The following is a 57,671-nucleotide window of genomic DNA, read 5'->3' as shown; positions in this document are numbered from 1 at the left end:
ATACTGGAATGGGCTCCATTTTATGCAAATTTTGTTTTCTAATGATTTCGTATTTTGCTCTATTAGGAGATTTTGGATTATCCATAGCTTCTTCAAGCTCTTCATATTTTAATCCAAGTTGACCCTCATCTGTTCTACCATCATCCCATAATCCATCGGTAGGTGCAGCTTCAATTATTTCATTTAATATTCCAAGCTCTTTTCCAAGTTCCCAGACTTGAGTTTTGTTGCAATCTGCTATTGGTGAAATATCTACTCCACCGTCTCCATATTTTGTATAAAACCCAACACCAAAGTCTTCCACTTTATTTCCAGTTCCAACTACTATTCCTTTGTTGGCAGCAGCTACCTGGTAAAGAGCGGTCATTCTTAATCTTGCTCTTGAGTTTGCCATTCCAAGTTCATTATCAAATTTAGATAAACTAGCACTGAAAGCTAAAAATAATTCATCCAAATTAATTGTATGTGCTTCAACATTTTTAAAATTTTTAACCAACCATTCTTGATGTTTTAAGCTTAGATCATGTTGATATGATTTTTGCTTAATTGGCATTGATAACACAATTGTTTTCAAACCTGTCATCGCACTCAAGGTACTAGAAACAGAAGAATCTATCCCACCAGATATTCCTATAACAAGAGACTGAGCCTTAGAAGGCATATTCTCTACATAGTTCTTAATCCAATCAGATATAAAGTTTACTTTTTCTGATACGTTCATAATTGACAAAATATTTTATTATTAAGATTTTACAATGTCTTAAGATGCCGCTCTATCTGCATTTTTAGAATACGAGCTATTCTTTTTAATCTCATCAGAAATCATAAAGGCTAATTCTAAAGCTTGATTAGCATTTAATCTTGGATCACAATGAGTGTGGTATCTTGAAGAAAGATCTTTTTCAGAGATTTTTTGAGCTCCACCAATACATTCTGTTACATCTTGACCGGTAAGCTCAATATGAAGACCACCCGCATAACTACCTTCGCTTTGGTGACACGCAAAAACATTTTTTACTTCTTTTAAAACACCATTGAAAGGTCTAGTTTTAAAACCTGTAGCAGCCTTAATTGTATTTCCATGGCAAGGATCGCAAGACCAAATTACGTTTAAACCTTCTTTTTTAATTACTCTAATTAATTTTGGTAAAAATTTTGAAACATTGTCTGCTCCAAATCTAGATATTAATGTAATTTTACCTTTTTCATTTTTTGGATTAATCCTATTGCAAAGGTTTATTAAATCATCTGCTTTTAGAGTTGGACCACATTTAATTCCTATAGGATTTTCTATTCCTCTACAGAATTCAACGTGACCACCATCAAGTTGTCTTGTTCTATCACCAATCCATACAAAGTGTGCAGATGTGTCATGATTTTCTCCAGTTGTTGAATCTGTTCTAGTCATTGTTTCTTCAAAAGGTAATAATAAAGCTTCATGTGAAGTCCAAAAATTAACTGTTTTTAATCTTCTGTTAAAATCTGAATTAATCCCACATGCATCCATAAATGCTAATGCGTTAGCAATATTATCTTCTAACTCTTTAAATCTTTTTAATTCTGGTGAATTTTTAATAAATCCAAGGTTCCAATTGTGAACATTTTTAAGGTCTGCAAAACCACCGTGGCAAAAAGCTCTAATTAAATTTAATGTAGCAGCTGATTGAGAATAAGCTTTAAACAATCTCTTTGGATCTGGAACTCTCGCTTTATCTGTAAATTCCATTCCATTAATATTGTCTCCTAAATAACTTGGCAACTCAACACCATCTTTATTTTCTGTTGGAGCACTTCTTGGTTTAGAAAATTGTCCAGCAATTCTTCCAACTTTAACAACTGGTAAAGATGCTGAGTAAGTTAAAACCAATGACATTTGCAACATTAGTTTGAAAGTATCTCTAATATTATCAGGATTAAACTCAGCAAAACTTTCAGCGCAATCACCACCCTGAAGTAAAAAAGCTTTACCATCAACAACGTCTGCTAACTGACTTTTTAGATGTCTTGTTTCTCCTGCAAAAACTAAAGGTGGGAAAGTTCCAATTTTATCCAAAACCTTATCCAATTCTTTTTTATCTGGATATTCTGGTATGTGTTTAACCGGATATTTTCTCCAACTATTTTTTTTCCAATTTTTCATATTCAACCTAGGGGTGTTTTAACAGAGTTTAGACTTTATTCAACTGTGACTGATTTAGCTAAATTTCTAGGCTTATCAATATCATAACCCATTTTTAAAGCAGAATAATAAGCAAGTTTTTGAAGCGGAATTGTTAAAAGAAAAGGTAGCAAGTCATTATTTGTATTTTCAACTTCTATTGTCTCCCAAATATTCTCTGAAACAATTTCATCTTTGCTTTTGTTTGTAATTAAAAGAACTTTGGCACCTCTTGCTATAACTTCCTGCATATTGGAAATTGTTTTTTTATAATAACTGTCTCTAGGTGCTAAAACTACTACTGGCATTCCTTCTTCTATTAAAGCAAGTGGTCCATGTTTCATTTCACCTGCTGGATACCCCTCAGCGTGAACATAAGATAATTCTTTTAATTTTAATGCCCCTTCCAAAGCTATTGGGTATGAAAAACCTCTTCCAAGAAACATAGATCCTTTAGCTTCATTGAATGTTGAAGAAATGGCTTGAATATCATTATCTATCAATAAAGTTTTTTCTATTAAACCTGGTAAGTTTTTAAGATCTTTAATTTTTTCTTGGTAATCTTTTTTATCAATCTGATTAGATAATGATCCAATTTTTAAAGCTAAAATATATAAAACAAGTATTTGACCTAAAAATGCTTTAGTAGAGGCAACTCCTATTTCGGGCCCACAATGAATTGGTAATACAAAATTTGAGTCTCTTGCAATAGAACTTTCAATCACATTTACCACTGCACATGTTTTCATATAATTTTTGTTACAAAGATCTAATGCTGCATAAGTATCTGCAGTTTCACCTGATTGGGAAACGAAAATATATAAACTGTCTTCCTTAAATCTATTTTTTCTGTATCTAAACTCTGAAGCTATATCGATATTAACATCTAGCGCTGTTAATTCTTCAAACCAATATTTAGCCATTAAACAAGAGTGATAAGCAGTTCCACAACCAATTAAAGTAATTGATTTAATTTCATTGATTTTCCAAGGAAAATTAAAAATATTTATCTCATTGTTCACACTATCTAAATATTCTTTAATTCCAGTTTTTATTGTTACAGGCTGCTCCTCTATTTCTTTAGCCATAAAGTGTTTAAAATCACCTTTGTCATAATTTGACTCGTTTGATGATAATTCTAAAATTTTTTTATTAATTTTTTTACCCTTTTCATTGTAGAAATAAACTTGATCTTTTTTAACAATGCAAAACTCTCCATCATCAAGATAAGTAATTTTATTTGTCATCGATTTTAAAGCATAAGAGTCTGAGCCTAAATAATTTTCATTTGGTCCATAACCTACAGCTAATGGTGAACCTCTTCTTGCTCCTACAATTAGGTCAGGAATTTTTTTAAAAATTATTCCTAATGCAAAACTACCATGCAATTGTTTAAGTGTTTTAGTTATTGCTTCTTCTAATTCTGAAGTTTTTAAATTTTCTGTAATTAAATGAACTATTACCTCTGTGTCAGTTTGAGATTTAAAGACATGACCTTTATTAATTAAATATTTTTTTAGAATTGTTGAATTCTCAATTATTCCATTATGAACTACGGATACATTTTCTGATGAATGTGGATGAGCATTAATACTACTTGGAACCCCATGCGTAGCCCATCTAACGTGACCTATGCCTATATTTCCTTTTAAAGATTTTAAATCAAAGTTTTGCTCTAAATTATCAACACGTCCCTCTGATTTAACCTCGTTTATTTCGCCATCAAATAAAGTTGCAACACCCGCAGAGTCATATCCTCTATATTCAAGTTTTTTTAAAGAGTTAATAATATTAGCAGAAACTGATTTGTTGCTACTAATTCCAATTATTCCACACATAATTTATTTTGATTTTCTTTTATAATTACTAATTTCTGTTTGAGCAGATCTCGTCAAAGCTAGAGATTTTTTTTTAACATTCTTCGTTATAACAGATCCTGCTCCAACAATGCTTTCTTCATTAATTTTAACAGGGGCCACTAAAGACGAATTTGATCCTATAAATACTTTGTCTTTAATTATTGTCTTACTTTTTTTCACGCCATCGTAATTACAGGTAATTGTACCAGCACCAATATTTACCATTTGACCAAGATCACTATCTCCAACATATGATAAATGATTTATTTTTGATTTTTTTCCAACGACTGATTTTTTAATTTCTACAAAATTTCCAACTTTTGATCCTTCTTTTAAAATTGTTTCAGGTCGAATTCTAGCATAAGGACCTACTTCTACTTTGTTTTCAATTTTACAAGATTCTAAATGTGAAAAAGATTTAATGGTCACATTATTTCCTATTTTTACTTTAGAACCAATTACCACATAAGGTTCAATCGTAACTCCCTTTCCAATTTTTGTATCATTTGAAAAAAAAATAGTTTCTGGACCTATCATTTTAACACCAGATTTTATAAACTTGTCTCTAAGTTTGTTTTGAAGATTTTGTGAATTTAATAGTTTCATTTAGGATTTCTTTACATTAAGTATATATCTTAATTAATTCACAAAATATTTCTTTAAAATACTTTTAATATGAAACAGAAATTTACGGTATTGTTTGATTTAGATGGAACACTAGTTGATACAGCGCCAGATTTGATGCTCGCTCATAATCATGTGATGAAAAAATTTGGGTACCCTACTAAGTCTCTAGATGATTTAAAAAGTTCAGTTGGTAAAGGTGCTGGAGCTATGATTGGAAGATCAATATGGAGCCAAGCAAAAAAAGAATTAACTAGTATTAATGAAAAAGTTAAAAGTGATATGACAGATGAGTTCATATCTTATTATGGAAAAAATATTTTAAAAGAAAGTGTTTTAATAAATGGAACAAAAAGTTTTTTAAATTGGTGCAAAAATGAAAATATATCTATGGCGGTTTGTACTAACAAAACTGAACATCTTGCTGTTGATCTTTTAAAAAAAATTGGAATTTATGATTATTTTGAATACGTAGCAGGATACAATACTTTTGATTATTGCAAACCTGATCCAAGACATTTAACTACAGTTATAGAAATCTTAGACGGAGATTTAAAAAAATCAATTATGATTGGAGATAGTGAAACTGATGCTAATTCTGCAAAAGCTGCGGATATTCCAATGATATTGCTTGAGGATGGATACACTGAAAAAAAAACTGATGAAATATACCATAATCACCTAATAAAAGATTTTGTTGGTATCGAAAAAATCATATCTGAATATCTTTAATATTGATTAATTTATTTTAGCTATTAAAACAAAATTACTTATAAGGAGTTATTTTGTTACTACATAAAGTTAAAGTTTTTCCATCTAAAATTCATTTACCTAAGAAAAAACAACTTGCCTGGAAAATTGCAGAAATTGCAAGTGATAATGCTAAACTAAATAAAGAAGCAGTTGAAATGGTGATCAATAGAATTATTGATAATGCTTCAGTTGCTATTGCTTCTTTAAATAGAAGGCCTGTTATTTCATCAAGAGAAATGGCTTTGAAGCATTCTAGAAAAAATGGAGCAACTATTTTTGGAGTTAATTCAAAACTAAAATTTGATTGTGAATGGGCAGCCTGGTCAAATGGAACTGCTGTAAGAGAACTTGATTTTCATGATACTTTTTTAGCTGCAGATTACAGTCACCCAGGAGATAACATTCCACCACTTTTAAGCGTAGCTCAACAAAATAAAAAAAGTGGTTTGGATCTATTAAGAGGAATTATTACTGCTTATGAAGTTCAGGTGAATTTAGTTAAAGGTATTTGTTTACATAAACATAAAGTAGATCACATTGCTCACCTTGGTCCAAGTGTTGCTGCAGGCTTAGGATCAATGTTAAAATTAAATACTGAAACAATTTATCAAGCAGTTCAGCAAGCACTACATACAACTATTTCTACAAGACAATCTAGAAAAGGAGAAATATCTAGCTGGAAAGCATATGCGCCTGCACATGCAGGGAAACTAGCAATAGAAGCTGTTGATAGAGTTATGAGGGGTGAAGGAGCTCCAAGTCCAATTTATGAAGGTGAAGATAGTGTAATTGCAAGGATACTTGATGGAAAAAAAGCAAAATATAAAGTTCCATTACCTAAAAAAGGAGAAACTAAAAAAGCTATATTAGAAACTTATACAAAAGAATATTCTGCAGAGTATCAATCTCAGGCTTTAATAGATCTTGCAAAGAAATTAAAAACTAAAATACCAAATTTAAATCAAATCAAAAAAATAGATATTCATACTAGTCATCATACACATTATGTAATTGGGACAGGCGCAAATGATCCACAAAAAATGGATCCAAATGCAAGTAGAGAAACATTAGATCACTCTATAATGTATATTTTTGCAGTCGCTCTAGAGGATGGTGATTGGCATCATGTAAAATCTTATACAAAATCAAGAGCTAATAGAAAAAGTACTATTAAGATATGGAATTCAATAACAACCTATGAAGATAAAAAATGGACAAAAAAATATCATGATCCAGATCCAAAAAAGAAATCTTTTGGAGCAAAAGTTGTTGTTACATTGAACAATGGGAAAAAAGTAACTGAGGAACTAGATAGAGCTGATGCTCATCCATATGGAGCAAGACCATTTAAAAGGGAGAATTATATAAATAAATTTTTAACTCTAACAGATGGCATTTTAGATAAAAAAGAGAGTGATCGTTTTTTAAGAAATGTTCAAAATCTAAAAAACTTAAAAGCTGGACAATTAGATAAACTAAATATTGAGATTAAAAAAAGTAAGTTAAAAAGAAATTTGAAAAAAGGAATTTTTTAATGCACTTTGTTGAAAAAGAACCAAGCCAAAAAAGAATAGATTTTGACCAAAAACTTAAATCAAATAAAATTCTGAGGGTTCCTGGAGCTTACAATCCTCTAACAGCTAAATTGATTGAGGAAATTGGTTATGATGCAGTTTACGTATCAGGAGGTGTTATGGCTAATGATCTTGGTTTTCCTGATATTGGTTTAACAACACTTCAAGATGTGAGTACCAGATCTTATTTAATATCTAGGGTAACAAATCTTCCAACAATAGTTGATATAGATACAGGATTTAAATCTTGTAAAGAAACTATAGAGACTTTTGAAGAGTTTGGGCTAACTGGTGTTCATTTGGAAGATCAAATTGAAAGAAAAAGATGTGGGCATCTAGATAATAAAGAACTTGTTTCAACAGAGGCCATGGTTTCAAAAATAAAAGAATGTGTTGCTACAAAAAAAGATAAAAATTTTAAAATTATAGCACGTTCAGACGCAAAAAGTGTTGAGGGAATTGATAAAATGATTGATAGATGTAAAGCGTATATTGATGCTGGAGCTGAAATTATATTTCCTGAAGCTTTATATGATGAAAAAGATTTTGAAAAAGTAAGAAAAGAACTTTCATGTTATTTGTTAGCTAATATGACAGAATTTGGTAAATCCAAGTTATTTAATTATAAGGAGTTAGAAAACCTTGGCTATAATATTGTTATATATCCAGTAACTACACAAAGGCTAGCAATGAAAAATGTTGAAGATGGATTAAGAGACATTTATGCAAATGGACATCAAAATAATATAATAGATAAGATGCAGACAAGAAAAAGATTGTATGAATTGGTAGAATACGAAAAATACAATTCTTTAGATGAAAAAATTTATAATTTTAGTACAGAAGGACATGAATAATGAGTGATGATATTAAAAAAGGTTTACTTGGAATTGTTGTAGATGAAACTGAAGTTTCAAAAGTTATGCCAGAGATTAACTCTCTGACATATAGAGGTTATGCTGCTCAAGATTTATGTGAATATTGCAGATTTGAGGAAGTCGCTTATTTAATTTTAAACAAAGATCTACCTAACACTATTCAATTAAGACAATTTGAAAAAGAGGAGAGAAATAATAGAGAGCTTACAAAAAATTTATATGAAATTATAAAACACATGCCAAAAAAATCTCATCCAATGGATGTTGCAAGAACAGCTGTTAGTGTAATGGGATTAGAAGATAAAGAAACATCCAACTCTACTCCAGAAGCCAATATGCGAAAAGCATTAAGAATTTTTGCAAAAACTCCTACTGCTCTTGCTGCTTTTTACAGAATTAGAAGTGGTAAAAAAATAATTAAACCTAAAAAGAATTTAACTTTTGCAGAAAACTTTTTCTATATGTGTTTTGGAAAAGTGCCTCAAAAAGAAATTGTTAAAGCATTTGATGTTTCTCTAATATTGTACGCTGAACATAGTTTCAATGTTTCAACTTTTACTGCTAGAACAATTACAAGTAGTTTATCTGATATTCATGGAGCAATAACTGGTGCAATTGCTAGTTTGAAAGGTCCATTGCATGGTGGTGCAAATGAAGAGGTAATGCACATGATGAACAGAATTAAAAAACCAGAAAATGCTCTAAAATGGATTAATAATGCTCTTAAAAATAAAGAAGTAGTTATGGGCTTTGGTCATAGAGTTTATAAATCAGGAGATTCTAGAGTTCCAACTATGAGAAATTATTTTGGCAAAGTTGCTAAACTTAAAAAAGACAAAAAGTTTGAAAAAATTTATGATATTGTTGAAAAAGTTATGATAAAAAAGAAGAATATTCACCCTAACGTGGACTACCCTACTGGTCCGATGTATCATTTAATGGGATTTGATACTGATTTTTTCACACCTATATTTGTTATTTCTAGAATTACTGGTTGGTCAGCACATATTATGGAGCAACATGCTGCAAACAAACTTATTCGACCGCTTGCTAAATATAAAGGTAGCAAGCATCGAAAAGTAATGGAATTAAATTACAGATAATACAAATATATTTATTAACTAAATGCTTCTGCCCAAGTTCCTTGGGTTGATGCTTTAGAATACTCTGTAGCTCTTCCTTCAAAGAAGTTCATATGTTCTACAGCATTTAACATTGTATCTAACCAAGTTAATGGATTTTTATCAATGTCATAGATCGCTTCTAATCCTAATTGATCTAATCTTCTATTTGCAATAAATCGAATATATTTTTTAATATCATCTGCAGTCAAACCTTCCATTGGACCCATTTGAAAAGCTAAATCAATAAAAGCATCTTCATGCTCAACAATTGTTCTGCAAGCTTCATAAATTTCTTTTTTCAATTGAGGTGTCCATGTTTCAGGATTTTCTTTAATAAAATCTTTAAATAATCTGATCATCGAATTGCAATGCAATGTCTCATCTCTTACTGACCAAGTAACAATCTGACCCATTCCTTTCATCTTGTTATGTCTTGGGAAGTTTAACAAAATTGCAAAACTTGCAAATAACTGAAGACCTTCTGTGAAAGCACTAAATACAGCAATTGTTTTTGCAATATCATGATTTGATTTAACATCAAAACCTTGCATGTAATCGTATTTATCTTTCATTTCTTTGTACTTCATGAATGCTGAATACTCTGATTCTGGCATACCAATTGTATCTAACAAATGTGAGTAAGCAGCAATATGAACAGTTTCCATTGAAGCAAAAGATGACATCATCATTAATACTTCAGTTGGTTTAAATACATTCATGTAATGTCTAATGTAGCAGTTACTAACTTCAACATCTGCTTGTGTAAAAAATCTAAAAATTTGTGTTAATAGATTTTTTTCTGAAGTAGAAAGATTTTTCTGCCAATCTCTAACATCGTCTCCAAGTGGAACTTCTTCTGGCAACCAATGAATTCTTTGTTGTGTTAACCAGGCATCATAACACCATGGATATCTAAAAGGTTTGTAAACTGGATTTGCAACAAGCAACCCATTATTGTTTTTTTGTGGTTGAATAATTTCTGACTTAACTTTTTCTGCTACTGACATGATAAACACTCCTCGTACTCTGGTTCACTATTTTCGGTTGATTTATTTTTATATACATTAGCCATGATGTCTGTTGACTTAGAGTCGTTAACATTCTCAGCTCTTTGAATTGATTTTGATCTACAATAGTAAAGGCTCTTTAAACCTTTCTTCCAAGCATCAAAATGAATTTTATGTAATTCTTTTTTATGAACATCTGCAGGTAAAAATAGGTTAACTGATTGAGCTTGTGAAATAAAAGGAGTTCTATCTCCACTCAATTCAATTATCCAACTTTGATTAAGTTCAAATGCAGTTTTAAATACATCTTTTTCTAAATCAGTTAAAAAATCTAAATGGTTAACTGAGCCTTGGTTTGTAGTAATACTAGACCAAGTTTCCTCATCATTTTTACCGTGACTTTCAAGAATTTCTTCAAGATATCTGTTTCTCACGTTAAACGAACCAGATAAAGTTTTATGAGTATAGCTGTTTGCTGCAATAGGCTCTACTCCTGGAGAAGCTCCTCCACAAATAATAGAAATTGATGCTGTTGGTGCAATTGCAGTTTTGTTAGAAAATCTTTCTTTATAACCATACTCTGCAGCATCAGGACACGCTCCTCTTTCTTCAGCTAAATCTTTAGAAGCTTGATTAACTTTTTCGTGAATGTTTTTAAATATTTTTTTATTCCATGATTTTGCCATTACAGACTCAAGTGGAATTCTATTTTTCTGTAAAAAAGAATGGAAGCCCATCACACCTAAACCAACACTTCTCTCTCTTTCAGCAGAGTATTTAGCATCTTTAAATTGTTCAGGAGCTTTGTTAATGAAATCAGATAACACATTATCCAAAAATCTCATTACATCACTAATCATATCTGGATCATCTTTCCATTCTTCATATTTTTCTAAATTTAAAGATGATAAACAGCATACTGCTGTTCTATCTCTTCCATCTTTATCAATTCCTGTGGGTAGAGTAATCTCACTACATAAATTAGAAGTTTTAACAGTAAGATTTGCTAACTTATGATGCTGAGGAATTTGTCTGTTAACCGTGTCTATATAAATTATATAAGGTTCACCAGTTTCAATTCTGGCAGTCAATAATCTTATCCATAAGTTTCTTGCAGAAATAGTTTGCTGCACAGTTCCGTCAGCTGGACTTTTTAATGCCCACTGTTCATCCATTTCAACTGCTCTCATGAAAGCGTCTGAAACTAAAACACCATGGTGTAAGTTTAATGCTTTTCTATTTGGATCCCCACCAGTTGGCCTTCTCATTTCAATAAACTCTTCTATCTCTGGATGATCAATTGGAAGATAACAAGCTGCAGAGCCTCTTCTCAATGAACCTTGGCTAATTGCCATTGTTAAAGAGTCCATTACTTTAATAAAAGGAATTATTCCTGAAGTTTTTCCAACTCTGCCAATTTTTTCTCCAATAGATCTTAGGTTACCCCAGTAACTTCCAATTCCTCCACCCTTTGCAGCAAGCCAAACATTTTCACTCCAAAGATCTAAAATTCCACCTAAGCTATCAGATGCTTCATTTAAAAAACATGAAATAGGTAAACCTCTTTTAGTTCCACCGTTTGATAAAACTGGTGTTGCTGGCATAAACCAAAGATTGCTTATGTAATTATAAATTCTTTGCGCATGTAAATTATCATCAGCGTAAGTGCTTGCTACTCTTGCAAATAAATCTTGATAAGATTCGTTTAAACCAAGATATCTATCTTTTAAAGTTGCTTTACCAAAATCTGTAAGTTTCGAATCTTTAGAACGATCAATTTTAATTATTATACCTTTATCATTTTGAAATAATTCTGTTTCATTATTTAAAGAAAATAAATCAGGTTTATTCGCTTTTGAAACTTCTTTAACTTCTGGGCTATATTCGGAGACAGCTTTCTTAAGTGCTTGAGATAGAATCTTGTTCATAATTGCTATTATATTATTTTAGTTTTGCGAAAACAACTATATGTTGTAGGCGCTTTGATTAAGTATACTAAATAAACGTTTAATCAATGGAACATTTATAGAACGCGACAATATGATTATCAATAAAAAAATAAAATTTTTTTAAAGAAATTAACATAAAAAGAGTAAGTAGTGGATAAATGAGTGAAAATTTAAAAATAGATCCTTATGGTTTTAGAGAATATGACGCCCGTTGGTTGTATGAGAAAGACATAAACTCAGCAGGAATAGAGAATCTCGGCAAAGGACTTGGAACACAAATAAAAAATCACACCAAAAAAGATCATCCTAGAATTATTGTTGGACATGATTATAGATCTTACAGTGAGGAGATAAAAACCTCACTTAAAAGAGGATTAAAGTCAACAGGATGTCATATAGAAGATATTGGTTTGTCATTATCTCCAATGGTTTATTTTGCACAATTTAATTTAGATGCAGATGCAGTTGCTATGGTTACAGCAAGTCATAATGAAAATGGTTGGACTGGTGTAAAAATGGGTATCAAAAAAGGCTTAACTCATGCACCTGAAGAAATGAAAGAATTAAAAGAAATAACATTAAATGAAAAGTTTTCAAAAGGTGATGGAAATGAAAAAGAAATAAAAGATTTCGATAAAATTTATAAAAATGACCTAATTAATAAAAACAAAATAAATAAAAAAATTAAAGCTGTAGTTGCTTGTGGTAATGGAACTGCAGGTGTTTTTGCACCAGATATATTAAGAGGCATTGGGTGTGAGGTGATAGAGTTAGATTGTAACCTAGATTGGAATTTTCCAAAATATAACCCTAATCCAGAAGATTTAGAAATGCTTCATGAAATTGCTAAAGTAGTTAAAGAAAATAATGCTGATATAGGTTTTGGCTTTGATGGTGATGGAGATCGAGTTGGTGTTATTGATAATGAAGGTAACGAAATATTCTCTGATAAAATTGGTTTACTAATTGCAAGAAACTTATCCACTAAACATAAAAATTCTAAATTTGTTGTTGATGTAAAATCAACAGGTTTGTACTCAAAAGACAAAATTTTATCAGAAAACAATTGTGAAACAATTTATTGGAAAACAGGTCATTCCCATATTAAACGTAAAGTTAACACTGAAAAGGCATTAGCAGGCTTTGAAAAAAGTGGTCATTTCTTTTTTAATCAGCCTTTAGGATATGGTTACGATGATGGAATAAATTCAGCCATTCATGTTTGTTATTTATTAGATAATGAAAATAAAAAAATGAGTGAAATAATTAATGAATTACCAAATACTTTTCAAACACCAACGATGGCGCCATTCTGTAAAGATGAAGAAAAATATCAAGTAGTTGAAGAATTAGTTAAAAAAGTAGAACAATTAAAAAATAATAAAACTAAAATTGATGATCAAGTAATAACTGAAGTTCTTACAGTTAATGGTGTAAGATTTTCTTTTGAAGATGGATCGTGGGGACTGATAAGAGCATCATCTAATAAACCTTCATTGGTAATTGTAACTGAAAGCCCAACATCAGATAATAGAAAGAAGAAAATCTTTGATTTTATTGACGATTTACTTCAAAAAACTGGGAAAATTGGCGAATACGATCAAAAAATTTAGTGCTTAATAAAGTTAATTTTCAACTAATAAGTGTTCATAAAACTGTAAAGAATCATTTAAAAATCTATTTGAGGTGATGGAGGGAGACTGAAGTCACCTCTTTTTATTTTAGAGCTTTTCTTAATTTATCTACTATTATTTTTAGAGCTGTTTTTGAGTAATTTTTTCCTTTAACAACCCATACAGATAATGGCCATGAACTATCTTTTTTACTTCTAGCAATAATATGTATATGCAACTGAGGAACAATATTTCCAATTTTTTCTACATTGAGTTTCGAAGTTTTAAATAATTTTTTCATTACTTTACTTGCATAAACAATTTCTTTCATTAGCAGAGTTTGATCTTTAGAATTAAGGTCGCTTATGTCGGTAATCTTATTTCTTTTGGGAATTAGAATTATCCATGGAAATTTAGAATTATCGTTTAGCCTAATACTACATAATTTAAGATCAATAAGATGATGTGAAGTCTTTAAAAATTTTCTATTTAACTTAAATAACATGCTTATAATTTAATATATTCGTAGAAAAACTTAACTGCTACGATTAGTAAGAAAATAGCAAGTAATTTACTAATTTTATTTTTATCTATTCTGTGAGCTGTTTTTGCCCCTAGTCTTGCCATAAAAGTTGTAATCGGAATGAAGATTAAAAAAGCTGGTACATTTAAAAATCCAATACTAAATGGTAAATTTGTTTTTAAATAACTTCCTGAAATAAAAAAACCTGTAGCACCAAATAGTGCAATTAAAAAACCAATCGCTGCAGCACTACCAATTGCTTTATTAATTGAATAACCAAAAAATTTAAGGATTGGTACATTCATAACAGCACCACCTATACCTGTTATGGCTGAAATAAATCCAACAATCGCACCAAGTATTATTTTTAAATACAATTTCATTTCAGATATTACATTTTGTTCTTTTTCTTTAATCGTAAGTAAATAAATTCCTAAAAGAAAGATTACGATTGCAAAAAAAAGTACTAATGATTTTGTTTTGAAAGTTGCAGCAAAAATTGTTCCCAAAACAACTCCTGCAACTACAAAAAAACCATAGCTTTTTACTACATTAAAATCGACTGAATTAAATTTATGATGGGTTAACACTGAAACTATTGATGTTGGAATTATTATTGCAAAAGAAGTTCCTACTGCTAAGTGCATTATATATGCTTGATCAATTCCAAGTTTGCCAAATATGTAATAAAGAAACGGGACAGTTATTAAACCGCCGCCGATACCAAAAAGGCCAGCTACAAATCCAACTGGAATTGCAGTCAAAACCATTAATAAAACTATATAAATATATTCATTTGCGAAGATTGAACTAAGCAGATTGACCTTCTCTCATATCGACATTGTTGTATTTAATTTTATCCATTATGTGATCAATTTTTTTTACATCAGCATCTCTCACGCACATATTTTCACTTAAATATCTTTTCCAATGACTAGCACCAGATTGACCGTGAAATAAACCTAATGTGTGTCTCATGATTTGGTTTAAACGAGTTCCTTTTTTCAATTCATCTTTTACATAAGGAATTAACTGTTCAATAACGTCTTGCCTACTAGGAATATCATCATTATTAAAAATTTCTCTCTCAATATCTGCTAACAAATAAGGTGTATGATAAGCAGCTCTTCCAATCATAACTCCATCTGTTTTTTCTAAATGTGGTTTAATTTGATCAACAGAAGTTATTCCCCCATTTATTAATATTTCTTCATTTGGAAAATCTTCTTTTAATTTATAAACAAACTCATATTTTAAAGGCGGAATATTTAGATTTTGTTTAGGTGTAAACTTGCCAAGCATAGCCTTTCTTGCATGAATAATAAAAGTTTTAATACCTGTGGATTTCAGAGTAGATATGAAATTATGTAAGTTTTCATAATCTTCAACATTGTCATATCCAATTCTAGTTTTTATGGTTACAGGTAATTTAGTTTTTGATTGCATTTCTGTTAAACAATCTGCAACTAAGTTTGGCTCTTTCATTAAACAAGCACCAAATCTATTTTTCTCTACTTTTCTACTTGGACAGCCTAAATTTAAATTAATTTCATCGTAGCCAAAGTCTTCTCCAACTTTTGTTGCCTCCGCAAGTAACTTGGGTGAAGATCCACCTAATTGAAGTGCTACTGGCTTTTCATTGATATTGAATTCTAGTAATTTTTTTTTATCACCTCTATTGATTGCTTCATCGACAACCATTTCGGTATAAAGAAGTATATTTTTGGATATTAGTCTTAAAAAATATCGTTCATGACGATCTGTACAGTCCATCATAGGAGCAACTGATACTAACCTATTCATAAACTAAGACTTTATATTATTTTTTTATGAGTTTGAAGCTTCTGGATCTTCAGAAGCAACATCTGCTTCTTGATTTTCTGATTCTGAAACTTCATCTAATGAAACTTCACCTTGTTCATTCATAGTTTCTTGGCCAACTGAAGCGTCAACTTCAGGTGTAGCTGTTTCAGACAATTCAGCTAAATCTTCCTTTGATACCTGAATTTTTTCTGGAGTTTTTCTTGCTCTTTTAGATGGTAAAATTGGAGTACCACTTTTTGAAATTTCGCCTTTGTAAAGATTTTCAAAATCATCACCAATATCTTCATCATCCTCTACACCGTCATCAACTTGTTCAACGTGCTTTCTAAGTTTATAAACAGCGCTTTCAGTTAAATCTGATACTTTGATTTTCTCTTCAGCAATTTCTCTTAAAGATATCACTGTATTTTTGTCATTATCCCTATCTATTGTTGGTTCTAAACCAGCATTAAGTTGAGTAGCTCTCTCTTTAGCTACTAAAACCAATTCATAAGGACTTTCTACTTTATCTATACAGTCTTCAACGGTAACTCTAGCCATGGCCGGTTGTTTATACCTGAGGCTCAAAAAAATCAAGCATTTTCTAAATATAAATAGGATTTAGCTTCTTTCTTGTTAAAAATAATAGGGCTAAAGACGAGAATATATAAATCGCAGAAACAATAGCAATTTTTTCAATTGAAAAACCAATGTCAATCAAAACTCCAAATAAAGCAGTTCCAAATGCTGTAGAAAATACCATTAATGCAGTAGTTAAAGCTTTAATTGATCCAATATGTTTCACTCCATAAATTTCAGCCCAAGTAGCTGAACCTAATACATTGGCAAATCCATTAGAAATACCAATCAATCCAAGAAACACAAATGCTGTGAGAGATGAATCAAATAAAATAATTACAAATGTAGAGATTAATAATGGAATGTTCATGTAAATTAATAATTTTCTGCTACTAAATTTGTCTATTAAAGGACCTGCTAATAACAACGTTGAAACGGTGAATATAGAATAAGACATAAATGATTGTGCAATAGTAAATTCACCCCAACCTTTAGAGGTTGTTACAAAAGATTGGTAAACAAAAACTCCTGTTGCAATCCAGGGCATAGCAAGCATGTTTGAACTAATTATATAAAATCTATAATCTTTTAATACCTCAAGTCTTGTCCATTGCTTAATACTTTTATCTTCTTGCTTTTGATTATTATTAACCTCTCTCGAATCCAAACTTAAGTTTTTAATTAATAAATAAGAAGCAATTGGTAAAAATAAAATTACAATAATTGAAATTGTTAACCAAATATTTTGCCAAGTATATAAAGTTAACAAATAAACAATTAAAACAGGTAAAATAAATTCACCACAAGATAATCCAAACCAACCTGCGCTAAGAGCTTTACCTCTTGATTTAGTAAAGTATCTTGAAATTGTTGTGCTTGCAGTATGAGACATCATTCCTTGACCTGAAAATCTCATTAAAAATATCGCAGCAAATAAAAATGGTATTGAATATATTTTAGAAAAGAAAAAACATGAAAAAGCTAAAAGCGGAATTACAAATAAAGAAAACTTAAATACATTTACATCGTCAATTTTTTTTCCTAACCATATAAAAAGAATACTGCTAAATAATGTTGCTGAAGCATAAATTGAGCCAAATTGTCCATGAGTAATCGATAAAGTATCTCTTATGCTTGAATTGAAAAGTCCAAGAAAAAAACTCTGTCCAAAACTAGAAAAAAATGTAAAAATAAAACCAAATACAATTACTTTTAAACTTAAACTTTTAAACATAGAAAAAAATTATGACTTGTAATGTTGCTTTCATAGGTCTTGGGGTTATGGGCTACCCAATGGCTGGTTATATATCAAAAGCCGGACACAATGTAACTGTTTTTAATAGAACAAAATCAAAAGCTGAAAAATGGATTGGTGAATACAAAGGTAAAATGGCTGATACTCCTGCTCAAGCAGCAGAAGGTGCAGATTTTATTTTTACATGTGTGGGTAACGATAATGATTTAAGAGAAGTAGCTACAGGAGAAAATGGATTATTTAACACAGCAAAAGCTGGATCAATATTTATTGATAACTCAACTGTATCTGCAGAAGTATCCAGAGAATTATATAAGGCTGCAAAAGATAAAGGTTTTGATTTTTTAGATGCACCTATATCTGGAGGTCAATCTGGTGCTGAAGGTGGAATACTTACTGTAATGGTTGGTGGTGATGAAGAAGTTTTTAAAAAAGCAGAACCAGTAATTGATTGTTACAGTAAAAAAGTAAAATTAATTGGATCTTGTGGAAGTGGACAACTTACAAAAATGATGAACCAGATGTGTATAGCTGGAGCAGTTCAAGGTTTATCAGAAGCAATTAACTTTGGAATAAATGCAGGTTTAGATATGGACAAAGTAATGGAAACTATATCTAAAGGTGCAGCACAGTCCTGGCAGATGGAAAATAGATATCGAACTATGACTGATGATAAGTTTGATTATGGATTTGCTATTGATTGGATGAGAAAAGATTTAAAAATTGCAATTGAAGAAGCAAAAAGAAATGGTTCGCCTGTACCAATTACAGAAATCATAGATGGTTACTATGCTGAAGTCCAAGAAATGGGTGGTAATCGTTGGGATAGCTCTGCACTTATTGCTAGATTAAAAAAGAAAAAATAATTTGTGACTGATACTGTTCCTTATTATGAGGACTTTGTAGAGATCAAAAAGAAAATTTGGTCTATGTTAAATAGAGCTGTCAAAGACAGAAGCTCGCCTTTTAGAATACCCGTGTTTATATGTGGTAGCCAATCTGATTTAGATGGTAGAATTGTAGTTCTTCGAAAATCAGATCAATCTAATAACTTAGTTCAGTATCATAGCGATATTCGTTCAGATAAAATTGAAAAATTAAAATCAAACAAAAATGCAGCGATGTTATTTTATGATAAAGATGAAAAAATTCAGGTTAGACTGAAAGTAGAGTGCACTATTAATCATAATAACGAAGTAACTAAAGAGTCTTGGTCAAAAACCCAACACATATCTAGAAAATGTTATTTAGTTGATAATGGACCAGGAACTGAGTCTGATACTCCTACATCTGGACTGAAACCTGAACTTGATAATTTTGATTACACTAAAGAACAAAGTGAAGAAGGTTATAAAAACTTTACGGTTATTCAGTGCAAAATAAAATCAATAGAATGGTTATATTTAGCCGCTAAAGGTCATCGAAGAGCAAAATTTGATTTAGAAAATAATAAAGATACCTGGCTAGTACCTTAAATTCCTTTTACGATAATATTACTTCCTTCAGAATTTTGTAAACGTATATCTTTTACAGGTTTGTACTCATCAGAATGATACCACTCTAAAGCTCTTTCGTAACTTGGAAATCTAATAATCACTAATCTTGGAAAATTGTCTTCACCCTCAACTACTTGATATTCACCATTTCTAACAAGATATTCTCCACCAAATCTTTTTACAACCTCTGTAACTTTAGCTACATATTCTTTATAGTTTTCTGGATTTGTTACTTTTAATTGAGCTATAACATAACCTGCTGACATAATTATCTCCCTTTTTTAATTGTTCTACTCATTATTCCAAAGCCAAGCTGCCCCTCTCACTCCACTTGAATCCCCGTGTAAATTTTTTAACACTTTAGTTTCTACTTTATTTGAAAAAGTGTACTTGGGTATCAAAGATGGAATATTTTTATAAAACCGATCAATATTTGACATTCCTCCACCAAAAATTATGGCATCAGGATCAAAAATTCCTATCATTACAGCTATTAATCTTGCCATTCTATCTTCATATAAACCCAATTCTAAATTAGCTCTTGGATCCTTTTCTAAATCAAGTTTAACAATTTCTTCTGAAGTAAAATTAGTATCATATTTTTGATTAAACCTATCTTTAAAACCAATGCCAGACATAAATTGTTCTGCACACAAAGGTCTGCCACAGTTATTTGAAGGACAATTTATTTTTATTTCTTGTTCATCTTTGGTTGGATAAGGCAATGGTTGATGTCCCCAATCCCCTGCAATTTGATTTGATCCCTCAATAATTGATTTATTATAAGATAATCCACCTCCAAAACCTGTGCCAATAATTATTCCAAAGATAGATTTATAATCTTTTCCAGCTCCATCTACAGCTTCAGACAATGTAAAACAATTTGCATCATTCATTAATCTTACTTCTCTATTTAAAGCTAATTCTAAATCTTTTTTAAAAGGTTTGTCATTTAACCAAAGAGAATTTGCGTTAGTAATTATTCCAGTTTGTCTCGAGGAAAATCCAGGGATACCAATACCAACAGAACATATCTCTTCACTAATTTTATCAAATTCATCAACCAGTTTTTTTACAGTTTCAATTCCTGATAAATAATTCCTTTCGTATGAATACCTTTTTCTTTCTAGTTGTTTGCCATTCTGATCTAAAAGGATACCTTCAATTTTAGTACCTCCGTAATCAATCCCTATTTTAAATTTATTCTTCATAAATTTAACTTTTAAAAAATAGATTTAGAATATTTCTTCCAATTATTCTGATAATGTTTGGTATTTTCCTCTACTGCTTTTTTTTCTTCCTCAGTCACCTCTCGTACAATTTTTCCAGGTGATCCTACTACTAAAGAATTATCGGGTATAACTTTATTTTCAGTTATTAGTGCTTTTGCTCCAATAATGCAGTTTTTTCCTATATTTGCTTTATTCAAAATTACTGCTCCAATTCCAATTAAACTATTATCTCCAACAGTACATCCGTGAAGCATCACCAAATGACCCACAGTAACATTTTTACCTACTCTTAACGGACAGCCAGGATCTGTGTGTAATATACTACCATCTTGAATATTAGATCCCTCACCTATGTAAATATTTTCTATATCTCCTCTTAAAACGGCATTGAACCAAATGCTTGTATTTTTCTCTAATGTGACATCTCCAATTATAGTTGCATTAGGAGCTACCCAATTTTCGCCAGAGTTTTTTGGTTTTTTATCTTTTAAATCATAAAACATAATTTATATATTCTTACAGTATGCCAATACAAACTCCAATATGTGATTTTGGTCAAAAAGCTATTCCATTTGAATTAAAATCAACAAATAATAAAATTCTTTCGTTAGAGGATATCAAAGGAGAAAATGGAACTTTGATAATGTTTATTTGTAATCACTGCCCTTATGTAAAAGCAGTTACAAAAGAAATAGTTGAAGATTGTAATGAATTAAAAAAAATTGGAATAAATTCTGTTGCAATCTGTGCAAATGATGCAGAAAATTATCCTGAAGACTCTTTTGAAAATATGATTAAATTTTCAAAAGATAATAATTTTAATTTTCCTTACTTAAACGACGAAACGCAAAATATTGCTAAAGCATATGATGCTGTCTGCACACCAGATTTTTTTGGATATAACAAAAATTTAGAACTTCAATATCGAGGAAGATTAAGAGAGTTAAGAAATCTTATACCTGTTAGAGAAGGTGAAAGTGATTTGTTAAAAGCTATGAAACAAATTGCTGATACAGGTCAGGGTCCTAAAGACCAAATTCCTAGTGCTGGCTGCAGCATAAAGTGGAAAACTAATTAATGTATTTAATTGTTACTAGATCTTTTCCTCCTGAACTAGGTGGAATGCAAAGCTTGATGTGGGGTTTATCAAGAGAGTTATCTAAAAACTTTATGATAAAAGTGTTTGCAGATTATATTGATAATCATAAAGTTTTTGATGAACAAGCTTCGTTTTCAATTGAAAGAGTTGGTGGAATAAAACTTCTTAGAAAATATAGAAAAGCTCAATTAATTAATGAATTTATCAAAGAGAATAAGGTTGAAGGAATAATAGGAGATCATTGGAAAAGTTTAGAATTAATTAAAACTTCTAAAAAAAAATACTGTCTTATTCATAGCAAAGAGATCAATCATCCTAAAGGATCAAGTCAAAATAAAAGAGTTTTGAATGTTCTTAACAATGTAGAAAAAGTTATTGCCAACTCACAATATACCAAAAACCTTGCTATTGAATGCGGAGTTAATGAAAATAAAATTATTGTAATTAATCCTGGTGTTGATCCAGCTCAAGAATTAAACAAAAAAAAATTAGAAAAAGTTGAAAGCTTACTAAAAGTTAAAACGCCAAGATTAATTACTGTTTCAAGATTTGATAAAAGAAAAAATCATGAAAAAGTAGTGATGGCTCTCAGAAATCTAAAACAAATTTACCCAGATATTGTCTACATTTGTATTGGATACGGTGAAGAAGAAGAAAATATTAAAAAATTAGTAAAGGAATTAAATTTAGAAGAACAAGTGATGTTTTTTAAAGATATAAGTGATGAATTAAAAAATGCGCTAATCGCTAAATCAAATCTATTTGTAATGCCTTCTATAATCCATAAAAAATCTGTTGAAGGGTTTGGAATTGCGTATGTTGAAGCAGCACAATACGGTGTACCGTCTATAGGCGGTAAAGATGGAGGTGCGGCAGATGCAATAGATCATGAAATAACTGGTTTAATATGTGATGGAAATAATCTGGATGATATTTATTCTTCAATTAACTCAATGTTAGAAAATAAAAAATATTTAGAACATGGAAAAAATGCAAAAGAATTTGTGAATAAATTTCAATGGTCAAAAATAATTGAAGAATACAAAAAGATACTAAATTGATTTCGAATAATAAATTAGCAATTTTTTTAATTATAATCTCAGTTTTTTGTGGAACATTAATGTTAACCTTTTTAAAATTAGCACAAGAGGAAGTTAATGTTTATGTAGCAGGTTTTTTTAGATTTTTATTTGGTTTCCTGATTATTTTTCCTTATATGTTAAAAACTAAATTTACAGTTTTTAAATCAAATCATCATAAAAAACATTTTCTTAGAGCAGTTTTAAACTTGCCCTCAATGCTTTTATATTTCTCAGCTTTAACAATGATGCCAATTGAAAAAGCTACAGCAATATCTTTTGTTGTTCCTTTCATAGTAACTATTTTGGCTGTTTTATTTCTTGGAGAAAAAATTTATATCTACAGAAGTTTTGCGCTAGTTTTGGGATTTATTGGTATGTTGGTAATTTTAAGACCAGGTATAATTGATATCTCACTTGGTGTATACATGGCGCTGGCCTCATCTTTTATGTGGTCAATAGTGATTATAATTACAAAAACTATAACAAAAGACGATAGTTCGATTACAATTTTATCTTATGGATACTGTTATATGACTATTTTTAGTTTCCTTATTGCATTATTTTATTGGCAAACACCTAGTGTACAAACTTTGATTTATTTATTTTTTGCAGGTCTATCTGGCACATTGTTGCATCTTTGTATTAATCACGCTTATAAACTAGTAGATGTGAGCATGACTCAACCCTATTCTTTTCTTAGCTTAGTATTTGCTTCTCTAATTGGCTATTTTGTATTTAGCGAAATCCCTGATCTCTTCACTTGGATTGGTGCTAGTATTATATTTTTAGGAGTTTTCATTATTTCTTATCGTGAAATGAAACTTAATAAAGAAATAATTAGAAAACGATTAGATATTAAATCTTAGTTTTTCTTCTTAAAAGTTTTATAAATATGCCAAACTACAATTAAAATTGTAGTAGCAAGAATACATGCAGTTAAAGTTCTATCCCACAAAAATTCCCACGAACCATTACTTAATAATAAAGATCGTCTTAAATTTTCTTCCATCAGTCCACCAAGTACAAAAGCTAATATCAACGGTGGCATTGGGAAATCATATAATCTTAAAAAAGTTGCAACTACTGCTATCCCAATCATTAAATAAATATCAAAATTATTAAATGACATTACGTAAATCCCAGTAACAGAGAAAAATAAAATTAAAGGAATTAAATAATTTTTAGGAACAGCAAGAATTCTAGCTATATAGGGAATGAGTGGTAAATTTAATATAAGAAGAATTACCATTCCAATATACATAGACATTATTATTGACCAAAAAATCTCTGGATTAGTCATATAAAGTCTAGGACCAGGCTGAACACCAAAACCTAAAAGAGCTCCTAGCATTACAGCTGTAGTTCCACTCCCAGGAATTCCTAAAGTAAGCATTGGCACAAAAGAACCTGAGCAAGCAGCATTATTTGCAGTTTCTGGTGCAGATAAACCATTTACACTTCCTTTACCAAATTTTTCTTTCTCCTCATCGCTAACCACGTTTCGTTCCATTCCATAAGCTAAAAATGATGCAATAGTTGCACCAGCGCCAGGCAATACACCGATTAAAAATCCAATTACTGATGATCTTGGTATTGTTTTGTACATTTTGGTTCGCTCTTCTTTATTAATTTTAATTGATCCCAATTCAGTTAATGAAACTTGTTTGGCAGCACTAGTTGGATCATTTCTCTTTAAAATAATTGATAAAGCCTCACTCATTGCAAAAGTTGCCATAACAACTAATACGAAGCTAATCCCATCAGTTAAGTTCATATTGTTAAATGTATATCTTGTAATATCAGACAAACTGTCTTGGCCAACTGAAGCTAACATTAAACCTAAAACAACCATCATCATTGCTTTTAAAAATTGTCCCTTAGATGAAAATGCGGCAATAGCTGTTAAACCTAAAATCATTAAAGCAAAATAATCAGGTGATCTAAAGGATAAACTTACTTTAGATAAACTTGGTGCCATGAATAACAAATAAATTGCAGATAGTGTTCCACCTGCAAATGAGCTCCAAGCAGCAATTGCTAAAGCTTTTCCAGCTTTACCTTGTTGTGCCATTGGATAACCATCAAATGAAGTTGCAACTGTTCCTGGAACACCAGGAGCGTTTAATAGTATTGAAGACGTAGATCCGCCAAATACTGCACCATAATAAACTCCAGCCATCAAGATTAATCCAGTTGCAGGTTCAAAACCATATGTAATAGGTATCATTAAAGCGATAGCAGTCATAGGACCAAGACCAGGAAGCATTCCAATGATTGTTCCAAAAAAACAACCGACCATCACCATTAGTATATTTTGGAATGTAAGTGCTGTAGTTAATCCAATTAGTATTCCTTCAATCATCCCATAACCCCTATTGATTGTAAGAATGGATCCCTCAAATAAATATCAAGAATACCATGAAGCAAATACATGAAGGCAGCAACAAATGGAAAGGATAATAAAAACATTAAAACCCACCTTCGTTCTCCTAAAAAATAATATGAAGCAAATAAAAATAAAGATGTACTTAAAAAATAACCAACTTTTAAAATTGTAGCTCCGTAAATAATTGCAATCAATATAAGTATACCAGTTTTTTTATACTCTAAACTTTTATGTTCTACTTTGATTGTATTCGGGTCTGGTAAAATAAGTTTTAATCCAGAGAAAAATAATCCTGCATAACCTAAATAAATTGGAAATGTTCTAGCATTAAATGGAGCATTTTCATCGAATGTGAAAACTTGAATTTGATAAGCTAAATATAAATAAAATGCTGAAAAAATAAAAAAGAGCAGTGATATAATCTTTGTAGTATTTATATTCACTGCTCTAATTTTAATTTCTAACCAAAGGTTAGATAACTCCTAGTTTTTTCATAAGAGCTGTCATTTCTTCAGTTTGTTTTTCTAAAAATTCAACAAACTTACCTTCTGGGTTATAAATATTAACCCAAGCGTTTCTTGCTCTCACCGCTTCCCACTCTGGAGTTTTTTGTACATCGCCAAGCATTTTTGCAATTTCTGACCTTTCAGCATTACTCATACCTGGAGGGCCAAAGAAACCTCTCCAGTTAACGAATTGTACATCGTACCCTTGTTCTTTAAGAGTTGGTGCATCTGGTGCATCAGAAACTCTTGAAGGAGCAGTAATACCAATAATTGTTACTTGGTCTCTTGCACCCATCAATTCACCTAAACCAGTTGAAATGATTTGAGTTTCTCCAGATAAAAGTCCAGCTAAAGCTTTTCCACCAGCATCATAAGGGATGTATTGAACAGCATTTGGATCTGCACCTGCAGCTTGGAATGCTAATGCACCAATTAAATGGTCCATACTTCCTCTTACTGATCCACCAGCCATTTTTACTGAGCTAGGATCTTTTTTATATGCATCAACTACATCTTGAAAGTTTTTAAAAGGTGAGTTTTTTGCAACTGCGATAGCACCGTAGTCACCAATTACACCTGCAATCGGCACAACATCTTTATAAGATAAAGTTCCAGTACCTTTTACATAACCTTCGTGTCTAGTAATTGATCTTAGTACTAATGGTGTAGATTGAACTAAAATTGTGTTAGCAGGTTTAGTATTAATCATGTAAGCAAGTGCTTTACCACCACCACCACCTGACATATTTTCAAATGATGCACTTTTTAACAAACCAGCTTTTGTTAAAGCTTCTCCAGTACCTCTAGCAGTTCCATCCCAACCACCACCAGCACCACCACCGATCACAAAGTGCAATTTTTCATGCGCTACTGAGCTAGTAGTTGTTGCTGAGAATAATAGGATTGCTGAGAATAATACTGAAAATAGTTTTTTTATGTTTTTCATTATTTTCCCTCTCTATTTAATTTAATTGGATTTAATTTATTTTAATGAATGTTGTCTAAATAAATAAATACTATTGTTCTATTCAATAGAACAATATATTCTATTCAATAGAATTATGAAAACTAACAAAAAAACTATTGGTGTAGATGCAGTAAATAAGGCTTTAGAAATCCTAAATTGTTTTACCGAAAAAAATGAAGCTTTAACTATAACAAAGATAGCTAATATTACAGGAGAACATAAAAGTAGAATTTCAAGAATATCTAAATCACTTGAGAATTTTGGATACATTAGGAAAATAAAAAGTGGTGAGTTTAAAATTGGTCATACAATCCCAAGATTATTTGAAATTTATGAGAGTAGTTTTAATTTAAAAAATTCTATCAAAGCTGAATTAGATTTCATATCATCCAAAACAAAAGAGACAGCAAGTTTTTTTGTTAGACAAAATGATGTAAGAGTTTGTATCCAATCAAGTTCACCTAACAAATCAATAAGACACCAAGAAGTCATTGGAGGTAAAAAACCTATTAACAAAGGTTCAAGTGGTCATGTTTTGTCGGCTTATAATAATTTAGAAATTAAAGATAAAGACGATGTTTTAAAAAATGGATATGCTATGACTTTTGGGGAAAGAGATTCTGAAATGGCATCTATATCAGTTCCAATCTTTAGAAAAAAAAATCAAATTCTTGGTGCATTAACTGTTGCAGGTCATATTTCTAATTTTAATAAAAAAAACTGTATTAGCTTTCTAAATGTTCTTAGATCTTCTAGAGTTAAAATTGAAAAGAATTTAATTCAAACTAGATAATGCTAAAACAGATTAATCAAATTTTCACAGTTAAATTTATTTCTGTTTTAATTATTGCTTTTCCTAGTGCAATATTTGCAGAATATTTAAATATACCTCTAGCCTGGTTTTTGGGGCCAATGATAATCACCTCAATTGCTGCATTATCAGGATTAAAAATCATTATGCCTAAAATTGTATTAAGTTTTATTTTGATAATTTTAGGTTTGCATATTGGAAATTACATCGATCAAAATCTATTTAATCAAATGTTTGATTGGATTTGGACTTCGCTAATTATGCTAATCTACATAATAATTTGTATTTTAGTTGTTGCTAAATACCTCCAAAAATTTGCAAATTATGGAAAAAAAGCCTCTATATTTTCTGCTGCTCCCGGTGCGCTGGGTCCTTTAATGATTTTAGCTGAAAATGAAAAAACGGATTTATCTCAAGTTGCAACTTCTCACTTAATTAGATTAATCATCATAATAACCGTCATTCCATTTATTATAGTTAATAATACTGACAACAATGTTTTGTTAAATGATGAATTCAATTATTTAGCTCAAAATCATTTAAATTTAATTTTACTTATTATTGCATCTTTATTTTTTATTTTTGTTTTTGATAAAATTAGAATTCCTGCTGCTTTACTATCTGGAACATTATTTGCGAGTGGCTTATTACAAATTACAGATATAGCCTCATATAAATTGCCAGATGAAACAATAAATTTTTGTCTGCTAATTCTTGGCTCTTCTGTCGGATGTAGGTTTGCTGAAAAAACTGTTAAAGAGATAGCCAATAATTCTCTTCATAGTATTGTGGCTACCACTATTTTGGTGGTATTAGGTTTGGTTGCAGCCTATGTTGCAACATTCTTTGTTGATACAAATATTTTAACTTTAATATTATCTTTTAGTCCTGGAGGAATTTATGAAGTGGCAGTTATAGCAATTGCTTTTGATTTAGACCCTGACTTTGTTGCTTTTCACCATATAATAAGATTGCTTTTTATACTTTTCACAGTTCCAATATTTTTAAGAGTTTTAGAAAAAATTAAGAAATAATTTCAGAAAGTCTTTCAAAAACTTTTTCTGCTGAAAGTTTTGATAATTCGGGGGCTTGTATTGCTTTAAAGTTATCTCTTTCAATACTGACTTTAAAAGGAGTTGTATGAGAACCAAACAGAGCAATTCCTTTTGATCCTATGTGTGCAGTTATGTGAGCGGGTCCAGTATCATTAGCGACCACAAACGAACTATCTTTAATTAATCCAGATAATTGTGAAATATTTAAAGCTTTACCATTATCCAAAACACATAAAGCATTTATATTTTTTGCATCTTTAATTTCATCTGGTCCAGGTGCAGTAACCACTTTAAATTTATTTTCAAATTTTTCATTAATCATATTTATTAGATCATTATAATAAGGCCATTTTTTTAAAGTCAAATGAGGTGAGCAAAAAGGAAAAAGTATTATGTATTTATCTAATTCATAATTTTTTTTTATTTCTGAAATATCAACTGTACTCCATGAAAAGTCTGGTTTCATTGTATGATTGGTATTAATTCCTGAAGATTTTAGCTGATGGTCAAATCTTGAAAGAACAGAATCTTTATCAAAATCTTTTTTGGTTGTTCCTTTTGGTAGAGTTGTTTCTGTTGAACACCAAATAGTTTTATCAGCTTTAGGAAATAATATATTTTTGTAAAATGATGTTCTGCTAGAATTTTGAAGATCATAAACTTTTGAGAAATTATATTTTTTGATCTCTCTCATTAGTAAATATAAATAAATTAAGTTAATCTTTGATAATCTTTTATCTAAAATAACATTTGAAATATGTGGGTTTTTTTTAAATAGTTCAAAATAAGGTTTTGTTGTTAACAAATGAATTTGATCTTCTTTATGATTTTCAGAAATATCTTGAATTGCCCCACATGCTTGAGCTATATCGCCTAAAGATCCATGTTTAATAATTAAAATATTAGACATATTTCTAACAACTTAACATAGTATAAAGTTTTATGAATAAAATTATAGTCGAGGTTTCTGTTGGAGAGCTTTTAGACAAGATTTCAATATTAGAAATCAAACAAGATAAAATTAAAGACCCAGAAAAATTAAGTTTTATAAATAACGAACATTCTATTCTTAAAAATCAGTTAGAAAAAAATGTTAAGTCTGATGAGAAGCTTGAAAAATTATTTCAAGACTTAAAAGATATAAATGCTAAACTTTGGGTTATTGAAGATGACAAGAGAGATTGTGAAAAAAATAAAGATTTTGGAGAAAAATTTATAAAACTTTCTAGAGACGTTCATTTTTTAAATGATGATCGTGCAAAAATAAAATTAGAAATGAATAACCATACAGGCTCTGCTATTAAAGAGATTAAAGAGTATACTAGTTACTAAAAACTTTTGGAAACCAATCCTCTCTCATCCGATCTCCTGATTTTAAATTAATTCCATCAAATGGAGGTGATGTTGGACCACCTCTTTCAATAAAAGCAACATCATCACCTATAAATCTCATAGAGAATGCTCTACGAGATTGAGAACTTTGATTTCCTGTGGAACCATGAACAGTTTTAAAATTAAACAAAACTGCATCACCTAATTTTAGGTCGGGAACTAATACATCTTGTTCAAATTCTTCTTTTTTTGGAAGATTCATAAATGAGCTATCATCTTGATACCAAGGTTGATTGTTAGACCATTTGGTAGGTCTTAAAAGTTTTTGCCATTTATGTGATCTTAAAATTAATTTTAGGTTATTTTCTTTATTTACTTCATCTAATGGTATCCAAAAACTGCCTGTATCATTTCCATCAACACAGTAATACGGCATATCTTGATGCCAAGGTGTTTCTTTATTTGTTCCTGGATCTTTAATAAAAAGATGATCATGAAAAATTTGTATAGATTTTGAATTTGTAACCTCAGCAACTATTTGAGCTGCAGGTGAATTAAACATACAATCTTTGAATTCTTTTATTCTTTCCCAATTGCAATAATCTTCAAAAAACCTTCCCTCATTTTCTCCAACATTCTCTCTTCCATGTTTGCTTGGGTTGTCTAAAACTTTTTGAAAACCATTTCTTAATGGTTCAATCCAATCTTTAAATACATCCTTAATAATTATTGCACCAAGATTTTGATAATCATCAATCTGTTTTTGAGAAAGATACATTTTATTGTTGGAAACTATATTTTTTTTCTAAGTACTTGATCACATTATGAATAACGAAAGTCATAAACAAATATATTCCACCAGCTACAATAAATACTTCGATAGGCTTAAATGTTGTTGATATAATATATTTTGCTACACCAGTTAAGTCCATTAATGTTACAGTGCTTGCTAATGAAGTACCTTTCATCATTAAAATTATTTCATTTCCATATGCAGGGAGAGACTGCCTAATCGCAATAGGTATTTGAATTTTATAAAATATAATTTTACTTGAAATACCTAAACTTTTTCCAGCTTCAATAATTCCAGGTTTTATAGTTTGAAATGCAGATCTTAATATCTCAGAGGTATAAGCGCCTGTATTTAATGTAAAAGCAATTATTGCACACCAATAAGGTTCTTTTAACACAATCCACAAAACTGTTGATCTCAAATATTCAATTTGTCCTAATCCAAAATAAATAATAAAAATTTGGACTAATAGCGGAGTACCTCTAAAAACATAAGAGTAAACATAAGCAAATTTGTTAATAAATATATTTTTGTTTAATCTTAAAATTGCAAAAAATAATCCAAGAAATAATCCAAAAAACAAAGAAGCTGATAAAAGTTTTAAAGTAATAACAGTTGCTCCTAAAAGTTTTGGAAAACTGGTGATCATTAAATCAAAATCCATTAATAACCCCTACTATATTTGACTTCTAACTTGTTAATTAACTTCATACTAATGTAAGTGAGCAATAAATATAAAACTGCAGCAAATGAATAAAAAAATAATGGATCTCGTGTAGATCCTGCAGCGATATAAGATTGTCTCATGATTTCGACCAAACCAGTTACTGATATTAAAGATGTGTCTTTTAAAGTAATTTGCCAAACATTACTTAAATTTGGAATTGCAAGTCTTAACATTTGAGGAAGAATAATTTTATAGAATTGACCAAACTTACTTATCCCTAAAACTTTAGCGGCTTCAAATTGCCCTTTGTCAATTGATTGAATAGCTCCTCTAAAAACTTCTGTTGAGTAAGCACCTGAAATTATCCCAATAGCAACAGCACCAGTAATAAATGCATTAATCTCTATATATTCGTAATAACCAAATATTGATGCAACATACATGATTGCACCACTTCCACCAAAAAATAATAAATATATTACTAATAGTTCAGGAACACCTCTTATTACTGTGGTGTAAAAATTACCTACAAAGTTTAGTGTTTTATACTTTGAAAGTTTAAGTGGAGTAAAAATTAAAGCAAAAAGGAAACCAACTAACATCGCTGTAACAGATACAGCAACTGTCATTAAGGTTGCGTAAAATAACTCGTCACCCCAACCTGTTTTTCCAAATGCAAGAAGTTCCATATAGACTGGCGACTATATATTATAGCCGCCATATCTGAAATTATTTACATAGAAGCGTCGAAACCAAAGTGTTTAATAGCAAGTTCGCTAATAATTCCTTTTTTTCTAGCTTTCTTAATTGCTTTGTTGAAATCTTTTAAGATTTTAGCATCTCTTTTTCCAATAGCGCTATCATCAGCTTGTCTAATTCCAACACCAACTCCATTTCCAAACGCACCACCTGAAAAAGTTGGACCAACTAAAACTACAGCTTCACCAGATTTATCTGCATAATCTGTAAATGCTACAGCTGCAGCTAATGCAACATCACATCTTCCAGATGTTAAATCTAAGTTAACCTCATCTTGAGTTTTGTAAGTTCTAACATTAACACTACCAACATCACCAGACTCTAAGAAGTTTTGGTGAATTGTTCCAGTTTGAGTACATACAGTTTTTCCAGCTAAAGCTCCTGTTAAAGTTTTAAGAGCTTTTTTAACTGCAGATCCACCTAAAGATAAGTTGATACCTTCTGGTGTATCCATACCTTCTAAGCTTGAACCTTTCATTACAGCAAGAGATGCAACTTCATCGGCATAACCTTGTGAGAAAGTAATTGTTTTCTTTCTTTCATCAGTGATTGACATACCGGCCATGATTGCATCAAATTTTCTCATTACTAATGCTGGTATCATTCCATCCCAATCTTGCTCAACGATTGTACACTCATACTTCATAATTTTGCAAAGCTCTTGAGCTAGCTCAACCTCAAATCCAATTAAATTGCCAGAAGCATCTTTTGAATTCCATGGAGGATAAGCACCTTCAGTTCCAATTTTAATTTTCTCAGCAGAAACATTTCCGATGATCAAAAAAGAAGCCAGAACTGTTAAAATAGTTTTTTTGAATATATTCATATTTTCTCCTTTAATTGGAACAATTATTTCACAATTTTTAGAAAGAAAAAAGAAAATTAATGATTTATTGATGATGAAAAGTTCCAAGCACAATCAAAACTTGGTATGTAAACTCTAGATAATTTGGCATTACCAAAATTTTGATTAAAGACATTTAACCAACTATCAACTTGCTTAGGTTTTTTATCCTGACTTCCAACTTGAGCTGTTATCACTCCTTTTGGTTTTAATATTCTCACCAAAGAATCCATATTCTTAGCAGCTAAATCAATGCAAAATTGGTCATCATTTAAATCAACAAAAATATGATCATAAGTATCATCGGAAACTGATTTGATACTCTCAAAAGCATCTCCCCATACACATTTGACTGAATTTTTTTCCGTAGCTTTTTTTCCAATATCACCAAGATGTTTATTACAAACATCCACAACTTCTGGATCTAACTCATACCAGTCAATAAAATTAAAATTTTTAGAAATACATTCTCTTGCAACTCCACCATCTCCACCTCCAATGATAGCTGCTCTTTCATTATCTTTGTTTAAATTTAAACCTGAACCAACAAATGTAGAACTATATAAATGTTCATCGGTTGCAGCAACTTGAATTTCACCATCTATAAATAATGATTTTCCAAACTGCTCAAGATCCAAAATTTCAATATGTTGACCAACTTTAGATTTAAAATCTTCTAAAACATCATTTACAACATAAGATTTTTGTAAACCTGGAGAGCTATAAATGTCATGATAAAGTGATTTTGTATCTCTATTAAATTCTTTTTTAACAATTCTTGTATGTTCAAATTCTTTCTTAATTATATCAATTGCAACTGATGGACTTACTTTTCCACAAGTAAAAAAATCAAAACTAATAATTCCTTTTTCAGGAAATGTATGAAAACTAATATGGCTTTCTGCTAAAAGAGCCAATATTGTGAAACCTTGTGGTTCAAATTTATGTTTAGAAATATTTAATATTGATACTTTTGCAGCTTTTGCAATTTCATGAATTACTTTTTCATAAACAGAAGGATCGTATTCTTTTGTAGTTCCAATGATGTCTAGAGTTATATGTTCTCCAACTTTGGTCATTAGCTATCCTTTTTATAATTTTTAGCTTTGGATAAAACTTTATTCATTTCTGCTATAGAAAGAATTTTAGGCTTACCCAATCTCAGGCTCGTTATATACTGAAGCGATATATTTTCAACCTCTTCAGCTAATTCAAAAGCTTTTGGTAAATTATCTTCGAATGCAATCTGACCGTGATTTGAAATTAAACAGGCTTTTCTACCTTTTAGAGCTCTTAAAATATTTTTAGATAATTCTCTCGTTCCAAAGGTTGCATATTTTGCACATTTAATGTCATGGCCACCAGCCATTGCAACCATGTAATGAAAAGGAGGTATTCCTTTATTATGAGTAGATACTGCAGTTGCATTTGTTGAATGAGCATGAACAATCGCTTTAGCTTCTTTTTTATTTTTATAAATATCTTGATGAAATTTCCATTCTGAAGATGGAATACCTTTTTTCTTGTCAAACTCACCATCTAATGAAACGAAAATTATATCTTTATTTTTTAAAGTTGAGTATTTTTTTCCAGACGGGGTAATTAAAAAACCATTTTTATACCTTACTGAAATATTCCCAGATCTTAAAGCTGATAATTTTTTTGTGTTCAGCATTTTTGAATATCGAATAATTTCAGAACTTAAATTTTTCATTTGAATAAGTTTTTTAGTCCATTGGTGGAAGCTTCACATACTCCTCTCTCAGTAATTAATCCACTTACATATTTTGCAGGAGTTACATCAAATGCTAAATTCATTGCTTTACTTTTTTGTGGATATATCAAAACTTTCTTAATTTGGTTATTTTCATCAATACCCTCCACATAAGATAATTCCTCAGAATTTCTTTCCTCAATAGGAATATCTTTAGCATTTTTAATATTCCAATCAATTGTTGAACTTGGAAGTGCAACATAAAAAGGGACTTTATTATCATGTGCAGCTAAAGCTTTTAGATAAGTTCCAATTTTATTACATACATCTCCATTCGATAAAGTTCTATCTGTTCCAACAATACACATATCAACTTCCTTTCTTTGCATTAAGATACCTCCAGTATTATCAGCAATAATTGTATTTGGAATTTCTTCTTCGTTTAGCTCATATGAAGTTAAATTTGCACCTTGGTTTCTTGGTCTTGTTTCATCTACCCAGACATGAACTGGAATTCCTTTTTTATGAGCATGATAAATCGGTGAAGTTGCTGTTCCCCAGTTAATAGTCGCTAACCAACCAGCATTACAATGAGTTAAAATATTTACTGTATTTTTTTTCTTATTGTATATTTCTTCAATTATTTTTAATCCGTTAATACCTATATTCCTACAAAACTTTTCATCCTCATCACAAATTTCTTTAGCTTCTTTTAAAGCTAAATCTAAAATTTGATCACTATTAATATCAGATAATTTTTTCATCATACGATCAACTGCCCATTTCAAATTTATTGCAGTAGGTCTTGATTTAATTAACTCTTCTGAACATTTATTTATAAATTCATGAGAGTTGTTCTCATGAATAGCCAAAACTATTCCATAAGCAGCTGTTGCTCCAATTAAAGGTGCACCTCTAACTTCCATAACTTTAATTGCATTGATTGCATCTTTAACTGATTTAAGTTCTTTTATTATAAATTGATGTGGAAGTTTTGTTTGATCAATTATTTTTACTATTTTATCCTCGTACCATATTGTTCGGTATTCTTTTCCTTGAATTTTCATTTGTTTAAAACTCTACCAGCAACCGTTTTTAACTTATCTATTGTTTTTTGGGTTCGTTTTTCCGGAGCAGTAATGATAGCTACATCTAAGCAATTATTGGTTGGATCATTTGGATCTATATGGCTCTCATAATTATCAATTAAGTTTTTTATCATCACTTTTGCTTTTTCAGCATTTCCTAATAAAACTTTGATCACTTGTTGAACATCAACATTTTCATGATCTGGGTGCCAACAATCAAAATCTGTAACCATTGAAACTGAGGCATATCTAATTTCTGCTTCTCTTGCGAGTTTTGCTTCAGGCATATTGGTCATACCAATTACATCTGCTTTCCAAGATCTGTATAAATTAGATTCTGCCAATGTTGAAAATTGAGGTCCCTCCATTACAACATAAGTTCCATTTCGTTGATAATCTATTTTTGATTTTTTAATTGCATCTTCACAAGCATTCATTAACCCATTAGATGTAGGATGTGCCATCGATACATGGGCAACGATTTCATCATCAAAAAAAGTTTTTACTCTTGCAAAAGTTCTATCAATAAACTGATCAACAATAACAAATTTTCCTGGCGGCAAATCTTCTTTCAAAGATCCTACGGCTGAAACTGAAACAATATCAGTAACACCTAACTGTTTTAACGCATCGATATTTGCTCTAAAATTTATATTAGAAGGAGAAACAAAATGGCCTCTCCCATGTCTTGGCAAAAAATAAACTTTTTTATTATTATAATTAGTTTTTAATATTTGATCAGATGGTTTGCCCCAAGGTGTATTTATTTCTAATAATTCTCTGTTAGTAAATTCTTCAACATCGTAGAGTCCACTTCCACCAATTATTGCTAATTTATTTGTTGTCATAATTTAAAATATATTTATTTATAATTGAGTATTATGAATTTAAAAGATCATATTAGATCAATTCCTGATTATCCTAAAAAAGGTATTCTATTTAGAGATATAACCACTCTAATTAAAAACGAGGAAGCTTTTGCTGAAACAATTAATCAAATTATTGAAAGATCAAAAAAATACAAAATTGATAAAATTGCTGCAATAGAATCAAGGGGTTTCGTGTTTGCCTCTGCTGTTTCTTATATCATCAAAAAACCTTTTATAATGTTGAGAAAAAAAAATAAATTACCAGCTGAAGTACATTCTGTTGATTTTGAATTGGAGTATGGGACTGCAACTATTGAGGTTCACAAAGACTCTATTTTAAAAGATGAGTCTGTTTTAATAATTGATGACTTAATTGCAACAGGTGGAACAGCAGAAGCTGCTGCTAAATTAGTTGAAATGTGTGATGCAAAAGTAGCTGCATTTGTTTTTGTTATTAATTTATTTGATTTAGGTGGATCAGATAATTTAGTTAATAAAAATTATAAAGTTGAAAATTTAATAGAATTTCCAGGACATTAAATGGTAGCGGGAAGTGGGATCGAACCACTGACCTCGGGCTTATGAGTCTATCGCCATGAACCCTTGTCTACTCACCTAAAACAATTACTCCTGTAAATGCTCTCTTTCCTTTCTATGCATATTGAATCAAATTAAAGAAACCTAGTCAAGAACCAATGTCATTGACGCGTATATGGAGTGGAAATTAAATAAATTATTTATGCTGAAAGTTGGTTCCAATCACTAACTGCTTTAACTTCTAAAAATTCTTCAAGACCCCAAGTTCCACCTTCTCGACCATTTCCTGATTGCTTCATCCCACCAAATGGTGAACCTGCGCCTAGAAATTTACTATTCATCTCAACCATTCCAGAACGTAGTTGTTTTGCAACTCGACGAGCTTTTTCATTGTCAGAAGTTTGAACATAATTTGTTAATCCATAAGGAGTGTCATTTGCAAGTTTTATAGCCTCCTCTTCATTGTTAAAAGGAGTAATACAAAGAACTGGTCCAAAAATTTCTTCTTTCCAAATAGTCATGTTGGGAGTTACATCAGAAAAAATTGTTGGGCGAACAAAATAACCTTTATCCAATCCATCAGGTCGTCCTTCACCTCCCGAAATTAGTTTTGCACCTTCTTCTAATCCAGTTTTAATCAAAGATTGAATTTTTTTAAACTGATTTTCAGATACTACTGGTCCAATTTGTCGTCCTTCTTTATCAGATGGTCCTACCTCTGTTTGTTCTGCTACTTTACGAACTGTCTCAATAGTTTTTTGATAAATTGAATTTTCTACAAGCATTCTAGTAGGTGCATTACAAGATTGACCTGAGTTATTAAAACAATGTCTTACACCACGAGCTACCGCTTTTTCATCTGCATCTGCAAAAATAATATTTGCTCCTTTACCACCTAATTCAAGGCTCACTCGTTTAATTGTGTCAGCTGCACTTTTATTTATTGCAATACCTGCACGAGTAGAACCAGTAAAACTAACCATATCAACATCTGTATGTTTGGTAAGATAAGTTCCAACTCCTGCTCCATCACCATTTACAAGATTAAAAACACCAGGTGCAAAACCTGCATCATTAATCATTTCGGCTAACAACATAGAACTTAAAGGGGAAATTTCAGAAGGTTTAAGAATTATTGTGCACCCAGTTGCTAATGCAGGAGCCACTTTTAACATAACCTGGTTCATAGGCCAGTTCCAAGGTGTGATTAATGCACAGACACCAACGGGTTCATAAAAAATCATATCTCCTGGTGAATGATCACCAAGAGGTTTTTCAAAGGAAAATTTTTTAGCTGATCGTATAGTATTTTTTAAATGTCCAGCTCCAGCACCTACTTGAGCTGATTTTGCTAGATCAATTGGAGCACCCATCTCATCACTTATAAATTTTGCCATTTCATCAGAACGTGATTTGTATATTTCCAATAATTTTTCTAACAGAGAAATTCTTTCATTAAGGTTTGTTTCTGACCATGATTTAAATGCTGCTCTAGCTGCTGAGACTGCAACATCTACATCTTTAGAACTACCTAGTGTAATAGTGGCTATCTTGTTTTCAGTAGAAGGATTTATAACATCCATTGTATTTCCACCGTTTGAATTTACCCACTTTCCATTTATGTAATGCTGTAATAGATTTTTCATTATGTCTCCAAATTTGCAGTTAATTTAATTATCAAATCATTATTCATCTTCAAATTTTCCACCTCTTCCTTTGCCATTTACAAATTCTAAAGCACCCTTAATACCTTTTACGATTTCTTCTTTGCTTCCAGACCATTCTTGTTTCATAGCGTCACGAATTGAAAGCCCATGCTGAGATCTCACTGACTTAAGATCTTTGAGCATCGAACTTTGAGGAAATTTTGCTAAAGTATGAGCCAAAGTTTCAGCTTTACTTCGTGCTTCACCTTCTGGAACAACATATTCGCAAAGCCCAATCTTTAAAGCTTCATCTGCCTCAACTCTTCGACCAGTAAGAATTAAATCCATAGCACGTCCCTCTCCAATTAAACGAGGTAATCGAACTGTGCCACCATCAATAAGAGGTATACCCCATCGACGATTATACACCCCCATATAAGATGTTTCTTCCATAACTCTAATATCACACCAAATTGCAACTTCCATACCACCCGCAACTGCAGCGCCTGAAACTGCTGCTATAACAGGTTTCGATAATTCAAGACGACTTATTCCCATGACTGCCATAGGCGGTTCTCCAGCATCTGGGAAATTATAAGGCTCAAGTGCATCTGATCCAGAAAGAGTAGAAGCGTACTTTAGATCCCAACCTGAACAGAAAGCTCCACCTTCGCCCCATAGCACTGCAACGTGAGCAGTTTTATCTTTATTGAATTCATTGAAAGCATTGTAAATAGCTTTTGCGCTTTCAGGATCAATTGCATTTCGCGCCTCAGATCGAGAATGAATAATTGTCCACACTGGACCTTTTTTTTCTATACGAACACTCATGTTAAAACCTTACCATAGTTACCATCAAGATATTGATCTTTGATTGTAAATTTTTGAACTTTACCTGAACCTGTTAATGGAAAATTTGGCACTTGTACCCATATTGAAGGGGTTTTTTGTGGCGACAAGTGAATACGACAATGACTTTTTAAGCTATCTACTTTTGGCGTAGTATCAGACAATATAAATGCAGCTATTATCTCACCCCATTTTTCATCTGGCAAACCTATCACTGCTACTTGATTAACATCTGCATGTGTTACAAGAACTGCTTCTATTTCAGCAGGAAAATGATTTTCACCTCCACGAATTATCATATCTTTAACTCTTCCAGTAACACGTACAAAACCTTGTTCATCCATTTTACCAAGATCACCAGTATGTAACCAACCTTCTTTATCTATTGCATCATTTGTTGCTTTAGGATTATCATTATATCCAATCATCACAGCATAAGACTTTGCACATATTTCACCGACTTCATTAATTGGAAGCACTTTATTATCGTTTGTTGAACGAATTGAAACTTCGGTATGAGGAAGTGGTTGACCTGCTGTTTCAACTATTTGCTCAACAGTTGCTTCAATTGGATTAAGACAAATCATAGGACTATGCTCTGTTTGTCCAAAAGCACTGAGTAAATGACAGCCTAACTTTTCTTTTACTCTACGAACAAGGTCAGGTGGTACAGGTGCACCACCTGTTGATATGGCTTCAAGTGAAGACATATTTCTAGGGAAACTTTCAAGAGATTCTAGTAGATTGAACAACATTGTGGGAACAGCAAAACAGGTTGTAACGCCTTGTTGTTCAATTAACTTTGCAAAGTTATCAGCGTTGTATCTTTTAATTAATAACATTTTACAAGCAGCCTGAAGACAACCTAATGCACCTGTTGCACATCCTGCTGTATGAAATAGTGGCATAAAATTTGCCCATACTGAATGAGGTCCTACTTTTTTTCGAGCGCAAAAGAGTCTAGCATTATTTAAAAGATTTTTATGACTTAACACTGCTCCTTTTGGAAAACCTGTGGTTCCTGAAGTATATTGAATTTGAGCAGCATCCTCTGGTTTTACTTCTGGTAATTTTGTATTTTGATTTTTGTTTGCATAAAGACTTTCTTGATTTTCTAAATTAACTACTTCACGAATTAGAGTGTTACCTTTCATTGCTTCTTTTGCAATATCACCCATTGGGTTGCCTCTAAATTCATTAATTAAGAACAAACCAACTGCACCAGATTGTTCTATTACATATTTTAATTCTGCAGCTTGAAATGAAGGGTTTGCAGTAACAAGAACTAAACCAGATAATGCACAAGCATACTCCATAAAGATCCACTCAGGAATATTTGGAGCCCATACAACAACCTTCTCTCCTACTTTAAACCTCGTAGTTAGAGCTTTTGCAAGGAGATCAGATTGTTTAAATAAATCTGAATAATTCCATGACTTTCCACATTCACCATCATCCATCACATCTACCATAGCAACTGCGTTAGGGTGGGTATCTGAAATCTCTTTTAATAAATCTCCAATAGTTATATCTCTAATCTCTGCATCATTCTGAGCTTTAAAATGAGAATTAGTAAGTTTAACTTTATACATAATTATTTTGATGAAATTGGTTTTGTTGGAATATCAATTAATTTTCCACGAGGAATTAAACGTTCCTCATCATACATTGGCAATCTACAAAGTTCAGCATCTTGTAGTGAACCATCTACACATTTAACTTTAACTTTTGTTCCTGGACCATTTACTGCATCATCCATTCTTACAATGCAAACTCCACATTCTTGATAGGGTGAATAACCTGACGAACAAACATGTCCTACAATTTTATCATCTAATAAGATATTCTTTCCTAATTGAGCCACACCATTATTAACTCTCATTCCCCAAGTACGACATTTCTTATCTGATGCCTCTAAAGCCTTACGGCCTATAAAATTACGATCATCGAACTCGACAAAATTACCAAGGCCTGCTTCAAATGGAGTTGTGTTTTCTCCAAAATCAGAACCTGCATTTAATAACCCAGCTTCTATTCTTCTTGCACGAAAAACAGGAGTACCAGTTAATAAAATATCAAATTTCTTTCCTACCTCCATGATATGATTGCCTATTGCTGCAATATCAGTATCTGGTAAAAGATAAATCTCCCAACCAAGTTCATTAGTAAAGCCAGAACGGCTTATCCAACATGTTTGATTTGCTATACTCATTTCTGCGCAATCAAAATATCTGAAAGGTTCAGGTAATGGATTATCTATTACTTCTTTTAATAAATCTAACGAACGAGGTCCTTGAACTTGACTTATCCAAACATTTGGGTCGGTTATCTTTACATCTAAATCTTCAGCATGAGCTTTATACCAGCTGAACAAATCACCATCAGCCTGTGCCATCCAAAATTTATTTTGCTCTAACCGTAAGAGCACTCCGTCTGTAATCATGCCGCCATCATGGTAGCAAGCAAATTGGTATGAACATCGTCCTGGTTTTAGTTTACTGATATTACGAGTAAATACTTTATTAAGAAGTTTTTCTGCATCTGGTCCACTGATTTCGATTGGTAATTCTCCTGTGTGTCTAAAAATTACATTTGTTCTAACAGCCCAATACATTTCATCATCAGTTGCTGTATCTAATTTTTCAGGGGTAAGTCTTGAGTTATATAAAGTGTATTCTGGATCGTAGGGCAACTCCATATAGCTAAGTGGATGAGGTGGCATTGTACGGGACAATTCACGTGGGCGCTGCCCTTCACTTAAAATGGCTTTTGCAACAAATCTTGTATTTTTAAGTGTAAGTGTCATTAATTATACGTTCAAAAAAATTGTTATATTAAAAAGTATAGATTTATAATTATTAAGTTAAGCTAGTAATTTATTGACTTCAAAACTAAAATATTAAACAATTTGTTTAAATAATTTGAACGATATATATGCCTTTGTACTCTTATGATATGCTACGTACTTTTCAAGTAGTAGCTAAGAACCTTAGTATGACTGAGGCTGCTTTAAAACTTAATCAATCAAAAGGTTCTATAAGTTATCAAATTAAAACTTTGGAAAACCAATTAGGTTTTACACTTTTTGAGCGAAGGAATGCGCGTTTACATCTTACTTCAAAGGGACAAAAATTATTAAATGTCTCTACATTATCTTTGGATCAAATTGATCAGGAAATTGAATTATTAAAATTTAAGAAGCCCACTCCACTTACAATTGCTTTACAATCTTATTTTCTTAGTAGATGGCTATCACCACGTTTAATGAAGTTTACTGCTAAACATCCAGAAATTGGACTTCGTTTTGTGCCTTTAAATTTCATAAATGAAATGGATAATATTGAAGCTGACATCTCTATTTGTTGGGGAAAAGAGGGGATGATTAATTCACCACATGAAAGACTTATTAGTTGTCCAGCTTGCCCAACGGCCAATAGTCAAATTGCTGAAAGAGTTAAAAAAGAGGGATTGGATAAAATTATTTTGACAACACCTCTATTGTTTGACTCATCTGAAAGTATAGGTTGGCAGGATTGGTTTAGTCATGCTGGTATTGATTTTAAAAAATCAATACAAGGAGTTTCTATTTCAGATTCTAATAGCCGTGTCCAAGCAGTTATTGATGGGCAAGGTATAGCACTTTGGGATAATCTGGTATCCCCTGAAATTAACTCAGGGAATTTACATTATCTATCTAATATTCAGTTAGATGAATATGGTTATTATATAAGAGTAAAAGAAAATATTCTTGAGAATGATACTGTTAAACTTTTTTTTAAATGGATAAAAGAGGAAGGCAATAGTATTTCATCTTCCAAGATTAACAAATCCTGAGGCGTGGCTTGTGATTGATAGAGTCAATATTTTTACAGTTTAAAGTAAAACCAATGTCAAAGTTAACCAATATTATCAATTACCTCCCTGGTGTTTGGATTTTTTGATTTGGTAAAAGGTATTGGAACTACTATAGCTTCTTCAGTTGTTGAGGAAGATTGATATTTTTCAGGTAATTCAATTAAGTATTTTTTACCTAACTTTCCAATTGGAAAATTATTTTTTGATAGATCACCTTCATAAGGAACATACCCCATTGCTATATTTGTTTTTTTATCAGGGTGATACCAAGGCGATGTAACAAATCCTACTGGTTCTTGACTTTCAATATTTAATATCGGCCAAAAGTCAGTTGCAAAGTCTAGAACAGGTTTTCCTGAAAATTCTAAACCAACTAGTTGAAGTTTGAAGGGTTTTTTGCCGTCTTTCAAATCACTTTTCATTTCTTCTAAGACTTTTCTTCCAATATAATCTCCTTTTTTATCCCATTCGCCCTTTCCAGATAATGAAACTTGATAACCTAAATTACACTGAAAAGGGTTATGTTCATTATCCATATCTTGGCCCCAAGATAAAATGCCAGCCTGAATTCTTCTGCAATGTGATGGTGCTGTTACCATCAAATTATGATTCTTACCTTTAGAGACAATTTCATCCCATACTTCATCTGCGTATAAAGTTGAGTTTAAAAGATAAATTTCATAACCTTCTTCTCCAGAAAATCCAGTTTGAGATATTATACAATCTCTTCCTGCTACTTTTGCTTTTGCTAAACCATAAAAAGGCATATTGGAAACATCTATTTGACTACCAACCAAATCATGCATTAAGTTTTTTGATCTAGGTCCTTGTACTTGTAGGGGGCAAACATCAATTTCCTTAATTTCAACATCAAATTTATTGTCATGATTAATACCTTGTAAATAAATTCCAATATCACTATCGGAAAGGCTAAACCAAAATTCATCTTCGGATATTCTTAGAAGAATAGGATCATTTAAAACACCTCCATATTGGTTACACAAAATCACATATCTTGCACGCATAGGTGAAATTTTAGTTGCATCTCTTGTAATTACATAATCTACAAATTTTTCTGCATCAGGACCCTTAACTCTAATTTGTCTTTCGACAGCAACATTCCATAATGTTACATCATTCATTAAAGCTTCGTATTCAACCATAGGACCACCATCTTCTGGTTTAGAATAGCCAAATGGATGGAACACTCTGTTATAAACAGTTGCTCTCCAAGCTCCATGGTTAATTGATTTATGCCAAAAAGGAGATTTACGAACCTTATTCCAAATTAACATTTGAACTGGGGTATCACCTGATTGTCTTAAATTATAAGGAACTTTTCTGTCTGATTGATCTACAGAAGTAATATGATTATTTTTGTTTGTCATATGAATTATGAGTGTGTTCTAGTTTTTTTAGGATCGTAAAACGGTAAACTAGAGACAATTGCATTTAGCTTCTTATCAGAAGTATTTATTACAACTGCTGTTTCTGGTTTAGAACAATCAACATCGATATGACCCAATGCCAAAGATTTACCCATTCTCTTTGAGTAACAAGGACTGTTAACAACACCTACTTTTTTATCATTAACAAAAATTCCCTCACCACCAGCTAAACCTTCGTTATGATCTATATCTAAACCTACATTTGTAAAATTTAGTTTATCTTTAACGTTCATTGCTGCATCATAACCACGATAACCAGATTTGCCTTTAGACATTGTCCAATGCAAATTGACTTCCCAAGGTGAATGCTCATTAGTCATGTCGTATCCATAAAATAATAACCCAGCTTCAATTCTAGCTTTATCTAGTGCTGTAAATGATGCGGGCATCACTCCTAAATTTTTACCTGCTTCTAAAATATTATCCCAAACAGCAACCGCATCAGTGCCAGAGACAAATAACTCAAAACCTTTTTCACCTGAATAGCCTGTTCTAGATAAGACACATTTTTTTCCAAACAATTCAGTTTCGTAGTGATTAAAATATTTTAAAGAATCTAAATCTACAGGAGTATGATTTTTTAATATCTCTAAAGCATTAGGGCCTTGAAGAGAAATATCATGTAAGTCATCATCAAATTTTACATCTACCTCTTTCCCTTTTGCACTTTTCTGAATAAGTTCCATACTTTCTCCTGAACCATGCACGAAAATAAATTCGTTTTCATTTTTGTAAACGATAGCATCATCAGCTATGAAACCTTTGTCATTCAAGACTATTCCATAACTAGATTGTCCAGGTTGAAGTTTTTTAATCTCTCTTGAAAAAACGTGGTTTAAAACTTCTTCCGAATCTTTGCCACTAACTCTTATTTTTTTTAATCCAGACATATCAATAATGCCAGCACCTTCTCTTATTGCATCATGTTCTTTGTCTGGGTCTGTATTGTAGGACCAAGCAGTACCCATGCCATTCCAGTCTTCTAGACCTGATCCTAAACTTTTATGTTTTTCAGCTAATGCTGATGTTCTTGAATTTGGTTTTGTCATTTATCCCCCTTAATTATTTTTTTTGTTAATTTTAAAAAACTTTGAATTTAAAGAGAATTATTTAGCTATGAAACTTTATTATAGTTTTGAGGGAAAGTTGTACTAAACATAAAACAATGTTTAGAAGTATTTTTTTTAAAATAAAAAATCATTTTATTAATTTTAAATTTCATAAAAAATATTAATATTTTTTTAATATTGAGTAAAGCAATAATTCACTATACCAAACAAATGTCATTGACGCCTATATGGAGCAGTAGTGGTACCAGAAAGATCTCAAAATTTGGAAGTTAAATTGACCCAATCTCTCCTTTTTAAAAATATGGTACCTAGTATTTACCCTTTAGTGTAAGTCAGAGACTCTTACTTGACCAAATAACTTATTGGAACTCTAGCAACAGTTACTTTGAAAAAAATTAATGTTGTAGTGAAAACTCCCTCATATTTTAATAGAGGTACCCCTCCTCATTTTTCTGGGTATGCAGGTTAAGTTTCATGATGCATTTTGCAAAAAAGACTGACCACTCAACAGGAACAAAGCAACAGGCCTCAGGGATTACCGGTATACATTTGCCTACATTGATAGGTTACATAGGGTAACAATTGGGGGATCTGCAGGGAATAATTTGCAGTAACAAAAAGTAACTTTTGACTGCCTCCCGGACGTCTCCAAAACTTTTTCAAGTTAAAAAAAGTTAAGTTTTCAAATACACACATACACACTTCACACAGCTAAATTGCAAAGCTCAAAAAAAATTTCTAAAATTCTAACCTGCATATTTTAGTTTAAGGCAGATCAGTATTTAACTGATCTGCCATGTAAACTATGTATTGTTCCTTTTCCAATGTCTGACTTTAACTCCAAGATAACCGAAGTTGTCTTGCACAATTTTTCGCAATTCTTCGTAGTCAACATGAGGGTATTTTGGTTGCTCTCCATTAGCTTTAAATACTTCCTCACATCTCCGCCTGGACTTTGAAAAGTCATTCATGATACGTTTCAATACTTGTTCAGGTGTCTTAGGTACCTGATACCTTTGTTGTTTTGACATATTAGTTTCCTCCTTTACTATCAAAATAAAATGGTGGGTATTTTCTACCAAGCTCAGTTGCAGTTTGATTTTTATACTGATCATGATTTCTAATAATCCAAACAGTTGCCCGATCTGCAACTTTTGCAACAGGACATTGCTTCTTCTGTTTGCCTCCAATGTTTTCAAGTGCTCTAGTTACTTCTTGCATTCGAGTAACTTTCATTCGCTTCTCAGATTTTAGATAATCAAACAATTCAATTGTAGTAAGTAGATCTCTATCAAATGGAAATACTCCTTGCTCAAATTGTTCTTTTATAAAATCATTAAGAGGTCTATCTGCTAAACCAGACATCTCATCACGATATGGTGTATGTGGTGCCGGTGCCAATGGATTAAACTTACTTAGATCTCTATCTAACATCTCAGCTAAAACACCGCCTGCAAGATTATGATTTAATCTATGTAAATGAAACTCCTCAAGCATTTGTTGATTACGTTTTGCAGGACTAAAATAAACAAAGTATCTCACTTCATTATACGGAAGTGGAAATGCATCTTTGTAGTTTGTGTTTATCCAGTAGTTAGTACAAGTGTCTTGCTCTGTGTATTCTTTATAGAGTTGCCTAACACCTATAGATCCCTCCGTAATAATTGTCTTCAGTGTGTTTATAAGCATTGCTTTTTCACTCCAAGAACCTGAGCTTTTTGCTTCATCAATCAATACAGTTTGTGCATTGACTAAGAAGCCTTTACCTTTGTCTAAGGCCTCAGCTAACTCAATTTTTCTAGTATTGTTTAGACCAAGTATATCTCTATGCAGATCAAACAAACTTCCTTTACCTAATTGAAATTCATCTGACTGCAGGATTACAGCATGTCTAATTTTTACACCAGGATTTTGATAATGGAATGCCAGCCAATCTAAAAAGTGATTTCTGTATTCTTCATGAGGTATTACATGTTTTACTAATGCCCAGAATATATCAGTATCTACATTTGGATCAGGTTGTAGATGATGTTTCTCATATACATTGATCATTAGCTTTTTATCTACATGAACAAATCTATTTAGATCATTTGGTTTGTAGGTAAAATCAACACAGACTTTGCTATCCTTATGTTGTTTCCAAAATTTTAAAGGTGTGTACTTACCGTCAAAATATTTAGAATATTTAACATCAATAGCCTCTGCATCGTACATCTCTTTATCTTCAAGATCGTAGTATTTTTTTTGCTTCATCATGTAAGCAATTCTTTCTACGAAAGTGTTAGTGTACTCTGGTAATGCATCTCTGCCGGTGATCTTAAACAAAAGTTTTTTGAAGTCTTTTACTTCATCATCAGACCAATTGAACTCCTCAGCAAGCTTAGGTAGTCCCTGCAGTTGATCAGATCTATCTCTTTTGTAAACATCTTCAACACGTGCAAGTCTTTCAGTAACATCATCATCTGCTGCTGTTGCAACTGCTGTAATTATCTTTTCACAATCAGCTTTTTCAACTTTATGATGCCAGAGTGATGCTACTAATTTTCTGATATACTCGTTACGTAAACCCTCATTAGAATATTTACGAAGTATTACACATGCTACACCTAACAATGCACAAGCTTTGTTTAGAGCCTCCCAACTTATTTCAGTTGGTAAACCGGTTGATGACCAGATAACTTTTTCCTCATTGTCATACTGACCAAAGCACATTGTGTAATGCTTATTAGCCCTGATCTCTACAAGCATAGACTTTGATTTGTCTGCGAAACTAAAATATTTTCTAGTATGGTTCTTATGCAGATCTATCACTTTAAACAGCCTGTGAGACCTGAGAGTGCTCTCTCGACCAAATTCTAGCTCAGTCTTAGGCAGGAAATAATCAGCCAATAGCAAAGCTTCCGAGCAATCTAGATCAACATCAACGATTAAGCTATCTCGCCCGGTTGCTATGTTAATATTTTGAAACGGTTTAACTTGATCAAGTTGTTTGATCTGTTTGTTTAAACGTACCGTCCAACTCTCCTGAATGGCCTTTCTGCCAAAGTCACTCGAAAAGATTATTGCATCAGCTTTTAACAATGCAGATATAGGTGCAAGATCATTACTCATCTGATCCTCCAATATTTATTCCTGACATCTTTAAAAGTTTTTTAATCAAGTCACGATCAGACTGAGACTGAACATCTACTACAGCACGATCATAATCACCTTGTGCAAGGTTTAACTTCTTGATCTTAGGCTCTTTAGATTTTCGATATTTTGCTAGATCTACAACACCACCGTTTGATAATTTTAATCTTTTAAAATACTCATCAGGTTGTCTTTCTAACCATTGGAAGATGTCTTCACCTTCTTTTTTATCATTTTCAAAGTCTCCTTTGATTTTATCAGTAAGATTTTCTAACACATCAAATTCGATATCTTTGATATCTTTTGCAAGTGATACTCCATCTCTTGCCGGCATAGATTTTTCTATGTTGTTAATAGTTCTTTTAGTTAACATGTTTCATTACCTCCAATCGCTTCGTTAACTGTTCTATTTCTTCTCTAAGTTCCTCATTTACGTCTTCGAGAATTCTAACTTTTTCTAAGGACTCAAGATTACTAGTTTTGAGTTTGTCCAACTCTTGCAAAGCATTATCTTTAATTTCTTCACGATCTCTTTCTAGATATGCAATTGCTTCAGATAGATCTTGAATAATGTTAACTTGCTTTAATGCGAGACTACTAACTTGCTTATATTCAACTCGACCACATTCACATAATTTAGTTTTACGTGGTTTAACGTGTAGCCATTTCTCAAGAATAGGTTTTAGTATTTTAGAGTCTTTAAATTGATCCCACAGTGTACCCTTGGCCTGTTGGACCTTTTTGAACTTACTCCAATCGCTATTCAATTTTTTAATTGGAACTGCAGTAACTTTTAAAACTGCTTTACCGTCTAACGCTTTCTGCAACTTTCCATATTCGCCTGGCGTCAAAGATACCACCATGTCTTTAGGCATATCTGCAAGTATCTTATCTAGTTCTTTTCTAAGTTTGCTCTTACTCATCTTTAAACCCCATTAGGTAATTTAAGCCTGAGCTTGTTGCAGGTTTAGTTTCAACTGGATTTCTAGATTGTTTAAGATTTTGCAAACCTTGTCTAATACCATTTAACTCATCTAATAAATTTAGATTAAAATCTAACTGTAACTGAGTAGGTTTAGATTTAGATTTTTGAACTCTATCTTTGAAAGGTTTTGTACTAGTTGGTTTAAAATCAAACCCTCGTACAAACTTCTCCATTTGTGCATTGTGTTCAACTGCTTCTTTTGCAGTTTTGAAATCAAAGGTATTGTTCTCATTAGTGAACCTACCGTCTTTGAATTCGACGGTAAGCTCATCATATAATGGTTGTAAATGATCAGGAAGTTTACCCATTAGTTAACTCCTTTCTCAGTCTTTTTAATTAACTCTAAGCAATCAAATATTTCTGTTGATGCTTTGCCACTTGAAATTTCAGAGTCTCTTGCAAAGGCTTTCTTTTCATAAGTGTTGGGTTTTCTCCAAACACCAAACTCAACTTTGTTTAATGCATCACATGACTCTTTCTCATTTATTTCACTTTCAAAATAATAATCATCACCATGAGATGCTGTATGTTCATTCTTACTTGCTTCTATAAACTTATATGCTGAGTTTAATTTATCCTTTATTAATCTCAGTACTTCTTTTGGTTCAAGTGGTGAAACATAATCTGTAAAGACTTTTGCTTCTGTGATTTTGGAATTATCTCCAATTCCTCGTTTCTGCTCTGACATAGTTTTTCTCCTTATATTTAGTCAGTGCTGTGGTGCTCTTACGAGCACGCACAACGATGGAATAATTCTTCATAGAAGATTACGAGATGAAGAAACTTTGAAACTTCGTGATGAAGTATACACTTGCAAGTGAGTACATGATAAAATCGTTATAGATAATATTGGTTTTATCTTTCATTAAAGTCTGTAACTTACACATCGTAATCATTTAAATTATTCCACTAATTTAATTTTGTCGAAAAATGTAAGGTTGCAGATCTTACGGTTTGTAGTTTTCAACTTAACTACTCAGAGATGCTTCAGTCTTTATAGTGTTTCAATCTCATTCTCACTGAGTTCACTCCTGATAAATCAGGCTTCATGAACATATATAATGCTTTAAAATTATTTGTCTAGATTAGGAGATTATAGGAGACACAATTGAGTCACATTTAACTTAAATAGTGACTCGTAATTGCGCCTAATTTCACCGTAAGTTTTCGTAAAACTTTTTTCAAAAAAAATTAATTTTTATTATTCTATTATCTTAATTTCTTAGCTAAATGCTCTGCAGAAATATGCGTATATCTTTTCAATATTTTTAGGTCCTTCCACCCACCTTGAGCTGAGATTTCTGTGATACTCCAACCATTCATAGATGCTCTTGTAGCAAAGGTATGCCTTGTTGAATGAAATCTTTTATTAATTCCTGTCCATTTCTTTAGCTGTTGCCAATAAAAATCAACTGTATCTCCTCTTTCACAATTAATTAATTTCCCGTTGATATTTATTGGAAGTTTATTGATTTCATCCATAGCTCTTTTAGACAAACCTACTCTTCTAGATAAACCATTTTTAGTTTCTCTTAAAATCACAGTATGTTTATTAAAGTCTATATCCTCTCTTCTAATCTTAAGTATTTCACCGCGTCTAATTCCACAATCTAAACCAAGCATAATAACTAACTTTAACCATTTGGCTTTTGAATGTTCTGCATGCTCTAAAAGAACTTTCTCCTCATCTGGTTCAATCACTTCACCTTTGAACTCTGGTTCTTTTAAACGTTTAATAAACTCACAAGGATTTGTTGGAAGATAAATTCCAAGTATTTGCCTTGCATATTTAATAGAGACAGAGATTAATGTTAAATATTTATTAACTGTACTTGGGTTTAGTTCTTTTAATAACTCTTGCTGATAATCTCTTAAAAATAATGGCGTGACTTGAATAAGTTTTAATTTTGCTATTTTATGTTTTGAGAGTTTTTGAGCTTTATATCGTTCCGATTGATAGCTCTTTTTATTAACTACTACCTCTTTGATGTAACGATTAATTAAATCCTTAAGTAGAATATTATTAGCAGCAGTTAAATCTTCAAATATTCCTTTATCTAACTTGCTCTCTTGTTCTCTTGCCCAGCGTTGAGCATCTTCTTTATTTATAAATGTTTTTGATAAATTTTTAGAATTGTTTCTTCTTATTCTAACTTCCCATTTACCATTCCTTTTTCTATATCCAGCCATATCTATTGACGCCTCAGAGACGCAAATCAGACTAATGGTTCTAGAATGGTAGCGGGAAGTGGGATCGAACCACTGACCTCGGGCTTATGAGTCCCGCGCTCTAACCAACTGAGCTACCCCGCCGTAAACATTGATGCTTATAATATAAATTCTCAAGCTTTCAATAAACATTTTAGGTTTAAAATGAATAATTTTAACAATTAAATAATCACATATGCGCTAACAGCACAAAGCAAGACAATAAAGATTGACGTAAATAATATTCTTTTTTTAAAAATTCTTTTTTCATCTAATCTAACTCTATTAAGCAAAATATTAACATTAGTTGTTTTGATTTTTTCTAAAGATTTATTTTGATTTTTTTTTCTAGTATCAAATAAAGTTGTTTCTTCACTATTTTTTTTCACATCTTATTTAACCACGCAAAAGTAATAATTACAAATAATTAAAAATTTATTTAGATTTTTTTAAAATTATTTTGTTTAAGAGATTTTGTTAGTATCTCGGCTAAGTATTTTTGTTTTTCTACTTCAATATAAAGCTTATTTTTCAACAAATCTTCGTTAGATAAATTTGTTTCAATATATCCAAATGATAAATTTTTATTAAAATTAAAAGAGTAATTACCCGAAGTAGTCTTACCAATTATCTGATCATTTAAATAAATCGGCTCCTCATGGAGAAGCAAAGGTTTTCCAGGTATACTTTCTTTTAAGGTAAGCATCACAAATCTTCTGCTTGGTATTTTATCTTTAATTTCTAATAATTTTTGCTTTCCTATAAAATCAAAATCTTTTTTAAAACTAATCGCAAAATTTAATCCTGCTTGATATTGATTTTCTTCAGGAGAAATATCATGACCCCAATGTAAAAAACCACTTTCCATTCTCATTGTATCCATACAATGAGCTCCACAATGAGATAAGTTAAATCCTACTCCAGTTTTTACTATTAAATTATAAATCTCTTTTGCACTTTCATTGCTGATATAAAGCTCAAAACCTAATTCTCCAACATAAGATAATCTTTGAAACCAGATATTATGACTATTGATTTTAACATATTTACCAGTGCCAAATTTAAATTCTTTATTTGATAAATTTGTATTTGTAATTTTTGACAATAAATCTCTACTTTTTGGTCCAAAAACTCCAAGACATACAAGTTCATCTGTAACATCCTTAAATTCAACATCGTTTGATATATGCTTTAAAATATGAGCTTTATCATGAGTACGTGTTGCAGCTGAACTAATTATTCTAAAGTAATTTTTATCTAAACAAACAATAGTTAAATCAGTTTCAATACCCCCACCCTCATTTAACATGTGAGTATAAGTACATTTTCCAATTTCGTTTTTAATATTGGCTGTGCATAATCTTTGTAACTCTTCATATGCTTTTTCACCTTTCATTTCATATTTAGAAAAAGGAGAAAGTTCAAACAAACCAACATTTTCAGTAGTATTTTTACATTCATACTCAACCGACGAATACCAATTTTGATAATTAAAACTATATTCATACTCTGGTTTAGAACCATTTAATGCATACCACATAGGTCTTTCATATTCTCCTGATTGACCAAAGCAAGCACCTGCTTTTTTAAGTTCATCATGATATGGAAGTAATCTTTGATCTCTTGAAGTGTTGTGCTGTTTATAAGGCCAATGCATTCCATATAAATCACCCAAAGTTTCAGTAACTCTATTCATTATAAATTTCTTAGAAGAATGAAATTTTTGAAATCTTTTAATATCTAAAGAATATAAATCTTCATTCATATATCCATTTATCATCCACTCAGCTGTTACTCTTCCTGCCCCACCTGAGCTTGCTATTCCAATGCTATTAAATCCGCAGCATGTATATAAATTTTTAACTTCAAAAGTTTCACCTAAAAGATACTGAGTATCAGGAGTAAAAGACTCTGGACCTGAAAAAAACTTTCTAACCCCAGCATTTTCTAAAATAGGTAAACGGTGAAAGGACTTTTCCAAATAAGGCTCAAAATGATCAAAATCATCAGGAAATTCACCAAAAGAAAAATCTTCAGGAACAATTCCTGTTTCTTTAAAAGCATTTTTAGCACCAGGCTCAAATATCCCAACTAGCATTTTACCTGCATCTTCTTTGAGATATAAGCAGTCATTATAATCCCTTAAAACAGGTAGATTTTTGGGCAAATCCTTCATTGGCTCTGTAATGATGTAAAAATGTTCGTTAGGATATAAAGGAATACTAACACCAATTTCCTCACCAATTTGTCTAGACCACATTCCGGTTGCAAGAACTACATATTCACAATCTATTTTACCAAATTTAGTTTCAACACCATTAATTCTACCATTTTTGGTTAATATTTTTTTAACTGGAGTTTTTTCAAATATTTTAGCCCCCTCTAATTTTGCAGCTTTTGCTAAAACATTGGTTACTCCAACTGGATCTGCTTGACCATCTTCTGGCATATAAACACCACCAAAAAGATCTTGATCATGAATTACTGGATACAATTCTTTAATTTTTTTTTGATCTAAAACTTCAACATTTACATCAAACAACTGAGCAGCCGTTGCTTGTCTTAATAATTCTTGAAGACGTGCTTTAGAGCTTGCTACTGTTATGGCACCATTTTGTTTTAATCCAGTTGAAAGACCAGTTTTAGCTTCAAGTTCTTTATATAAATTTAATGAATATTTTCTAAGTTTAGTAATAGTAGCCGTAGCTCCCAGTTGACCCATTAAACCTGCTGCATGCCAAGTAGTTCCTGAGGTAAGCTGATCACGTTCTAATAAGATTGTATCTTTCCACCCAAATTTAGCTAAGTGATAAGCACATGAAGTGCCTGCTACACCTCCACCAATTACAACAACTTTACAGCTTTTAGGAAGATCTTTGTTCATCTAGATTTGTTAGGACTTTGTATATTTACTTAAGTTCAATCTGTTTTGACTCATTTCGCTTTCGATCCATTTGTAAGTTTTAGTTAACCCATCTTTTAAGGACATTTCATAACTCCAATTAAGAACTTTTTTAATTAATTCATTATTACTCGATCTACCTCTGACACCTTTTGGTTTATCTAATTGATAATTTTTATTTAATTTTTCAATTTCAGCTATTTCACTAATTATGTCTATCATTTGATTTATAGAAACTTGCTCATCACTTCCAATATTTATAGGCTCTGAATAATCACTCTCAAATAGTTTTAAGGTGCCTTCAATGCATTCATCAATAAATAAAAAAGTTCTTGTTTGCTCACCATCTCCCCACACATCAATTGATTGGGAGTTTTCTTTTTTAGCTTGAATGATCTTTCTACATAAAGCTGCGGGTGCTTTTTCTCTTCCTCCATCATAAGTTCCATAAGGTCCATAGATGTTATGATAGCGAGCAATTCTTACCTGAATTCCATAATCCTCCATAAAATGTCGACACATTCTCTCAGAAAAAAGCTTTTCCCAGCCATAGCCATCTTCTGGATTAGCTGGATAAGCATCGTCTTCTTTTAATCCCTCAATGAACGACTGTTGTTGTTTATCAATATTGTAAGCACAAGCACTGGAAGAGAAAAAATATTTCTCAACTTTATGTTCATTACAAGCAACTAGTAAATTAGTGTTTATAAGTACCGATTGCATGCATTCTGCTTTGTTATTTTCAATAAAGCCCATACCACCCATATTACATGCCATATTAAATACATAATTCACCCCTTTTGAAACTTTTCTACAATTTAGGATATCTTTCATATCCATTGCATAATGATTTTCTGTTTCATCAAAATCTTGAAACCAATATTCTTTAGGCTTGATATCACAACAAACTATCTGGTTGCCATTTGCCAAAAGTTTTTTAACTAAATGACCGCCAATAAATCCACCCGCTCCCACAACAAGTATTTTTTTACTTTTATCCATTTAATATATTATTTTTAACATTTATAATTTTTCACTTTCAAACTCTAGGTTAATATCTGATATATTTGGATTATTTTTTTGATCTAAAGGGTGAGGAAATTTAACATTTTCAGATATTACTTCTGGTTCTTTTGAAAATGATACCTCAAGTGAAGTTGGAATATTATTTAATCCATAGTTAGCAAAATTATTAGGGTGAATATGAATTAATTTTAAATTTGTTTTTTTTATAAAATTATTAATTCTTTCAATATTTAAGTCGACTTGATGAAATTCAATTACTAGACCTTTAATGTGATTTTCAAATTTAATGATATCATCTAAAATTCGATACTCAGATCCTTCTATATCAATCTTGATAAATATTTTTTTATTAAAATTTGTTTTTTTTATAATATCTTCAAATCGAATATCTTTCCAAATTCGATTACCTCCAACACCAATTTTTTCAAAATATATAAAATTATTTTTATTATTAAAAAAATTATAAAACTTAAAAGTATTAATAATTTCACTTATAAAATTCTTTAAATTTAACTTAATTAAATTAAATAAAATTTGTTTAATAAAAAATTTCAGATTAATTGAAGGATCATAAGCATGTACTGGTATTTTGTTTAATTGAACAAAATGTTTTTCAAATGAAAAATCATTGCTTATTCCAAATGACACTAAGAATTCTGATTGCTTAACTGCTTTTGTACATACAAGATATCCACCATCATTTGATTTTCCAATTCTAAGTAAATTAAATAAAGCTTTGGGTTTAAAAGTTAAAGGCAGCATAACAGAATCAATTACTAATCATCATTCTATTATAAACAGATTAAGGATTGTATGCTAATTAGCAGCTATATCAGAGTCACCTTCAACAATGGTACTACCAAATCTGTTAATTTTTCCGCTTCCCCTCTTAGATATTGTACCAGAACCACTTAAAGTACCTTCGTAGTTTTGATCGCTTCCTTGGTATACAATTAATGTACCATCTGTTCCAAAATCAATATCAGATCGATCATTACCAATTAATGTTCTAATTGTTGTCGTACCACCATTAATATCTAGTGTTGCACCAGCAACATTTGCAATAGTAACAGCTCCAATTTCAGAGTTATTAGCATATACTAATGAACCTGCATTAATTGTTGTTAATCCAGTATGTTTATTAATAGCATTTGTAAATGTTACATCTGAAGAACCATTTTTAACTAATGATCCATCTCCTCTAATATTACCTGCAAAATTAGCATTGCTAGACTGTGTAATTGTTAAGCTACTAGAACCAAGTAAATTCAACATTGCATTAGAGTTAGTACCACTCAACGTACCAATTGTTTGAGATGTACCATCAGGTAATACAAGATCAGTAGCGCCTGTTCCATTCATCGTTACAGCTCCGGTATTGAGTAACGCATTATTCGTACCTACTTTAATTTGACCTCTACTAATCGTTGTTCCACCAGAGTATGTGTTTGCTCTAGTTAAGGTTAGAGCCGCTACTCCTGTTTTCGTCACTGAACCTGTACCACTAATCACCCCGTCGTACGTACCATTACTTCTTTGATCAATCGTTAATGCTCCAGCGCCTAGAGTAATGTTACCACCATCAGCACCTCCACCTGTTAGAGTACCAATGGT

57 protein-coding genes, 1 tRNA gene and 1 pseudogene (1 of these 59 running past the window's edge) are annotated in these 57,671 nt (G+C 31.3%); 15 read left to right on the top strand and 44 right to left on the bottom strand.

Annotated features, from left to right (window positions below; translation table 11 throughout):
- The 4 genes in view from nadE to ACTTAR_RS00280 are tightly spaced (at most 39 nt apart) and all read right to left on the bottom strand, a layout consistent with a single transcriptional unit that may run on beyond the window.
- Nucleotides 1-721: the 5' portion of an NAD(+) synthase gene (gene nadE, locus ACTTAR_RS00295; RefSeq protein WP_440680678.1), read on the bottom strand. The gene continues 17 nt to the left of window position 1, outside the view; the window shows 721 of its 738 coding nt (coding positions 1-721); its start codon is at nt 719-721; the stop codon falls past the left edge of the window.
- 39 nt (nt 722-760) lie between these two features.
- The gene (locus ACTTAR_RS00290; RefSeq protein ID WP_440697401.1) at nt 761-2,140 is read right to left on the bottom strand and encodes a class II 3-deoxy-7-phosphoheptulonate synthase; all 1,380 of its coding nucleotides are present in this window, start codon (nt 2,138-2,140) and stop codon (nt 761-763) included.
- A gap of 35 nt (nt 2,141-2,175) precedes the next feature.
- Nucleotides 2,176-3,996 (bottom strand): glutamine--fructose-6-phosphate transaminase (isomerizing), encoded by a 1,821-nt coding sequence (gene glmS, locus ACTTAR_RS00285; protein WP_440697400.1) that lies wholly within the window; start codon nt 3,994-3,996, stop codon nt 2,176-2,178.
- A gap of 3 nt (nt 3,997-3,999) precedes the next feature.
- Nucleotides 4,000-4,623, bottom strand: coding sequence for a DapH/DapD/GlmU-related protein (locus ACTTAR_RS00280; RefSeq protein ID WP_440697399.1), 624 nt, complete (start codon nt 4,621-4,623; stop codon nt 4,000-4,002).
- A 69-nt stretch (nt 4,624-4,692) separates the two neighbouring features.
- Here ACTTAR_RS00280 and ACTTAR_RS00275 point away from each other — a divergent pair, with 69 nt between their 5' ends.
- From ACTTAR_RS00275 to ACTTAR_RS00260, 4 genes are read left to right on the top strand one after another with little or no spacing between them, the layout of a single operon-like run.
- Nucleotides 4,693-5,373: an HAD-IA family hydrolase gene (locus ACTTAR_RS00275; RefSeq protein ID WP_440697398.1), complete on the top strand. Its 681-nt coding sequence runs from the start codon at nt 4,693-4,695 to the stop codon at nt 5,371-5,373.
- A gap of 53 nt (nt 5,374-5,426) precedes the next feature.
- Nucleotides 5,427-6,929, top strand: coding sequence for an MmgE/PrpD family protein (locus ACTTAR_RS00270; RefSeq protein WP_440697397.1), 1,503 nt, complete (start codon nt 5,427-5,429; stop codon nt 6,927-6,929).
- Nucleotides 6,929-7,825: a methylisocitrate lyase gene (gene prpB, locus ACTTAR_RS00265; protein ID WP_440680670.1), complete on the top strand. Its 897-nt coding sequence runs from the start codon at nt 6,929-6,931 to the stop codon at nt 7,823-7,825. The genes ACTTAR_RS00270 and prpB overlap by 1 nt, the downstream gene beginning before the upstream one ends.
- Nucleotides 7,825-8,949 (top strand): bifunctional 2-methylcitrate synthase/citrate synthase, encoded by a 1,125-nt coding sequence (locus tag ACTTAR_RS00260; RefSeq protein WP_262589057.1) that lies wholly within the window; start codon nt 7,825-7,827, stop codon nt 8,947-8,949. Before prpB ends, ACTTAR_RS00260 begins: the two co-directional genes overlap by 1 nt.
- Before the next feature lie 14 nt (nt 8,950-8,963).
- On the opposite strand, the gene ACTTAR_RS00255 is transcribed toward ACTTAR_RS00260, so the two are convergent.
- Both ACTTAR_RS00255 and ACTTAR_RS00250 read right to left on the bottom strand, forming a co-directional pair.
- Nucleotides 8,964-9,977: a ribonucleotide-diphosphate reductase subunit beta gene (locus ACTTAR_RS00255; protein WP_440614253.1), complete on the bottom strand. Its 1,014-nt coding sequence runs from the start codon at nt 9,975-9,977 to the stop codon at nt 8,964-8,966.
- The gene (locus tag ACTTAR_RS00250) at nt 9,968-11,905 is read right to left on the bottom strand and encodes a ribonucleoside-diphosphate reductase subunit alpha (protein ID WP_440697396.1); all 1,938 of its coding nucleotides are present in this window, start codon (nt 11,903-11,905) and stop codon (nt 9,968-9,970) included. Before ACTTAR_RS00250 ends, ACTTAR_RS00255 begins: the two co-directional genes overlap by 10 nt.
- 179 nt (nt 11,906-12,084) lie before the next feature.
- On the opposite strand from ACTTAR_RS00250, the gene ACTTAR_RS00245 reads away from it, so the two are divergent.
- A complete protein-coding gene (locus ACTTAR_RS00245; RefSeq protein ID WP_440697395.1) occupies nt 12,085-13,539 on the top strand; it encodes a phosphomannomutase/phosphoglucomutase in 1,455 nt (484 codons plus the stop codon).
- A 103-nt stretch (nt 13,540-13,642) separates the two neighbouring features.
- On the opposite strand, the gene ACTTAR_RS00240 is transcribed toward ACTTAR_RS00245, so the two are convergent.
- From ACTTAR_RS00240 to ACTTAR_RS00220, 5 genes and pseudogenes are all read right to left on the bottom strand, one after another.
- Nucleotides 13,643-14,044: an HIT domain-containing protein gene (locus ACTTAR_RS00240; protein ID WP_440697394.1), complete on the bottom strand. Its 402-nt coding sequence runs from the start codon at nt 14,042-14,044 to the stop codon at nt 13,643-13,645.
- 2 nt (nt 14,045-14,046) lie between these two features.
- A complete protein-coding gene (locus tag ACTTAR_RS00235) occupies nt 14,047-14,832 on the bottom strand; it encodes a sulfite exporter TauE/SafE family protein (protein WP_440697393.1) in 786 nt (261 codons plus the stop codon).
- Nucleotides 14,833-14,872: 40 nt separating this feature from the next.
- Nucleotides 14,873-15,865, bottom strand: coding sequence for a tRNA dihydrouridine(20/20a) synthase DusA (gene dusA / locus ACTTAR_RS00230; protein WP_440697391.1), 993 nt, complete (start codon nt 15,863-15,865; stop codon nt 14,873-14,875).
- A 180-nt stretch (nt 15,866-16,045) separates the two neighbouring features.
- A pseudogene (gene rpoZ / locus ACTTAR_RS00225) lies at nt 16,046-16,426 on the bottom strand (DNA-directed RNA polymerase subunit omega); the annotation flags it as partial.
- A gap of 43 nt (nt 16,427-16,469) precedes the next feature.
- Nucleotides 16,470-17,678, bottom strand: a complete 1,209-nt coding sequence (locus ACTTAR_RS00220; RefSeq protein ID WP_440680663.1) for an MFS transporter — start codon at nt 17,676-17,678, stop codon at nt 16,470-16,472.
- Between the two features lie 11 nt (nt 17,679-17,689).
- Between ACTTAR_RS00220 and ACTTAR_RS00215 the strand changes: the two genes are divergently transcribed.
- Entirely contained in the window at nt 17,690-18,565 is an 876-nt protein-coding gene (locus tag ACTTAR_RS00215; RefSeq protein WP_440647983.1) for an NAD(P)-dependent oxidoreductase, read from the top strand.
- Between the two features lie 3 nt (nt 18,566-18,568).
- The gene (locus tag ACTTAR_RS00210; RefSeq protein WP_440633489.1) at nt 18,569-19,174 is read left to right on the top strand and encodes a flavin-binding protein; all 606 of its coding nucleotides are present in this window, start codon (nt 18,569-18,571) and stop codon (nt 19,172-19,174) included.
- On the opposite strand, the gene ACTTAR_RS00205 is transcribed toward ACTTAR_RS00210, so the two are convergent.
- From ACTTAR_RS00205 to ACTTAR_RS00195, 3 genes are read right to left on the bottom strand one after another with little or no spacing between them, the layout of a single operon-like run.
- The gene (locus tag ACTTAR_RS00205) at nt 19,171-19,461 is read right to left on the bottom strand and encodes a DUF1330 domain-containing protein (RefSeq protein ID WP_440680661.1); all 291 of its coding nucleotides are present in this window, start codon (nt 19,459-19,461) and stop codon (nt 19,171-19,173) included. The two genes, ACTTAR_RS00210 and ACTTAR_RS00205, sit on opposite strands and share 4 nt — an antisense overlap.
- A 24-nt stretch (nt 19,462-19,485) precedes the next feature.
- The gene (locus ACTTAR_RS00200) at nt 19,486-20,406 is read right to left on the bottom strand and encodes an ROK family protein (RefSeq protein WP_440697390.1); all 921 of its coding nucleotides are present in this window, start codon (nt 20,404-20,406) and stop codon (nt 19,486-19,488) included.
- An 11-nt stretch (nt 20,407-20,417) separates the two neighbouring features.
- Nucleotides 20,418-20,930, bottom strand: coding sequence for a gamma carbonic anhydrase family protein (locus tag ACTTAR_RS00195; protein WP_440697389.1), 513 nt, complete (start codon nt 20,928-20,930; stop codon nt 20,418-20,420).
- Between the two features lie 20 nt (nt 20,931-20,950).
- On the opposite strand from ACTTAR_RS00195, the gene ACTTAR_RS00190 reads away from it, so the two are divergent.
- From ACTTAR_RS00190 to ACTTAR_RS00180, 3 genes are read left to right on the top strand one after another with little or no spacing between them, the layout of a single operon-like run.
- The gene (locus ACTTAR_RS00190) at nt 20,951-21,505 is read left to right on the top strand and encodes a thioredoxin family protein (RefSeq protein ID WP_440697388.1); all 555 of its coding nucleotides are present in this window, start codon (nt 20,951-20,953) and stop codon (nt 21,503-21,505) included.
- On the top strand, nt 21,505-22,587 hold the full coding sequence (locus ACTTAR_RS00185; RefSeq protein ID WP_440697387.1) for a glycosyltransferase family 4 protein: 1,083 nt from the start codon (nt 21,505-21,507) through the stop codon (nt 22,585-22,587). The genes ACTTAR_RS00190 and ACTTAR_RS00185 overlap by 1 nt, the downstream gene beginning before the upstream one ends.
- Nucleotides 22,584-23,474 carry a DMT family transporter gene (locus ACTTAR_RS00180; protein ID WP_440680656.1) on the top strand — a complete coding sequence of 297 codons (891 nt, stop codon included), beginning with the start codon at nt 22,584-22,586 and terminating at the stop codon, nt 23,472-23,474. The genes ACTTAR_RS00185 and ACTTAR_RS00180 overlap by 4 nt, the downstream gene beginning before the upstream one ends.
- On the opposite strand, the gene ACTTAR_RS00175 is transcribed toward ACTTAR_RS00180, so the two are convergent.
- Genes ACTTAR_RS00175 through ACTTAR_RS00165 form a run of 3 tightly spaced genes read right to left on the bottom strand, consistent with a single transcriptional unit; the run spans nt 23,471 to nt 26,446 of the window.
- Nucleotides 23,471-24,970 carry a tripartite tricarboxylate transporter permease gene (locus ACTTAR_RS00175; RefSeq protein WP_440677012.1) on the bottom strand — a complete coding sequence of 500 codons (1,500 nt, stop codon included), beginning with the start codon at nt 24,968-24,970 and terminating at the stop codon, nt 23,471-23,473. The genes ACTTAR_RS00180 and ACTTAR_RS00175 overlap by 4 nt on opposite strands.
- Nucleotides 24,967-25,437 (bottom strand): tripartite tricarboxylate transporter TctB family protein, encoded by a 471-nt coding sequence (locus ACTTAR_RS00170; RefSeq protein WP_440680655.1) that lies wholly within the window; start codon nt 25,435-25,437, stop codon nt 24,967-24,969. Before ACTTAR_RS00170 ends, ACTTAR_RS00175 begins: the two co-directional genes overlap by 4 nt.
- Before the next feature lie 28 nt (nt 25,438-25,465).
- A complete protein-coding gene (locus tag ACTTAR_RS00165) occupies nt 25,466-26,446 on the bottom strand; it encodes a tripartite tricarboxylate transporter substrate binding protein (protein ID WP_440680654.1) in 981 nt (326 codons plus the stop codon).
- A 115-nt stretch (nt 26,447-26,561) separates the two neighbouring features.
- Here ACTTAR_RS00165 and ACTTAR_RS00160 point away from each other — a divergent pair, with 115 nt between their 5' ends.
- Nucleotides 26,562-27,260: an IclR family transcriptional regulator gene (locus ACTTAR_RS00160; protein ID WP_440680653.1), complete on the top strand. Its 699-nt coding sequence runs from the start codon at nt 26,562-26,564 to the stop codon at nt 27,258-27,260.
- Nucleotides 27,260-28,312: an AbrB family transcriptional regulator gene (locus tag ACTTAR_RS00155; protein ID WP_440680652.1), complete on the top strand. Its 1,053-nt coding sequence runs from the start codon at nt 27,260-27,262 to the stop codon at nt 28,310-28,312. The genes ACTTAR_RS00160 and ACTTAR_RS00155 overlap by 1 nt, the downstream gene beginning before the upstream one ends.
- Here ACTTAR_RS00155 and ACTTAR_RS00150 read toward each other — a convergent pair.
- Nucleotides 28,302-29,243, bottom strand: a complete 942-nt coding sequence (locus ACTTAR_RS00150) for a glycosyltransferase family 9 protein (protein ID WP_440680651.1) — start codon at nt 29,241-29,243, stop codon at nt 28,302-28,304. The genes ACTTAR_RS00155 and ACTTAR_RS00150 overlap by 11 nt on opposite strands.
- Nucleotides 29,244-29,275: 32 nt before the next feature.
- Between ACTTAR_RS00150 and ACTTAR_RS00145 the strand changes: the two genes are divergently transcribed.
- Nucleotides 29,276-29,665, top strand: coding sequence for a DUF6165 family protein (locus ACTTAR_RS00145; protein WP_440634500.1), 390 nt, complete (start codon nt 29,276-29,278; stop codon nt 29,663-29,665).
- On the opposite strand, the gene ACTTAR_RS00140 is transcribed toward ACTTAR_RS00145, so the two are convergent.
- Genes ACTTAR_RS00140 through ACTTAR_RS00105 form a run of 8 tightly spaced genes read right to left on the bottom strand, consistent with a single transcriptional unit; the run spans nt 29,655 to nt 36,378 of the window.
- Nucleotides 29,655-30,443 carry a phytanoyl-CoA dioxygenase family protein gene (locus tag ACTTAR_RS00140; RefSeq protein WP_440680650.1) on the bottom strand — a complete coding sequence of 263 codons (789 nt, stop codon included), beginning with the start codon at nt 30,441-30,443 and terminating at the stop codon, nt 29,655-29,657. The two genes, ACTTAR_RS00145 and ACTTAR_RS00140, sit on opposite strands and share 11 nt — an antisense overlap.
- 1 nt (nt 30,444) lies before the next feature.
- On the bottom strand, nt 30,445-31,122 hold the full coding sequence (locus ACTTAR_RS00135) for an ABC transporter permease (RefSeq protein WP_440697386.1): 678 nt from the start codon (nt 31,120-31,122) through the stop codon (nt 30,445-30,447).
- Complete coding sequence (locus ACTTAR_RS00130) at nt 31,122-31,814, bottom strand: ABC transporter permease (RefSeq protein ID WP_262589019.1); 693 nt, start codon at nt 31,812-31,814, stop codon at nt 31,122-31,124. Before ACTTAR_RS00130 ends, ACTTAR_RS00135 begins: the two co-directional genes overlap by 1 nt.
- Nucleotides 31,815-31,858: 44 nt before the next feature.
- Nucleotides 31,859-32,710, bottom strand: coding sequence for a transporter substrate-binding domain-containing protein (locus ACTTAR_RS00125; RefSeq protein ID WP_440680648.1), 852 nt, complete (start codon nt 32,708-32,710; stop codon nt 31,859-31,861).
- Between the two features lie 56 nt (nt 32,711-32,766).
- The gene (speD, locus tag ACTTAR_RS00120; protein WP_440697385.1) at nt 32,767-33,807 is read right to left on the bottom strand and encodes an adenosylmethionine decarboxylase; all 1,041 of its coding nucleotides are present in this window, start codon (nt 33,805-33,807) and stop codon (nt 32,767-32,769) included.
- Nucleotides 33,807-34,442 (bottom strand): class II aldolase/adducin family protein, encoded by a 636-nt coding sequence (locus ACTTAR_RS00115; RefSeq protein WP_440680646.1) that lies wholly within the window; start codon nt 34,440-34,442, stop codon nt 33,807-33,809. The genes speD and ACTTAR_RS00115 overlap by 1 nt, the downstream gene beginning before the upstream one ends.
- A complete protein-coding gene (gene mtnA, locus ACTTAR_RS00110; protein WP_440697384.1) occupies nt 34,439-35,509 on the bottom strand; it encodes an S-methyl-5-thioribose-1-phosphate isomerase in 1,071 nt (356 codons plus the stop codon). The genes ACTTAR_RS00115 and mtnA overlap by 4 nt, the downstream gene beginning before the upstream one ends.
- Nucleotides 35,506-36,378: an S-methyl-5'-thioadenosine phosphorylase gene (locus tag ACTTAR_RS00105; protein ID WP_440680644.1), complete on the bottom strand. Its 873-nt coding sequence runs from the start codon at nt 36,376-36,378 to the stop codon at nt 35,506-35,508. The genes mtnA and ACTTAR_RS00105 overlap by 4 nt, the downstream gene beginning before the upstream one ends.
- A gap of 33 nt (nt 36,379-36,411) precedes the next feature.
- On the opposite strand from ACTTAR_RS00105, the gene ACTTAR_RS00100 reads away from it, so the two are divergent.
- Nucleotides 36,412-36,939 carry an adenine phosphoribosyltransferase gene (locus ACTTAR_RS00100; protein WP_440680643.1) on the top strand — a complete coding sequence of 176 codons (528 nt, stop codon included), beginning with the start codon at nt 36,412-36,414 and terminating at the stop codon, nt 36,937-36,939.
- Between the two features lie 197 nt (nt 36,940-37,136).
- Here ACTTAR_RS00100 and ACTTAR_RS00095 read toward each other — a convergent pair whose 3' ends face one another.
- Genes ACTTAR_RS00095 through ACTTAR_RS00080 form a run of 4 tightly spaced genes read right to left on the bottom strand, consistent with a single transcriptional unit; the run spans nt 37,137 to nt 42,237 of the window.
- Complete coding sequence (locus ACTTAR_RS00095) at nt 37,137-38,582, bottom strand: aldehyde dehydrogenase family protein (protein ID WP_440697383.1); 1,446 nt, start codon at nt 38,580-38,582, stop codon at nt 37,137-37,139.
- A 39-nt stretch (nt 38,583-38,621) separates the two neighbouring features.
- Nucleotides 38,622-39,413: a crotonase/enoyl-CoA hydratase family protein gene (locus tag ACTTAR_RS00090; RefSeq protein ID WP_440697382.1), complete on the bottom strand. Its 792-nt coding sequence runs from the start codon at nt 39,411-39,413 to the stop codon at nt 38,622-38,624.
- On the bottom strand, nt 39,410-41,023 hold the full coding sequence (locus ACTTAR_RS00085; RefSeq protein WP_440697381.1) for a class I adenylate-forming enzyme family protein: 1,614 nt from the start codon (nt 41,021-41,023) through the stop codon (nt 39,410-39,412). Before ACTTAR_RS00085 ends, ACTTAR_RS00090 begins: the two co-directional genes overlap by 4 nt.
- A 2-nt stretch (nt 41,024-41,025) precedes the next feature.
- Nucleotides 41,026-42,237, bottom strand: a complete 1,212-nt coding sequence (locus tag ACTTAR_RS00080) for an aminomethyltransferase family protein (protein ID WP_440697380.1) — start codon at nt 42,235-42,237, stop codon at nt 41,026-41,028.
- Nucleotides 42,238-42,386: 149 nt separating this feature from the next.
- Between ACTTAR_RS00080 and ACTTAR_RS00075 the strand changes: the two genes are divergently transcribed.
- The gene (locus tag ACTTAR_RS00075) at nt 42,387-43,265 is read left to right on the top strand and encodes a LysR family transcriptional regulator (protein WP_440697379.1); all 879 of its coding nucleotides are present in this window, start codon (nt 42,387-42,389) and stop codon (nt 43,263-43,265) included.
- A gap of 62 nt (nt 43,266-43,327) precedes the next feature.
- Here the strand turns inward: ACTTAR_RS00075 and ACTTAR_RS00070 are convergent, their stop codons facing one another.
- The 14 genes from ACTTAR_RS00070 to ACTTAR_RS00005 all read right to left on the bottom strand — a co-directional run.
- Entirely contained in the window at nt 43,328-44,674 is a 1,347-nt protein-coding gene (locus ACTTAR_RS00070; RefSeq protein ID WP_440697378.1) for an aminomethyl transferase family protein, read from the bottom strand.
- A 5-nt stretch (nt 44,675-44,679) separates the two neighbouring features.
- A complete protein-coding gene (locus ACTTAR_RS00065) occupies nt 44,680-45,783 on the bottom strand; it encodes an aminomethyltransferase family protein (protein ID WP_440697377.1) in 1,104 nt (367 codons plus the stop codon).
- A 1,053-nt stretch (nt 45,784-46,836) separates the two neighbouring features.
- Entirely contained in the window at nt 46,837-48,915 is a 2,079-nt protein-coding gene (locus tag ACTTAR_RS00060) for a primase-helicase family protein (protein ID WP_440697376.1), read from the bottom strand.
- Entirely contained in the window at nt 48,908-49,309 is a 402-nt protein-coding gene (locus tag ACTTAR_RS00055; RefSeq protein WP_440697375.1) for a hypothetical protein, read from the bottom strand. The genes ACTTAR_RS00060 and ACTTAR_RS00055 overlap by 8 nt, the downstream gene beginning before the upstream one ends.
- Entirely contained in the window at nt 49,299-49,859 is a 561-nt protein-coding gene (locus ACTTAR_RS00050; RefSeq protein WP_440697374.1) for a hypothetical protein, read from the bottom strand. Before ACTTAR_RS00050 ends, ACTTAR_RS00055 begins: the two co-directional genes overlap by 11 nt.
- Entirely contained in the window at nt 49,852-50,229 is a 378-nt protein-coding gene (locus ACTTAR_RS00045; RefSeq protein WP_440697373.1) for a hypothetical protein, read from the bottom strand. The genes ACTTAR_RS00050 and ACTTAR_RS00045 overlap by 8 nt, the downstream gene beginning before the upstream one ends.
- The gene (locus tag ACTTAR_RS00040; RefSeq protein WP_440697372.1) at nt 50,229-50,609 is read right to left on the bottom strand and encodes a hypothetical protein; all 381 of its coding nucleotides are present in this window, start codon (nt 50,607-50,609) and stop codon (nt 50,229-50,231) included. Before ACTTAR_RS00040 ends, ACTTAR_RS00045 begins: the two co-directional genes overlap by 1 nt.
- Nucleotides 50,610-51,130: 521 nt before the next feature.
- On the bottom strand, nt 51,131-52,111 hold the full coding sequence (locus ACTTAR_RS00035) for a tyrosine-type recombinase/integrase (protein WP_440697371.1): 981 nt from the start codon (nt 52,109-52,111) through the stop codon (nt 51,131-51,133).
- A gap of 46 nt (nt 52,112-52,157) precedes the next feature.
- A tRNA-Met gene (locus tag ACTTAR_RS00030) sits at nt 52,158-52,234 on the bottom strand.
- Between the two features lie 77 nt (nt 52,235-52,311).
- Nucleotides 52,312-52,518: a hypothetical protein gene (locus tag ACTTAR_RS00025; protein ID WP_440680632.1), complete on the bottom strand. Its 207-nt coding sequence runs from the start codon at nt 52,516-52,518 to the stop codon at nt 52,312-52,314.
- Between the two features lie 50 nt (nt 52,519-52,568).
- A complete protein-coding gene (locus ACTTAR_RS00020) occupies nt 52,569-55,013 on the bottom strand; it encodes a GcvT family protein (protein WP_440680631.1) in 2,445 nt (814 codons plus the stop codon).
- Between the two features lie 9 nt (nt 55,014-55,022).
- Entirely contained in the window at nt 55,023-56,033 is a 1,011-nt protein-coding gene (locus tag ACTTAR_RS00015) for an NAD-dependent epimerase/dehydratase family protein (RefSeq protein ID WP_440680630.1), read from the bottom strand.
- A gap of 21 nt (nt 56,034-56,054) precedes the next feature.
- Nucleotides 56,055-56,819 (bottom strand): hypothetical protein, encoded by a 765-nt coding sequence (locus ACTTAR_RS00010; protein ID WP_440680629.1) that lies wholly within the window; start codon nt 56,817-56,819, stop codon nt 56,055-56,057.
- 54 nt (nt 56,820-56,873) lie between these two features.
- Nucleotides 56,874-57,671, bottom strand: a 798-nt coding sequence (locus ACTTAR_RS00005) for an autotransporter-associated beta strand repeat-containing protein (RefSeq protein ID WP_440697370.1), incomplete at its 5' end; no start/stop codon positions are given.

This window comes from Candidatus Pelagibacter sp. HIMB1709 (assembly GCF_052047635.1).
In the GTDB taxonomy this organism is placed as follows: domain Bacteria; phylum Pseudomonadota; class Alphaproteobacteria; order Pelagibacterales; family Pelagibacteraceae; genus Pelagibacter.
Note: the sequence above shows the minus strand (reverse complement) of the source record. Positions and strands in the feature narration are given on the sequence as shown.

Excerpts from the sequence above, each read along its gene's own strand:
- ACTTAR_RS00290 (WP_440697401.1), bottom strand. The coding sequence starts at position 2,140 with ATGAAAAATTGGAAAAAAAATAGTTGGAGAAAATATCCGGTTAAACAC.
- glmS (WP_440697400.1), bottom strand. The coding sequence starts at position 3,996 with ATGTGTGGAATAATTGGAATTAGTAGCAACAAATCAGTTTCTGCTAAT.
- ACTTAR_RS00280 (WP_440697399.1), bottom strand. The coding sequence starts at position 4,623 with ATGAAACTATTAAATTCACAAAATCTTCAAAACAAACTTAGAGACAAG.
- ACTTAR_RS00275 (WP_440697398.1), top strand. The coding sequence starts at position 4,693 with ATGAAACAGAAATTTACGGTATTGTTTGATTTAGATGGAACACTAGTT.
- prpB (WP_440680670.1), top strand. The coding sequence starts at position 6,929 with ATGCACTTTGTTGAAAAAGAACCAAGCCAAAAAAGAATAGATTTTGAC.
- ACTTAR_RS00260 (WP_262589057.1), top strand. The coding sequence starts at position 7,825 with ATGAGTGATGATATTAAAAAAGGTTTACTTGGAATTGTTGTAGATGAA.
- ACTTAR_RS00255 (WP_440614253.1), bottom strand. The coding sequence starts at position 9,977 with ATGTCAGTAGCAGAAAAAGTTAAGTCAGAAATTATTCAACCACAAAAA.
- ACTTAR_RS00250 (WP_440697396.1), bottom strand. The coding sequence starts at position 11,905 with ATGAACAAGATTCTATCTCAAGCACTTAAGAAAGCTGTCTCCGAATAT.
- ACTTAR_RS00245 (WP_440697395.1), top strand. The coding sequence starts at position 12,085 with ATGAGTGAAAATTTAAAAATAGATCCTTATGGTTTTAGAGAATATGAC.
- ACTTAR_RS00240 (WP_440697394.1), bottom strand. The coding sequence starts at position 14,044 with ATGTTATTTAAGTTAAATAGAAAATTTTTAAAGACTTCACATCATCTT.
- ACTTAR_RS00235 (WP_440697393.1), bottom strand. The coding sequence starts at position 14,832 with ATGGTTTTGACTGCAATTCCAGTTGGATTTGTAGCTGGCCTTTTTGGT.
- dusA (WP_440697391.1), bottom strand. The coding sequence starts at position 15,865 with ATGAATAGGTTAGTATCAGTTGCTCCTATGATGGACTGTACAGATCGT.
- ACTTAR_RS00220 (WP_440680663.1), bottom strand. The coding sequence starts at position 17,678 with ATGTTTAAAAGTTTAAGTTTAAAAGTAATTGTATTTGGTTTTATTTTT.
- ACTTAR_RS00215 (WP_440647983.1), top strand. The coding sequence starts at position 17,690 with ATGACTTGTAATGTTGCTTTCATAGGTCTTGGGGTTATGGGCTACCCA.
- ACTTAR_RS00205 (WP_440680661.1), bottom strand. The coding sequence starts at position 19,461 with ATGTCAGCAGGTTATGTTATAGCTCAATTAAAAGTAACAAATCCAGAA.
- ACTTAR_RS00200 (WP_440697390.1), bottom strand. The coding sequence starts at position 20,406 with ATGAAGAATAAATTTAAAATAGGGATTGATTACGGAGGTACTAAAATT.
- ACTTAR_RS00195 (WP_440697389.1), bottom strand. The coding sequence starts at position 20,930 with ATGTTTTATGATTTAAAAGATAAAAAACCAAAAAACTCTGGCGAAAAT.
- ACTTAR_RS00190 (WP_440697388.1), top strand. The coding sequence starts at position 20,951 with ATGCCAATACAAACTCCAATATGTGATTTTGGTCAAAAAGCTATTCCA.
- ACTTAR_RS00185 (WP_440697387.1), top strand. The coding sequence starts at position 21,505 with ATGTATTTAATTGTTACTAGATCTTTTCCTCCTGAACTAGGTGGAATG.
- ACTTAR_RS00175 (WP_440677012.1), bottom strand. The coding sequence starts at position 24,970 with ATGATTGAAGGAATACTAATTGGATTAACTACAGCACTTACATTCCAA.
- ACTTAR_RS00165 (WP_440680654.1), bottom strand. The coding sequence starts at position 26,446 with ATGAAAAACATAAAAAAACTATTTTCAGTATTATTCTCAGCAATCCTA.
- ACTTAR_RS00160 (WP_440680653.1), top strand. The coding sequence starts at position 26,562 with ATGAAAACTAACAAAAAAACTATTGGTGTAGATGCAGTAAATAAGGCT.
- ACTTAR_RS00155 (WP_440680652.1), top strand. The coding sequence starts at position 27,260 with ATGCTAAAACAGATTAATCAAATTTTCACAGTTAAATTTATTTCTGTT.
- ACTTAR_RS00150 (WP_440680651.1), bottom strand. The coding sequence starts at position 29,243 with ATGTCTAATATTTTAATTATTAAACATGGATCTTTAGGCGATATAGCT.
- ACTTAR_RS00145 (WP_440634500.1), top strand. The coding sequence starts at position 29,276 with ATGAATAAAATTATAGTCGAGGTTTCTGTTGGAGAGCTTTTAGACAAG.
- ACTTAR_RS00140 (WP_440680650.1), bottom strand. The coding sequence starts at position 30,443 with ATGTATCTTTCTCAAAAACAGATTGATGATTATCAAAATCTTGGTGCA.
- ACTTAR_RS00135 (WP_440697386.1), bottom strand. The coding sequence starts at position 31,122 with ATGGATTTTGATTTAATGATCACCAGTTTTCCAAAACTTTTAGGAGCA.
- ACTTAR_RS00130 (WP_262589019.1), bottom strand. The coding sequence starts at position 31,814 with ATGGAACTTCTTGCATTTGGAAAAACAGGTTGGGGTGACGAGTTATTT.
- ACTTAR_RS00125 (WP_440680648.1), bottom strand. The coding sequence starts at position 32,710 with ATGAATATATTCAAAAAAACTATTTTAACAGTTCTGGCTTCTTTTTTG.
- speD (WP_440697385.1), bottom strand. The coding sequence starts at position 33,807 with ATGACCAAAGTTGGAGAACATATAACTCTAGACATCATTGGAACTACA.
- ACTTAR_RS00115 (WP_440680646.1), bottom strand. The coding sequence starts at position 34,442 with ATGAAAAATTTAAGTTCTGAAATTATTCGATATTCAAAAATGCTGAAC.
- mtnA (WP_440697384.1), bottom strand. The coding sequence starts at position 35,509 with ATGAAAATTCAAGGAAAAGAATACCGAACAATATGGTACGAGGATAAA.
- ACTTAR_RS00105 (WP_440680644.1), bottom strand. The coding sequence starts at position 36,378 with ATGACAACAAATAAATTAGCAATAATTGGTGGAAGTGGACTCTACGAT.
- ACTTAR_RS00100 (WP_440680643.1), top strand. The coding sequence starts at position 36,412 with ATGAATTTAAAAGATCATATTAGATCAATTCCTGATTATCCTAAAAAA.
- ACTTAR_RS00095 (WP_440697383.1), bottom strand. The coding sequence starts at position 38,582 with ATGAAAAATCTATTACAGCATTACATAAATGGAAAGTGGGTAAATTCA.
- ACTTAR_RS00090 (WP_440697382.1), bottom strand. The coding sequence starts at position 39,413 with ATGAGTGTTCGTATAGAAAAAAAAGGTCCAGTGTGGACAATTATTCAT.
- ACTTAR_RS00085 (WP_440697381.1), bottom strand. The coding sequence starts at position 41,023 with ATGTATAAAGTTAAACTTACTAATTCTCATTTTAAAGCTCAGAATGAT.
- ACTTAR_RS00080 (WP_440697380.1), bottom strand. The coding sequence starts at position 42,237 with ATGACACTTACACTTAAAAATACAAGATTTGTTGCAAAAGCCATTTTA.
- ACTTAR_RS00075 (WP_440697379.1), top strand. The coding sequence starts at position 42,387 with ATGCTACGTACTTTTCAAGTAGTAGCTAAGAACCTTAGTATGACTGAG.
- ACTTAR_RS00070 (WP_440697378.1), bottom strand. The coding sequence starts at position 44,674 with ATGACAAACAAAAATAATCATATTACTTCTGTAGATCAATCAGACAGA.
- ACTTAR_RS00065 (WP_440697377.1), bottom strand. The coding sequence starts at position 45,783 with ATGACAAAACCAAATTCAAGAACATCAGCATTAGCTGAAAAACATAAA.
- ACTTAR_RS00060 (WP_440697376.1), bottom strand. The coding sequence starts at position 48,915 with ATGAGTAATGATCTTGCACCTATATCTGCATTGTTAAAAGCTGATGCA.
- ACTTAR_RS00055 (WP_440697375.1), bottom strand. The coding sequence starts at position 49,309 with ATGTTAACTAAAAGAACTATTAACAACATAGAAAAATCTATGCCGGCA.
- ACTTAR_RS00050 (WP_440697374.1), bottom strand. The coding sequence starts at position 49,859 with ATGAGTAAGAGCAAACTTAGAAAAGAACTAGATAAGATACTTGCAGAT.
- ACTTAR_RS00045 (WP_440697373.1), bottom strand. The coding sequence starts at position 50,229 with ATGGGTAAACTTCCTGATCATTTACAACCATTATATGATGAGCTTACC.
- ACTTAR_RS00040 (WP_440697372.1), bottom strand. The coding sequence starts at position 50,609 with ATGTCAGAGCAGAAACGAGGAATTGGAGATAATTCCAAAATCACAGAA.
- ACTTAR_RS00035 (WP_440697371.1), bottom strand. The coding sequence starts at position 52,111 with ATGGCTGGATATAGAAAAAGGAATGGTAAATGGGAAGTTAGAATAAGA.
- ACTTAR_RS00020 (WP_440680631.1), bottom strand. The coding sequence starts at position 55,013 with ATGAACAAAGATCTTCCTAAAAGCTGTAAAGTTGTTGTAATTGGTGGA.
- ACTTAR_RS00015 (WP_440680630.1), bottom strand. The coding sequence starts at position 56,033 with ATGGATAAAAGTAAAAAAATACTTGTTGTGGGAGCGGGTGGATTTATT.
- ACTTAR_RS00010 (WP_440680629.1), bottom strand. The coding sequence starts at position 56,819 with ATGCTGCCTTTAACTTTTAAACCCAAAGCTTTATTTAATTTACTTAGA.